Consider the following 57,671-nt stretch of genomic DNA (forward strand, 5'->3'; position numbering starts at 1 on the left):
GGCCGCCCTTGGCGTCGAAGATCTGGGTCGCCTGGGAGAGCGCGGGGGTCTTGAAGTCGTCCGGGATGTTCGCGAAGCTCTCGGCGGTGTTCTTGGCCGTGAGCCCCAGGGCGCCGACGGCGGGCAGCGCCATGCCGGCCAGCAGCACTCCGGACAGCACGCTGACACCCAGGAACTTGATTCCGAGCCCCGCCTTGTCGAGCGGTGAGCCGCGTCGTTCGCCGCTCGGAGATCCTGGGTTGCCGGGGCGCTGGGATGCCATGGGGCGCTTCGGTGCCATGGGGAGAACACTACGTCTCCGAATACCGCACATGGGGGCAGGTGTTCGCCTAGGCTTGTCACAAGCTTGCGACAGCTTCGCTGTGTGAGCTTCCTTCACTCTTGTGAGTGATGAGCTTTGCCCGAAATGCCCGAGTCTGCAGTAGTTGGCACGGGTGCGCTACCGCCGAAACGGTGACTGTCCGTGGCGGTCCGCGTGGCGAGAGTTGCCAGTGTGTTCTTGGCAAGGCCTGCGACCTGCGATCACTCCAACGAGTGAGCTAGCCGGTACCCATAGTCCAATCGGGTCATTCGAGATTGGGCCCGAAGGGGCTGTTGCAACCTGCCGTTCTTCCGTAACGTCCTCAACTGGCAACGGTGAATATGCCGTTGCCGCCGTGGGGGAGCCTCGATTCGGGAGAGGACGGCGCCGGCATGGGCTGGGTAGACGACTGGAGTGCGCAGGCTGCCTGCCGCACTAGTGATCCGGACGAGTTGTTCGTCCAGGGGGCGGCGCAGAACCGCGCCAAGGCAGTGTGCAGCGGGTGTCCGGTACGGACCGAATGCCTGGCGGACGCGCTCGACAACCGGGTGGAGTTCGGGGTCTGGGGCGGTATGACGGAGCGCGAGCGCAGGGCGCTGCTGCGCCGGCGCCCGACGGTGATTTCCTGGCGGCGCCTGCTGGAGACGGCACGCACCGAGTACGAGGAGTCCCTCGCGACCGGCGTGATCCTGACGGACTACGCGCAGGCGGGCTGAGCCCCGCCGCCGAGCCGGCCGCGGGGCGCCGGGTCACTCCCCGGTGCCGCCGCCGAGCAGCTCGCCGACGGCGCGCAGTCCGTCCAGGTCGTGGACGTCACCGGGCAGGGCCGCGACCTCGACGATCGGCACGTCCGGGTACACCGACACGAAACGGTCCCGGGTGCGCCGTTCCCGTGCCATGACCTGCATCCGTTCGGCGTGCAGCCGCAGGAGTCCGGCCGCCAGCAGTTCGGCTTCGGGGGAGGCCGTCCCGGTGCCGTTCTCCTCCAGTGCCTCGGCCGCCGCCAGTGCGCGCTCGGCCGTGAGCTGCGGCGCGCCCGTGCCGTGCACCCGGTTGAGCACCAGGCCGGCCAGCGGCATCCGGTCCGCCTCCAGCCGGTCGACGAAGTACGCGGCCTCGCGCAGCGCATCCCGCTCCGGCGCCGCGACCACCAGGAAAGCCGTGCCCGGCGCCTTCAGCAGCTGGTACGTGCGGTCGGCACGCTCACGGAACCCGCCGAACATGGTGTCCGTCGCGCTGACGAAGGTCTGCACGTCGGTCAGCAGCTGAGCGCCGAAGATCTTGCCCAGGGTGCCGGTGAGCAGCCCCACCCCGACGTTCAGGAACTTCATCGCACTGCGGCCGCCGACCTTGGCGGGCGCGGCCAGCAGCCGGATCACCTTCCCGTCCAGGAAGGAGCCGAGCCGGTTCGGCGCGTCCAGGAAGTCCAGCGCGGAGCGGGACGGCGGGGTGTCGACGACGATCAGGTCCCACTCGTGGGCGTCGCGCAGCTGGCCGAGCTTCTCCATCGCCATGTACTCCTGCGTGCCCGCGAAGCCGGCCGACAGGGACTGGTAGAACGGGTTCTCCATGATCGCCTTGGCCCGCTCGGGCTCGGAGTGGGCGAGCACGACCTCGTCGAAGGTCCGCTTCATGTCGAGCATCATGGCCTGCAGCTCGCCGTCGCCGCTGACGCCCTTGACGACCCGTGGGGTGTTGTCCAGCTCGGTCAGGCCCATCGACTGGGCGAGCCGGCGGGCCGGGTCGATGGTCAGCACGACCACCTTCCGGCCGCGCTCGGCCGCCCGCAGCCCGATCGCCGCCGCCGTCGTCGTCTTGCCGACGCCGCCCGAGCCGCAGCACACCACGATCCGGGTCTCCGGGTCGTCGATCAGCCGGTCGACCGCCAGCTCGTTGCCCCGGGCCCCGGCCCGGGCGCCGTTCCCGGCTGTCCCGGCCGTGCCGCGCGCACCGCCGCGCGCGCCGTCCCTGCCGCCGCCCGTCATGCCGCCCCCTGCCGCTTCAACTCGCCCGCCAGCCGGTACAGGCCGCCGAGGTCCACGCCCTCGCTCAACAGCGGGAGTTCGTAGGTCGGCAGCTTGAGGTGCTGCAGATCGGCCCGCTGCTCGCGCTCCAGCTCGACCCGCTCGGCGTGCTCGCGGGCCTGCTCCAGCAGCGGGTCGATCAGTGGTTCGACCGCGGCCCGGACGGCGGCGCCGGTCCGCGCCCGGCCGCCGAGGCCCGCGTCGGCCAGCGCCAGGGCGACCTCCTCGCGGTGGTCGCCGTCCACGGCTGCCACCGCGGCGGCGTCCAGTATCGGCGGCCGGACCATGTTGACCAGCACCCCGCCCACCGGCAGCGCGGCCTCCCGCAGCTCGGTGAAGCCGTCCACGGTCTCCTGCACCGGCATCTCCTCCAGCAGGGTGACCAGGTGCACGGCCGTCTCCGGCGACTTCAGCACCCGCATCACCGCCTGGGCCTGGGAGTGGATCGGGCCGAACCTGGCCAGCCCGGCGACCTCGGAGTTGACGTTCAGGAACCTGGTGAGCCGGCCGGTGGGCGGCGCGTCCATCACGATCGCGTCGTACGCCCGGCGGCCGTCGGCGCCCTTGCGGCGGGCGGCCTCGCAGGCCTTGCCGGTCAGCAGGACGTCCCGGACGCCCGGGGCGATGGTGGTCGCGAAGTCCACGAAGCCGGTCTTCTGCAGGGCCTTCCCGGCCCGGCCGAGCTTGTAGAACATGTCGAGGTACTCCAGCAGGGCCTGCTCGGTGTCGATCGCGAGCGCGAACACCTCCCCGCCCCCGCCGGCGGGCTTCCCGCCCGCCTTGCCGGCGGTGCTCCGGCCGGCCCGGCGCTCGCCGCCGCCGTCCGCCGGCAGCCCGAGCTGGGCGCGCGAGACGGTGGCGATCCGGCGCTCCTCGTAGGGCAGCGCGGCGATGCCGAAGAGTTCGGCGATGCCCTGGCGGCCCTCGACCTCGATCAGCAGGGTGCGGCCGCCCTCGGCGGCCAGCGCCAGGGCCAGCGCCGCGGCCACCGTCGTCTTGCCGGTGCCGCCCTTCCCGCTGACCACGTGCAGCCGGACGCCCTCCCAGTCGCCGTCCTCGCCGGTCCGGTCCGCGGGCGCGGCGTCCTCGGGCGCTGCGCCGGCCGGCCCGCCGCCCTCCGGGTCCTCCGTCCCGCGCGGTCCGGCTGCCCCTCCGGGGTCGCGCCGGGCCGCCTGGTCGGGGGTGCGTGCCACGCTCCGTCTCCGTCCGTTCCGAGGGCCGGCACCGCGAGGTGCCCTCCCGCGAGGGTAACCAGGGACCGGGCCCGATGCCGGGAGCATTGGGATGGCCAGGTCTGATTCATGCCCCCTTTGTGGCCCACCTCACACTCCGCGCGGGCCCGCGGTGCCGCCCCCGACGCGCTTCGCGCGGCGCCGGCCGGGCCGCCTCCTCGTCTAGAGTCAGCCCCATGACCAAGTGGGAATACGTAACCGTGCCGCTGCTCGTACACGCGACCAAGCAGATCCTCGACAACTGGGGCCAGGACGGCTGGGAGCTCGTCCAGGTCGTTCCGGGGCCGAACCCCGAGCAGTTGGTGGCCTACCTCAAGCGGGAGAAGGCATGAGCCAGGTCGAGACCAAGCTGGCCGAGCTGGGTCTGAGCGTGCCCGAGGTGGCCCCGCCGGTCGCCGCGTACGTGCCGGCCGTCCGCTCGGGCGAGTACGTCTTCACCTCGGGTCAGCTCCCCATGGTGGCGGGCAAGCTGCAGACCACCGGCAAGATCGGCGCCGAGGTCACCCCCGAGGAGGGCAAGGCGCTCGCGCAGATCTGCGCGCTGAACGCGCTGGCCGCGGTGAAGGCCGTGATCGGTGACCTCGACCAGATCGAGCGGATCGTGAAGGTCGTCGGCTTCGTCGCCTCCGCCGCCGACTTCACCGGCCAGCCGGGCGTCGTCAACGGTGCCAGCGAGCTGTTCGGCCACGCCTTCGGGGCGGCCGGCGTGCACGCCCGCAGCGCGGTGGGCGTCGCGGTGCTGCCGCTGGACGCCCCGGTCGAGATCGAGATCCAGGTCCGGCTGAAGCCGCAGGCCTGACCCCCGGAGCCGCAGGCCCGCCGCCTCCGGGCCGCGGGCCTGACGCCGCTCCGCGCGCCGCCGCCCGTCCGGCCGGCGGCGCGGGGCCCGGGGCGGGGAGGCCCGGCCGGGCCCGCACCGGCGGGCGGCGGCCCGAATCGGGCGGCCTGGGCTCTGTCCAAGGCCGCCTCCGTCTGCGTAGCATCCGGACATGGATCACCAGGCGAAGTCGCTCCCGATGCCGCCGTCCTGGCCTGCCCGGATCCGGGCGGTCGAGGCCGGCGAGCTGACGCCGCCGGTGCCCAAGCCCTCCGCGACGATCGTCCTGCTGAGGGACGGCGCCGCCGGACCGGAGGCGTACCTGCTGCGCCGGCGCGCCTCGATGGCCTTCGCCGCCGGGATGTACGCCTACCCGGGCGGCGGGGTGGACCCGCGGGACGCCGACGGCGAGATCGGCTGGGCCGGTCCGAGTCCGCAGGAGTGGGGTGCCCGGCTCGGGGTCGACCCGGGCACCGCTCAGGCGGTGGTCTGCGCGGCCGTCCGGGAGACCTTCGAGGAGGCCGGCGTCCTGCTGGCCGGCCCGGACGCCTCCGGTACCGCGCCGCCGCGCGACTGGAGTGCCGAGCGGGCCGCCCTGGAGGCGCACGAGATCTCCTTCGCCGGGTTCCTCCGCGAGCACGGCCTGGTGCTGCGCAGCGACCTGCTGGCCGGCTGGGCCCGCTGGGTCACCCCGGTCTTCGAGGAGCGGCGCTACGACACCTGGTTCTTCGTCGCCGCGATGCCGCCCGGCCAGCTCGCCGCCCTTGAGGTGGGCGAGGCCGACAAGGTCGCCTGGCTCTCCCCGGCCGACGCCGTCCAGGGGTACGAGCAGGGCCGGTACGGCATGCTGCCGCCGACCGTGACCGTGTTGCGCGAACTGCTGCCGCTGCGCGCGGCCGCCGAAGCCCTGTCCGCGGCGAGCAGCCGCGGACTGGACCCGATCCTCGGCCGGGCCGAGGTGGCGGGTGATCGAATGACGGTGCGATGGTCGGGGTATGAGGAGCTGACCATCGACGGACACTACCCCCAGGAAGGACCTTCGCCCGATGAACCACAACGACGTGGATCGCCGGACGGCACCTGAGCTGCCCGCCCGAGCCCTGACCTCCCACTCCCTGACGCCCCGTGCGCTCGCCCATGACAGCGGCGGCCGGTACGGCGACGAGCCCTGGCTGCGCCCGCTGACGCGCACCGTCCCGTCGCGCCGGCTGCATCGCAGCTGCGAGGGCGGCCGGTGAGCGGTCTTCTCCCGGGTGACCCCGCCGCCGGTGTCGGCGGCGAGGCCACCCCCCGGGCACACTGCGTGCTGGCGCCGAACCCGTCACCGATGACGCTGGACGGCACCAACACCTGGCTGCTCGCCGAGCCCGGCTCGGACCTGGCCGTGGTCGTCGACCCCGGCCCGTTGGACGAGGGCCACCTGCGTCACGTGGTGGAGACCGCCGAGCGGCAGGGCCGGCGGGTGGCGCTGACCCTGCTGACCCACGGCCACGCCGACCACGCCGAGGGCGCGGCCCGCTTCGCGGAGCTGACCGGCACCAAGGTGCTCGCGCTGGACCCGGCGCACCGGCTCGGCGACGAGGGCCTGCGGCACGGGCAGCGGCTGGAGGTCGGCGGCCTGGACCTGCGGGTGGTCGGGACGCCCGGGCACACCGCCGACTCGCTCACCTTCCACCTGCCCGCCGACGGTGCCGTCCTGACCGGCGACACCGTGCTGGGCCGCGGCACCACGATGGTCGCCCACCCGGACGGGCAGCTCGGCGACTACCTGGACTCGCTGCGCCGGCTGCACACCATGGCCTCCGAGCACGGCGTCCGCACGGTGCTGCCGGGTCACGGCCCGGTGCTCGCGGACGCGCTCGGCGCGGTGGACTACTACCTCGCGCACCGCGCCAACCGGCTGGCCCAGGTCGAGACCGCCGTGGAGGCCGGCTGCCGCACCGCCGAGCAGGTGGTCGCCCGGGTCTACGCCGACGTGGACCGGGCGCTGTGGCCGGCCGCCGAACTCTCGGTCCGCGCGCAGCTGCGCTACCTGGAGGACCACGGCCTGATCTGAGCGGCGCCCCGGGCCGCCCGCCACGGCCGGGCACCCGGCAGGGGCGCCCGCACCGGTGTCCGGAGACGCCCGAGGGCCCGTGCGCCGGTGGCGTACGGGCCCTCGTCGGTGCCGGTGACGGCGGGTGTCAGCGCGAGCGCCGGGACAGCCGCTCGACGTCCATCAGGACCACGGCGCGGGCCTCCAGCTTCAGCCAGCCGCGGCCGGCGAAGTCGGCGAGCGCCTTGTTGACCGTCTCGCGGGAGGCGCCGACCAGCTGGGCCAGCTCCTCCTGGGTGAGGTCGTGGGCGACGTGGATGCCCTCGTCGGACGGCACGCCGAAGCGGCGCGAGAGGTCCAGCAGGGCCTTGGCCACGCGGCCGGGCACGTCGGAGAAGACCAGGTCGGACATCACGTCGTTGGTCCGGCGCAGGCGGCGGGCGATGGCCCGCAGCAGCGCGATGGAGACCTCCGGGCGGGCGTGCAGCCAGGGCTGCAGGTCGCCGTGGCCGAGCCCGAGCAGCTTGACCTCGGTGAGCGCGCTGGCCGTGGCGGTGCGCGGTCCGGGGTCGAAGAGCGACAGCTCGCCGATCATCTCGCTGGGGCCGAGCACCGCGAGCATGTTCTCGCGGCCGTCGGGCGAGGCCCGGTGCAGCTTGACCTTGCCCTCGGCGACCACGTAGAGGCGGTCGCCGGGGTCGCCCTCGTGGAAGAGGGACTCACCACGGGCGAGGGTCACCTCGGTCATGGAAGCGCGCAGCTCGCCGGCCTGCTCGTCGTCGAGTGCCGCGAAGAGTGCGGCGCGCCGCAGAACGTCGTCCACGTGCTTCCTCCTTCTCGGCCGTCCGCCCGTCGGGGCGGTCGGCGCAAGTCCGTACAGTGCTCTGCATCACCAAGCATGGCGCATGTCGCTCCGATCATATGAGGAGGGGGTGCGCCGGGGAGCACTGTACGGGGCCATTCGTACTCATCGGTTACATTTCGGCCCCGCTGGTCAGGGCCCGCCCGACCGGGCCGGGAGGCCGGGTCCGGCCGGTCGGGGCGGCGCCGGCGGGCCGGTCGCGCGGCGGTCGCCGGGTGCGGTCCGGCCGGGCCGGACCGGCTCCCGGACGTCGCGGGCCGGTCAGCGCTTGGTGCCGTCCACGATCACCGGGGTGCCCGCCGAGCCGCACGGGCTGGCGTAGACCGGGTTCTTCTCCGCCGCGGCCTTGAAGGCCTCGATGCACTGGCTGAGCAGGATCTTGTCGGTCAGCGAGTTGGCGATCACGCTGTTCGCGGCCGCGGTGCTCTCCGATTCGATCTTGCGCTTCTCCGCCTCCGCCTTCGCCGTCCGGGTGGCCGCCTCGGCCTGGGCGGTGGCCTGGTCCTGCTGGATCTTCTGGTCGATGGCCTTCTGCAGGCCGTCGCTCGGCTTGACGTTGCGCAGGTTGACCCCGTTCACCAGGATCCCGCGCGGGGCCAGGCGCTGGGTGATCAGCTGGTCGATCTCGGTGCTGATCGCCTCGCGCTGCGAGGAGTAGCCCTCGACGCCGGTGTGCTTGGCGAAGACGTTGCGGACTATCTCCCGGCTGTCCGGGTAGACCAGGCGCTGCTCGACGGCCTCGGCGCTGCCGGCCAGCTTGTACAGGGCCAGGGTGTGCTGCGGGTCGATGGACCACTTCACGGTGAGGTCGGCGTAGAGCACCCCGCCCTCGGAGGAGCGCACCTCCACCGTGTTGTCGCCGGTCAGGTTGAGGTCGGCCGGCCGGGTCGAGAAGGTGGTGACGTCGGTCAGCGGCGACTTCAGGTGCAGCCCGGACTGCCAGGTCCCGCCGACCTTGCCCAGCGTGGTCGGCACGCCCACCTGGTACGGGTCCACCACGTACAGGACGGTGGTGAGCCCGACGAACAGCCCGAGCGCGCCGGACAGGAGACCGCCGAAGGTGGCCCAGCCGGACGTCGTCACCCGGCGCCGTCTGAGTACGAGCAGGACCAGGGCGGCGGCGAGCAGCAGGATGGAAAGGAAGAGCATCGTCACATTCCTCGGAGTCTGGTGCGGGTCGGCCGCAGCCTAGGCACCGGCGCCCGGTCGGATCGCCGAGTTCGGACGATGTTCATGAAAGGTATGGACCACGGGCGGGCGAGCACCCCGCGGCCGCCCCGGACGCGACCGGGCCCGGCCCGCGGCGGGTGCCGCGGGCCGGGCCCGGTGCGACGTCGGCGGGCCGTCCGGCCGCCTCCGGCACTCAGAAGTTGATCATGTGCCCGGCGAGTCCGTGCACCGCTTCCTTCACGGCCTCGCCCAGGGTCGGGTGCGCGTGCACGTTGCGGGCCACCTCGTGCACGGTGAGGTCCCACTGCTGGGCCAGCGTCAGCTCGGGCAGCAGCTCGGTGACGTCCGGGCCGATCAGGTGGGCGCCGATGATCTCCCCGTACTTGGCGTCGCTGATCAGCTTCACGAAGCCGGTCGGGTCGCCCAGGCCGTGCGCCTTGCCGTTCGCGGTGAACGGGAACTTGGCGACCTTGACGTCGAAGCCCTTCTCGCGGGCCTGCGCCTCCGTCCAGCCGAAGCTGGCGATCTGCGGCTGGCAGTAGGTGGCGCGCGGGATCATCGGGTAGTCGAGCTCCATCGTCTCGGCGTCCGCGATCGTCTCGGCGGCGACCACGCCCATGGCCTCGGCGGTGTGCGCGAGCATCAGCTTGGCGGTCACGTCGCCGATCGCGTAGATGTGCGGCACCGAGGTGCGGCAGCGGCCGTCCACGTCGATCGCGCCGCGCTCGGTGAGCCGCACGCCGGTGGCCTCCAGGCCGTAGCCGGTGACGTTCGGCGCGAAACCGATCGCCTGGAGGACCTTGTCGGCCTCCAGCACCTGCTGGACGCCGTCCTTGCCGGTGACGGTGACCCGCACCTGCGCCCCGGACTCGTCGATCGACTCCACCCGGGTCGAGGTCAGCACGTCGATGCCGAGCTTGCGGTACTGCTTGGCCAGCTCCGCCGAGACGTCCGCGTCCTCCAGCGGGGCGATCCGGTCCAGGAACTCGACGACGGTGACCTTGACGCCGTAGTTGTGCAGCACGTACGCGAACTCGATGCCGATCGCCCCGGCGCCCGCGATCACGATCGAGCGCGGCACGTCCTCGGCCAGGATCTGCTCCTCGTACGTGACGACCCGCTCGCTGCGGCTGGTGCCGGGCAGCAGGCGGGGGGTCGCGCCGGTGGCGATGATGCAGTCGCCGAAGCCGATCGTCCGGGTGCTGCCGTCCGACAGTGCGACCTGCAGGGTGTTCGCGTCGAGGAAGGTGCCGCGGCCGTCGAACTCGGCTATGCCGTTCTTCTTCATCAGGTAGTGGACGCCCTTGACCCGGCCGTCAGCGACCCGGCGGCTGCGCTTGAACGCCTCGTTGTAGTCGAAGGAGACCTCGCCGTCGACCTTGATCCCGAAGGTCTTCGCCTCGTGGGTGAAGATGTGGGCCAGCTCGGCGTTGCGCAGCAGCGCCTTGGTCGGGATGCAGCCGACGTTCAGGCAGACGCCGCCCCAGTACTTCTCCTCGACCACCGCGACCCGCTTGCCCAGCTGGGCGGCCCGGATGGCGGCCACGTAGCCGCCGGGGCCCGCACCGAGTACGACGACGTCGAACTGCTCGTCCATGGGGGAGTTCCTTCCGATGAGGGTTTGTTCAGCGCCGGCCGGACCGGCTGTCCACCCGTCCGGGGCGGCTTCGGACACCGTCCGGCTCAAGAAGATCACACCGGGCCCCGCCGGGGCGACGAGACGGTCGCATCCCCGCTCGCCGGGGCGCGCGCTGCCGCGCTGTGCGCCCCTGGCCATGATCCACGAGCCGGGCCGCCACGGCCTGCCGGGGCCGCCGGGCCTGCGCGGGCACCCCGTCGGCCACCCCCTCGGCCGGCCCTCAGCCCACGGCCCTCCTGACCAGCTCCGCGATCTGCGCCTCGACGGCGGGGGTCAGCCCGGCCAGCGCGAAGGCGGTCGGCCACAGGGTGCCGTCGTCCAGGGCCGCCTGGTCGCTGAAGCCCAGCGTGGCGTACCGCGACTTGAACTTCTGCGCGCTCTGGAAGAAACAGACGATCTTGCCGTCCTTGGCGTACGCGGGCATCCCGTACCAGGTCTTGGGCATGAGGTCCGGTGCGGCGGCCCTGACGATGGCGTGCACCCGCTCGGCGAGCGCGCGGTCCGCCTCCGTCATCTCGGCGATCTTCGCGAGCACCTCGGACTCCGGGTCCGCCTTCGCCGCCTTCGCGCCGCGGGGCCCGGCCGTCTTCAGCTCCCGGGAGCGCTCCTTCATCGCGCTGCGCTCCTCGTCCGTGAAGCCGTCGTACTTCTCGGCGGCCGCGGTGGCGCTCTTGCCGGACGTCTGGGTGCTCTTCATTGCGGTTCCTCTCGGACAGGGCCGGTCAGGTGCGGAAGGGGTGGCGGTGGGCCGGCCGGGCCCGGGCGGACCCGGCGGCGGCTCGACCTGCGTCGGTGTGTCGGTGTGTCGGTGCGTGTGTGCGGGGCCTGCGCGGACGGCGTCCGCCGTGCGCCGGCGGCGCGGGTCAGGCCGCGGGCACCGGCGCGGCGGCCTCCCAGGCGAAGCCGTCCGGGTCGCTGAACGGGCCGCCGTCGCCGCTGAGCACCAGCCGGTGCGAGCCGGTGCCGTCGACCGGGACGCCGACGTCCTTGGCGAGCGCGCGGCGCCCGTACAGCGCCAGCTTGACGGCGCTCGACGGGGTGGCGAACTCGACGTACTTGCGGCCGAAGCTCTTCGCCACCGCCAGGCCGCGCCCGACGTAGAACTTCCGGCTCGCGGCCACGTCCGAGGCCCCCAGCAGGAGCACCATCTCGTCGATCTCCCGGGTGGCCGGGCCGGTGTTCTTCTTCGCCGAGGTGGCGATCTTCCAGATGGTGCCGTCCGGGGCCTGCACCACGCCGCCGTAGCCCCAGAACGACTTGGCGGCGGGCTTCAGCGCGGTGGCGCCGGCGTCCAGGGCCGCGCCGACCAGGTTGTCGACGGTGCCCGGCTGCGACACCGTGAGCGACAGCGAGAACCCGCGGAAGCCGGTCGTCGGCTCCGCCGAGGCCCGCAGGCGCACCCGGTCGCCCGGACCGAAGGCGGTGTAGAAGCTTTCGGCGGCCGTGGTGTCGGCCACCTCGATGGTGAGGAATTCAATGGTTGCCATGACAGTCACGCTAGGTGGGGCTCGGAGGCCGGCGCTTCTCGATTCCTGACCGGTCCGCCCGGGGGCTTCGGCTGGCTCGGCAGCGTTCCCGTGGCTGTGCCCTTGGCTGTGCCCTTGGCTGTGGCCGTGGCCGTGGCCGTGGCCGTGGCCCGGCGCCGGGGAGCGGCGGGCGGCCCGCCGGTCAGCTCGGCGAAGCGCGCGGCGAAGATGCCCGGCGAGGCGCAGCCGACCGCCGACCAGGCCTCGGCGGCGTCGAGGCCGCCGAGGCGCAGCAGCGCCGTGGCGTGCGCGATGCGCCGCACCGTCAGATAGGCGTACAGCGAACGGCCGTAGGCCAGCCGGAACTCACGGCTCAGCTGCCCGGCCGGCATGCCCACGTCGCGGGCCAGCGCCTCGACGTCCAGCGGCTGCCGGTACTCCCGGTCGATCCGGTCCCGCACGCGGCGCAGCCGCGCGAGGTCGTTCAGGTGCTGCGCCGCGATGCGTGCGCGATGCCACCCGGGATGGCACATGTCAGGACTCCTCCTGTCGGTGTCCGCGAGCACCCGGTGCCTCTGCCGAGGCGGACGGCGGGGTGCCCGCCGGTTTGGCTGCGGCCGGCCCGTCCTGGCCGAACCGGTGACCGAGCCGGCTCAGCCCACCTCCTGGATCCGGACCAGGTTGCCCGCCGGGTCGCGGAAGGCGCAGTCGCGGATGCCGTACGGCTGCCGGGTCGGCTCCTGGACCACCTCGGCGTCGCCGGCCTGCAGCTTCTCGAAGGTGCCGTCGAGGTCCCGGGTGGCCAGCAGGATCCAGCCGTACGTGCCCTTGGCCATCATCTGGGTGATGGTGCGGCGCTCCTCCTCGGTGATCCCGGGGTCGGCGGCCGGCGGCGCCAGCAGGATGGAGGTGCCGGGCTGGCCGACGGGGCCGACCGTGATCCAGCGCATCGTCCCCGTCCCGACGTCGCTGCGGACCTCGAAACCGAGCACGTCGCGGTAGAAGGCGAGGGACGCGTCCGGGTCGTCGTGCGGCAGGAAGCTGGTGTGAATGGTGATGTCCATGGTCGTCACGGTAGCGGCGGCCCGGTGGCCGGCGCTTCTCGAATCCTGATGTGTTCCGCGTCCCCTCCTCCCGTCGTCCGCGCGGGCATCTCCGGCGCCGGGCGGCCCGGCTGTCGGTGTGTCAGCCAAGATCGTCGCAACCTCCCCGGGGCGTCGCGACGCGCTGCGGCCCGCCTGCTGCCCGCTGGCCGAGGCCCGGCGAGCCCCGGGCCGGATCCGGAGCCGAAACCGGACTCGGAGCCGAAGTCACGGCCGGAACGGGAGCCGGAGCCGGGCTCCGACCGCCCGGCCGTCCTCGTGAACGAGCTTCGTGGCCCCCCTCCCGCGGCGTAGCCTTCGTGCATGGCAGAGAGCAAGGCCCGGAAGACTGCGACCAAGGCCCCGGTGAAGGCAGCGGTGAAGCCGGCCGCGAAGCCGGCCAAGAGGCCGAGGAAGCCGGAGTCCCACCTGGCGATGGTGCGGCGTGCGCGGAAGATCAACCGCGAGCTGGCGGAGCTGTACCCGTACGCGCACCCGGAGCTGGACTTCGAGAACCCCTTCGAGCTGCTGGTGGCCACCGTGCTGTCGGCGCAGACCACCGACCTGCGGGTGAACCAGACCACGCCGGTGCTGTTCGCGAAGTACCCGACGCCCGAGGACATGGCGGCGGCGGTGCCGGAGGAGCTGGAGGAGATCATCCGGCCGACCGGCTTCTTCCGGGCGAAGGCCCGCTCGCTGCTCGGCCTCTCGGCCGCGCTGCGGGACCGCTTCGGCGGCGAGGTGCCCGGACGCCTGGAGGACCTGGTCACCCTGCCCGGCGTCGGCCGGAAGACCGCGAACGTGGTGCTCGGCAACGCCTTCGGAGTGCCGGGGATCACCGTCGACACCCACTTCGGGCGCCTCGCGCGGCGCTTCGGCTGGACCGCCGAGGAGGACCCGGAGAAGGTCGAGGCGGCGGTCGCCGAGATCTTCCCGAAGTCCGAGTGGACGATGCTCTCGCACCGCGTGGTGTTCCACGGCCGGCGCGTCTGCCACTCCCGCAAGCCCGCCTGCGGCGCCTGTCCGATCGCCCCGCTCTGCCCCTCCTACGGGGAGGGCGAGACGGACCCGGAGAAGGCGCGGAAGCTGCTGAAGTACGAGCTGGGCGGCCAGCCGGGCCAGCGGCTGCGGCCGCCGGCCGGATACCCGGGACTGCCCGCGGCGCCCGGCGCGGGTGGTGCGGCAGGCCCTGGAGCCGGCGACGGGCAGGGGGAGGTCGCGTGAGCACGCGGATCGAGCGGGACGGCCTGCCGGCCTGGCTGCTGCCCGTCCGGGACGCCGCGGAGACCGTCCGGCCGGAACAGCTGAGCCGGTTCCTGCCGCCGGCCGAAGGGGGACGGCCCTCCGCGGTGCTGATGCTCTTCGGCGAGGGGCCGTCCGGTCCGGACCTGCTGCTGATCGAGCGGGCCCGCTCGCTGCGCTCGCACGCCGGCCAGTCGTCCTTCCCCGGCGGCGCGCTGGACCCGGAGGACGGCGACCCGCAGGGGCCCGGGCCGGTCGCGGCGGCGCTGCGGGAGGCCTGGGAGGAGACCGGCCTCGACCCGTCCGGCGTGCAGGTCTTCGCGACCCTCCCGGCGCTGTACATCCCGGTGAGCCGGTTCGTCGTCACCCCCGTGCTCGGCTGGTGGCGCCGGGAGAGCCCGGTCGGACCGGTGGACCAGGCCGAGACCGGCGCGGTGTTCCGGGTGCCGATCGCCGAGCTCACCGACCCGGCCAACCGGGCCAGGCTGCGGCACCCCTCGGGCCACCTCGGTCCGGCCTTCGCGGTCGCCGACCGGCTGGTCTGGGGGTTCACCGCCGGGGTGATCGACCGGGTGCTGCACCACAGCGGCCTGGAGCGCCCCTGGGACACCAGCAGGACGCTGGCCCTCAGCGAGGAGGCCATCGACCTGGCCCAGGCCAGTCTCGGCCGCTCCGGCGCCCTGCTGGGCGACACTCCCGCCGCCGGCTAGCCGCCGGGAGTCGCGGACAGCGGCCGGGAGCCGCCGGCCGAGCCGCCGCGCGAGTTGCCGGGCGGAGCGGCTGGACCGCCGCCGAAGAGTCGCAGGCCGGACGCCCCGCGCCCGGGTCGTCCGGGGTCGTCCGGGGTTGTCCCGGCGCAAACGGGGGAGGAGCGGTTCACCGAGCCTGGTGCCCGCCCGGCGCGAGGCCGTGGGAGGGTGTCCGGGTGAACGTCCTGGATCTGCTGTTGATCGTCGCCGCGATCGGCTTCGCCGTGTCCGGGTACCGGCAGGGATTCGTGGTGGGCGTCCTGTCGGTCCTGGGCTTCCTCGGTGGTGGCCTGATCGCCGTGCAGCTGCTCCCGCTGCTGCTCAGCCACCTCAGTCCGGGCACCACCGCCTCGGTGGTGGCGGTCGTGGTGGTGATCGTGCTGGCGGCGATCGGGCAGGCCGTCACCACGCACTTCGGCTGGAAACTGCGCGGCCACATCGACCGCAAGCCCGCCAAGGTGCTGGACGCGGCCGGCGGGTCCGTGGTCAACGTGATCTCGATGCTGCTGGTGGCCTGGCTGATCGGGTCGGCGCTGGCCGGCACCTCGCTGCCGACCGTCTCCAAGCAGGTCCGGACGTCCGTGGTGCTCGGCGGCGTCCAGGACACCCTGCCGGGCGACGCCCCGAACTGGTTCTCCGACTTCTCCAAGGCGCTCGCCCGCAACGGCTTCCCGCAGGTCTTCAACCCCTTCGAGCACGAGCCGATCACCGAGGTCTCGCCGCCCGACCCGGCGCTGGCCGCCGGCCCGGCGGTGGCCAAGGCGAGGCAGTCCCTGGTGAAGGTGGTCGGCACCGCGACCTCCTGCGGCAAGACCCTGGAGGGCAGCGGGTTCGTCTACGCCCCGCACCGGGTGATGACCAACGCCCACGTGGTCGGCGGGGTCGACGAGCCGACCGTGCAGGTCGGCGGCGTCGGGCCGCTCTACGACGCGACCGTGGTCAGCTACGACTGGCAGCGCGACATCGCGATCCTGGACGTCCCCAAGCTCAACGCCCCGGCGCTGGCCTTCGCCGGCGAGGCCCGGACCAACGACAGCGCGGTGGTGGCCGGGTTCCCCGAGAACGGCGCCTTCAACGTGCAGCCGGCCCGCATCCGCGGCCGGATCCAGGCCAACGGGCCGGACATCTACCACCGCGGCCAGGTCGTCCGCGACGTGTACTCGGTGCGCTCGCTGATCCGCCAGGGCAACAGCGGCGGCCCGCTGCTCACCCCGGACGGTCAGGTCTACGGCGTGGTCTTCGCCAAGTCGCTGGACAGCGCCGACACCGGCTACGTGCTGACCGCCGCCGAGGTCCGCGGGGACGCCGAGAAGGGCGCCACGGCCACGGCCAGGGTGGACACCGAGGGCTGCGCGCTCTGAGCCGGCCGCCCCACCGTCGCGGAGCCGCCGGTGGCACCGCCCGGGCACCCCGGCCTGCGCTCGCGTGACCCTGCGGACCCCTGCGGACCCCTGCGGACGCCTGCGTGTCCGCGCGTGGCCCTGCGTACCGCCGCGTGGCCCTGTGCACCGCCGCGTGTCCTCGCGTACCGCCGCGCGCAGGCCCGTAGGCGTACGGGTGCCCCGGGCGGGTATCCGTACGGCTGGACGGGCCCGGCGGCCTCCGCCGGCGGCCCGGGCGCTGCTGATAGCGTCGGCGCGGCTCACCCGTCCGGCTCAGCCGGCCCTGGTGGTGGACCCGCCGGGGCGTCGTACGGCGACGTGACGGAAGCGGCCACCCGACGGGGAGCACGCGATGAGGGGGAGTACTCCATGATGGGTCACTCGCACGCGGTCAGCGGCGCGATGCTGTACGCGGGCTCGGCGCCGTTCCTGCCCCCGCTGCTGCTGCACACCACGCTCCAGCCCGCCGACATACTCATGGGCACGGTGCTCTGCGCGGGTGCGGCCCTGCTGCCCGACCTCGACCACCACGACGGGACGATCGCCAACTTCCTCGGCCCGGTCTCCAAGGTGCTCTGCCGCTTCGTCGCCTGGATCTCCGGCGGGCACCGGCACGCCACCCACTCGCTGCTGTTCGTCGCGCTGATGGGCGCGGGCAGCTGGGCGGGCGTGACGTTCGTCGGCCGCAACTTCACCCTCGGCCTGACGTTCTTCCTGCTCGCGCTGGCGATCGTGGCCCTGCGGCTGCACCCGCCCGGCGACGGCCCGGCGAGTTGGATCACCATCATCGGCCTCGCCGCGCTGGGCACGGCCGGCATGAACAAGTGGATGCCGAGCGCGCCGGGCTGGCTGCCGTACGCGGTGGCGCTGGGCACGCTGGCGCATCTGCTCGGCGACTGCCTCACCAAGAAGGGCGCGCCGCTGCTCTGGCCGCACAAGGAGCGTTACGAGCTGGTGCTGATCAAGCGCAGCGGCAACAGCGTGGAGACCAAGGTGCTGGTGCCGGTCATGTCGCTGGCGACCTTCGTCCTGCTCTGGTTCACGGCGGTGTCGCCCGGCATCCTCGGCTGACGGGGGCGGCGGCCCGCCGAGGCGGCCGCCGCCCGCACGGTCACGGCCAGGCGGTCACGGCCCGGAACGGGCGGTCGCGGGGCGGGGCGGGGCGGCCCGGGGCCCTCAGGTGTCGCGCCGCAGGCGGGCGCCGACCCAGCGGGCCCGGCGGCCGATGATGCGGGGGATGCCCAGCTGTCGCGGGCCGCCCCGGCTGGACCGGTGCTCCGGCCCGTCGTATCCGAGGTCGTCCGCCCAGTCGGACCGGTGTACGAGGCTCTGCGAGCTGCGGCTGGTACGGCGTCGACTGCGCGGCGCTGCGCTGCGATCGGGCATCCAGGTCATACCGGAAAGATGCCCCTGGGCCGCTTGGAGTAACCACCTGGCGGGGTCTCGAATTGGCCTATGCGTTTGTCATATGAGCGCAACATAAAGACAGTTGATGGCGCGACGCTCCACCTCCGGCGGCCACCCGCCCGGCCCGGAGGCCCTCGCTCGGGGAACGGTCCCCGCCCCGCCCCGGACCGGGGCGGGCTCCGGAACCGGCCCCGGACTCCGTCCCGGGCGGTGCCGGCGTCAGTCCTTGTGCCGGCCGATCCAGTCGATCAGCTCCGCCGAGAACTCCTCCGGCGCCTCCTCGTGCGGGAAGTGCCCGACTCCCGGCATGAGCCGCCACCGGTAGGGAGCCGTCACGTACTCGCCGCCGCCCAGCGCGGTGTGCGACAGCAGGACCGGGTCGGCGGCGCCCTGGACGTGCAGGGTCGGCGCGGTGATCGGCTTCTTCATCCGGCGGGCGAACTGGATGCCGTCCGGCCGGGCCATCGAGCGCAGCAGCCAGCGGTACGGCTCGATCGAGCAGTGCGCCGTGCTGGGGATCTGGATCGCCTGCCGGTACGCGGCCACCGCCGCGCGGTCCAACTGGTTCGGGCCGGTCCAGGCGTCGAGGTAGCGGCCCACCAGTGCGCCGTCGTCGGCGACCAGACGGCGTTCCGGTATCCACGGACGCTGGAAGCTCAGCACGTGCTCGAAGGCGGCCAGCTGGCGGCGGTCGGTGAGCAGTGCCCGGCGCAGGTCACGGGGGTGCGCGGCGGAGACCGCCGTCAGGCTCTGGATCACCGAGGGCCGCATCACGGCCGCCACCCAGGACAGCGTGCCGCCGGAGGCGTGGCCGACCAGGTGCGCGCGCCGCTCGCCCAGCGAGCGGATCACGCCGGTGATGTCCAGGGCCAGGTTGCCGGGGTCGTACCCGCGCGGAGTGCGGTCGCTGCCGCCGACGCCCCGCAGGTCCAGTGCGACGGCCCGGTAGCCGGCCTCGGCCAGCGCGGTCATCTGGTGCCGCCAGGCCCACCAGTACTGCGGCCAGCCGTGCACCAGCAGGACGAGCGGGCCCGTGCCCAGTTCGGCGATGTGGAACCGGGCCCCGTTGGCCGCGAGGTCGCGGTGCGTCCACGGCCCCGCCTGCCGGATGCTCCAGTCGGCCGCGGCGTCGCCGCCGGCGCCTCCCGGACCGGTGGCTCCCGGGACGGCATCGCCGGGGACGTCACCGGAGGAGGGCTGCGACGGCTGGGGCTGGGGCACGGGCTTCTGGTCGAGCGGCATAGCGAGAGCGTGTCATATCCGCGCGTCGCAGGCGTGCCCGGCACTCGTACTGGCCGCCGCCGATCCGGCCGCCCGCGATCCGGCGGCGCCTGGCCGACGCGCCCGCCGACGCCCCGGCCGGGGCCACGGGGGACGGTCCGGCCGGGCAGGTGACGGGGCGTGGCCCGGCCCGGCCGTCGCAGGAGCGCTGCCGCGGTCCGGGCCGACGGCTGCGGTCCGGGGAGCGTCCAGGGGCGGTCGGGGCGGGCGCGGGCGGGAGCGGTCAGGGGCGGCGGCCCAGGCCCCGGTCGATCTCCTCCTGGGTGGCCGGCCGGGGCCTGGCGTTCTTGAGCACGTCGGCCGTCGCCTGGGCGCCCTCGATCGTGCGGCGCGGCGGCTCGATCTTCTTGAACGAGCGCAGCGCGAGCAGGCCGAGGACGACCGCCAGCAGCAGGTAGACGCCGGCCACGATCAGGAAGGACCAGCCCAGGGTGATGCCCAGGGCGTGCAGCCCGAAGGCCGCCGCGGCACTCAGCATCGGGACGGCGGCGAGCGCGACCACGCCGGCCACCGCGAGCGAGACACCGCCGGAGACACCGCGCTTGACGTCCTGCCTGATCTCGGCCTTGGCCAGCGCGATCTCGTCGTGCACCAGGGCGGACAGGTCGGCCGTGGCCTCGGCGAAGAGCTGCCCGACCGAACGCTCGCCCTCGTAGGGCGCCCGGCCGATGCTGGACGGGTCTGCGGCTCCTGCGGGCATCAGCGTTCTCCTCTGCGGCTTCTGTGCACTGTCGACAGCTCAGAATCATGCCCCTACCGGTGAGTCGGACACCACTCCGGGGGGCCGGCGGAGCGGCGTGTCCGAGCCACGCGTACCCGTCCGGCAGCCCGGCGCGTCCTCGGGGCCGGCCGGATCGCACCGGAGGGACGCGGTGGCCGGCCGCTGCCCCGGATCACTGCGGCGGGTCGGGCCGGCGGTCCGTCCGGGCCTGCCAGGCCGGGTCGTCCTGCTGGTAGATGTCGGGGATGCCGTCGTGGTCCACGTCGGCGTTCTCCTCGTCGACCAGCCGGCGGTAGTGCCGGTTCCGCAGTTTGAGCAGGACGGTGGCGAAGACCGCGCAGAGCAGCGACCCCATCAGGACGGCCGCCTTCGCCCGGTCGGCCAGCGCCGCGTCCTCGGTGAAGGCCAGCTCGCTGATCAGCAGGGAGACGGTGAAGCCGATGCCGGCCAGGGTGGCCACCGCGAACAGGTCCGACCAGGTGAGCTGCGGATTGAGTTCCGCGCGGGTGAACCTGGCGGCCAGCCAGGTGCCGCCGAAGACGCCGACCGTCTTGCCCACCAGCAGGCCGATGATGATCCCGAGCGGGGCCGCCTGGCTGAAAACCTCGGCGAGCGCCGGACCGGAGATCGTCACCCCGGCGGCGAACAGCGCGAACACCGGGACGGCGAAGCCGGCCGAGAGCGGGCGCACCAGGTGCTCGATGTGCTCGCCGGGGGAGTACTTCTCGTCGCCGACCTTGTGGCAGCGCAGGATCAGGCCCATCGCCACGCCGGCGACCGTCGCGTGCACGCCGCTCTCGTGCATCAGCGCCCACACCACGAAGGCCAGCGGCACGTACAGGTACCAGCCGTGCAACCCGCGGCGGTGCAGGAACCAGAACAGGACCAGGCCGGCGACGGAGAGCCCGAGCGCCCAGAACTTGATGCCGGAGCTGTAGAAGACGGCGATGATCAGGATCGCGACCAGGTCGTCCACCACCGCCAGGGTGAGCAGGAACGCCCGCAGAGCGGAGGGCAGGTGACTGCCCACCACGGCCAGGACGCCGAGGGCGAACGCGATGTCGGTGGCGGTCGGGATCGCCCAGCCGCCCAGGTGGCCGCTGGTCGCGTTCACGACGGCGTAGATCACCGCGGGCAGGGCGACGCCGCAGATCGCCGCGATCACCGGCAGCGCCGCCGCGCTCGGCGTGCGCAGCTCCCCGGCCACGAACTCGCGCTTGAGCTCGATGCCGGCCACGAAGAAGAAGATCGCCAGCAGGCCGTCGTTGGCCCAGGTGCCGAGGCTGAGGTCAAGGTGGAGCGGCGTGGAGGGGCCGATCGTGTAGTCCACCACGCTCTCGTAGGAATGCGGCCAGGCGTTCGCCCAGATCAGGGCCGCGATCGCGAAGAGCAGCAGCAGGATGCCGCCGACCGTCTCGGTGCGCAGCGCGTCCGTGATGTACGTGCGCTCGGGCAGCGACAGCCGGCCGAGGAACTGGCGGCCTCGGGGCGTCGGTTCGGCGGGTGGCCGGCTGGTCACGGGGGGACCTCCTGGGGGCGGGAACGGCATCCGGATACACCTGTGGTGCAGTGCCGACCAGACTTCCCGGCGCGCCCTGTGACCCATCCACGATCTTGATGCGTCGTTGACAGTCTAGGGGGCGGCGCGAGGAGATATCCGTTTTGTGCATTTTAGGACGATCGGCTCGGTCCGTCGGGGGAGCCCGCCCCGAATGGCGGCGGGCGGGTGCAGACGGGTGACCTGCTCCTTATCGTCGGTCGAAGGCGCCACCCGGACGGGGCGGCGCCTTTCGACCGGAACGGAGACACCCATGCCCAGCGAGGAGGCGGACGGCCCCGAGGCCGTGCCGCACGCCATAGCCGGGGGCGAGGGCGCGCAGAGCGTCCCGCCCCTGTTATCCGCCCGCCCGCGGCCTGCCCGGACGCGGTCCGCCGCCACGCGGTCCGCCGTTTTGCAGCCCGCGCCTACGAGGTCCGCCCGGCCGGGGCGGATCCGGCCCGCCGGCTTCCCGGTGGCCTGTTCTTGCGGTGCCGGTTCCCGGGGCGCCGCCACCGGGGCCACCGGTTCTCGGAACGCACGCTCGCGGAACGCCGGTTCCCGGGGCGCCGACCGATGAACGCCGATCTGATGGACCGTCCGGCGCCCGACCTCGAACCCCTGCTCCGCCCGCTCTTCCACGCGGCCGCCCCCGGCGCCGCCGTGGCCGTGGCCGTGATCCGTGGCGGCGAGCGCACCGTCTCCTGCCGTGGCTACACCGACCGGATCGGGGTGCGACCCGTCCGGGCCGACACCCGGTTCGAGATCGGCTCGGTCACCAAGACGTTCACCGCCCTGCTGCTCGCCGAGATGGCGGCCCGCGGTGACGTCCGGTACGACGACCCGATCGACCGCTACCTGCCGGCCGACGCGGCCCCCGGCTACCCGCACGAACGACCGATCACCCTGCTCCACCTGGCGACCCACACCTCGGGCCTGCCCCGGCTCCCGGTCGGGCTCACCCCGGCGGCCGTGCCCCGCTGGTTCACCAAGCCGTACGCGACCTTCGGGCCGTCGCACCTGATGCGCGCGCTGCCCCGCACCCCCGTGCGCGGCACGCCCGGGGCCCAGGTGCGGTACTCCAACCTCGGCTGCGGCCTGCTCGGCCTGGTGCTGGCGAACGCGGCCGGCCAGCGGTACGAGGAGTTGCTGCTCTCCCGCATCTGCGGGCCGCTCGGCCTGGTCGACACCTCCTGCGGCCCCGGCGGCGAGCCCGCCACCGGGTACCGGCGCGGCCGGCGGGTCCCCTCGTTCCGGCTGCCGGCCCTGCCCGGTGCGGCGGCGTTGCGCTCCACCGCCGACGACATGCTCCGCTACCTGCAGGCCCACCTCGCCCTGGACGCCGTTCCGCTCCCCGAGCGCACCGACGCCACGGCGCTGCGCACGGCCCTCGGCGAGGTCCTGACACCCAGGGTGGGCCGCCGCCGGACGGGCGTGCGGATCTGCCTGGGGTGGAACCAGCGCTCCCTGGACGAGCGGCCCTCCCTCGACGGGGGAGACGAGGCCGACGGGCTGGTCTACCACGCGGGCGCCACTCGTGGCTTCACGACCTTCGTCGGCTTCAGCCCGAGCACGCAGGTCGGCCTGGCCGTGATGGCCGGGACGCAGCCGGTGCGTGGCCGGGGCTTCGTCCAGGGCGCCTACGACACGCTGCGGACCCTGGTGGCCGAGCGGCGCGCCGAGTAGCCCCGACCGGACGCAGGAGGGCTCCCCGGGCGGTCTCACGACCGCTCGGGGAGCCCTCCGCGCGTACCGGGGCCGGTACGCGAACCTGATCAGGCCTGGTCGCCCTGGGCGGGCAGCTGGGACTGGATGAGGTTCATGACGGTGCTGTCGGCGAGGGTGGTGGTGTCGCCGACCTCGCGGCCCTCGGCGATGTCGCGCAGCAGGCGCCGCATGATCTTGCCGGAGCGGGTCTTGGGGAGTTCGCCGACGACCTTGATCTGCTTGGGCTTGGCGATCGGGCCGAGCGTGCGCCCGACGTGCGCGCGGAGCTCCTCGACCAGCTCGGGGCTGTCGGTGGCGGTGCCGCGCAGGATGACGAACGCGACGATCGCCTGGCCGGTGGTCGCGTCGGTGGCCCCGACGACGGCGGACTCCGCGACGGCGGGGTGGCCGACGAGCGCGGACTCGACCTCGGTGGTGGAGATGTTGTGGCCGGAGACGAGCATGACGTCGTCGACGCGGCCGAGCAGCCAGATGTCGCCGTCCTCGTCCTTCTTGGCGCCGTCGCCGGCGAAGTAGCGGCCTTCGAAGCGGGACCAGTAGGTGTCGATGTAGCGCTGGTCGTCGCCCCAGATGGTGCGGAGCATGGACGGCCACGGCTCGGTGAGGACGAGGTAGCCGCCGGCGCCGTCGGGGACCTCACGGGCCTCGTCGTCGACGACGGTGGCCGCGATGCCGGGCAGCGCGCGCTGGGCCGAGCCGGGCTTGGTGGTGGTGACGCCCGGCAGCGGGCTGATCATCATCGCGCCGGTCTCGGTCTGCCACCAGGTGTCGACGATGGGGGCCTTGCCGCCGCCGATGTGCTCCCGGTACCAGACCCACGCCTCGGGGTTGATCGGCTCGCCGACCGACCCCAGCACCCGCAGGCTGGAGAGGTCGAACTTGGCGGGGATGTCGTCGCCCCACTTCATGAAGGTGCGGATCGCGGTGGGGGCGGTGTAGAGGATGGTGACGCCGTACTTCTGGATGATCTCCCAGAAGCGGCCCTGGTGCGGGGTGTCGGGGGTGCCCTCGTAGATGACCTGGGTGGCGCCGTTGGCGAGCGGCCCGTAGACGATGTACGAGTGGCCGGTGACCCAGCCGATGTCGGCGGTGCACCAGTAGACGTCCGACTCGGGCTTGAGGTCGAAGACGGCGTGGTGGGTCCAGGCGGCCTGGGTGAGGTAGCCGCCGGTGGTGTGCAGGATGCCCTTGGGCTTCCCGGTGGTGCCGGAGGTGTAGAGGATGAACAGCGGGTGCTCGGCGTCGTGCGGCTCGGCGGTGTGCTCGGCCGGCTGGCGCTCGACGATGTCGTGCCACCACACGTCGCGGCCCTCGGTGAAGGCGGTGTCCTGGCCGGTGCGGCGGACCACCAGGACGTGCTCGACCTGCGGGCACTTCGCCAGGGCCTCGTCGATGGCGGGCTTGAGGGCGGTGGCCTTGCCACGGCGGTAGCCGCCGTCGGCGGTGATGACGAGCTTGGCGTCGGCGTCCTGGATGCGGGAGGCGACGGCGTCGGCGGAGAAGCCGCCGAAGACCACCGAGTGGGTGGCGCCGATGCGGGCGCAGGCCAGCATCGCGACGACGGCCTCGGGGATCATCGGCAGGTAGACCGCGACGCGGTCGCCCTTGGCGACACCGAGTTCCAGCAGGGCGTTGGCGGCGCGCGAGACCTCGTCCTTGAGCTGGGCGTAGGTGATGGCGCGGCTGTCGCCGGGCTCGCCCTCGAAGTGGATGGCGACGCGGTCGCCGTTGCCGGCCTCGACGTGCCGGTCCACGCAGTTGTGGGCGACGTTGAGGGTGCCGTCGGCGAACCACTTGGCGAACGGCGGGTTGGACCAGTCGAGGGTCTCGGTGGGCTCGGTGGCCCAGTCGAGGCGACGGGCCTGCTCGGCCCAGAAGGCGAGCCGGTCCTCGGAGGCCTGCGCGTAGGCGGCCGCCGTGACGTTGGCCTCAGCGGCGAGCTCCGCGGGCGGGGCGAACCGCCGCTCCTCCTTGAGCAGGTTGGCCAGGCTCTCGTTGCTCAACGCGCACTCCTCATCGAGTTTCTTCATGGGACACTCCCGTGCGTAGGGATTGTCCCGTGTGTCCCAGCACACAGCTCACCAGGCGAACCGGGCTGTTGACAAGAGGCTCCGAGGAATTGGTGTAGACCTTTGACCTGAAACCGGGCCGCTCGGGGGAGCGGCCGGGCCACCGGGCCGGGCCCCCGCCGGGTGGGCGGGGGCCCGGCCCGTCCTCAGGCGGCGGTTCGCAGCGGTGTCGTGTCGTGCTCCGTCACCGGGGAGAACAGGCCGCTCCGGCGGTCGAGGACGTAGGCCTGCGCGGTGGCGAAGTCGAAGTACATCCCGACCAGCCGCAGGCTGCCCTCCTCGACCCGCCGCTCCACGGCGGGGTTGGCCAGCAGCTGATCCAGTTGCTGGACGACGTTGGTGAGGCAGAGCTGCTCCACCAGATCGGTGGTCGGGCGGGCCGCGAAGCCGGCCGGCGCACGCCGCAGCCGGTCGAGCGAACCGCGGCCGTTGCGCAGCCAGCGGGTCAGCGCGGTGGGTGGGCCCGGCCGCTCGTGCACGCCGTCCAGCAGGGCCTTCATCGCCCCGCAGCCGGAGTGCCCGCAGATGGTGATGGAGCTGACCTCCAGGGCCTCCACGGCGTACTGCACGGCGGCGGCCACGGAGTCGTCGGCGGCGCCGGGCTCGTACGGCGCGGGGACGAGGTTGCCGACGTTGCGCACGGTGAAGAGGTCGCCCGGCCCGCTGTTGGTGATCATGCTCGTCACCAGCCGGGAGTCCGCGCAGGTCAGGAAGAGCTCCGAGGGGGTCTGCCCCTCGCGGGCCAGCCGGGCCAGTTCGGGGCGGACCAGCGGTGCGGTGTGCTGCTGGAACACCCGCACCCCGTCGAGCAGCCGGCCGTGCGGGTCCTCCTGCTGTTCGATGCAGTGGTGGCCGACCCAGGGCGTCCAGGCCCGGCAGCGGTGCGGGCCCGCGGAACTGCCGGAGCGCACCGCGCCGTCCGGGTCCAGCACCTCGTCGGCCTGGCGTTCGGTCACCATCAGCACCGTCCCGCCGCCGGACTGGTGGCCGCCGCGCCAGGAATGCAGCGCCTCGTACGCCGCGTGGTCCAGGAACGAGCCGTCGTGGCAGACCGTCACCCGGGCGGCCGGGGGGATCGCGCCCAGCGCGCGGCTCAGCCGCGGCACCGCCGCGAAGGTCAGCGGGCCGTGCGTCCGCACCGCGAACGACCCGTCGGGCGCGGCCGTGACGTCCACATGGGCCCGGGTCAGGCGGTGCAGCGCCTGCAGGACGGCGATCGCGGCGCCCAGCGCGACGCCCGGCAGCACGCCCAGCAGGACGACGCCGAGCACGGTGGCCAGGTAGACCGGGAACTCCCGGTGCTGGTGCACCTTGCGGATGTGCGCGAAGCTCACCATCTGCAGGCCGACCACCAGGACGAGCGCGGCCAGCGCCGCCAGCGGGATCCGGCGCAGGCCGCCGGTCAGCGCCACGGCGGCCAGCAGCACCCAGACCCCGTGCAGGACCGACGACCAGCGGGTCCGCGCACCGGCCCGGACGTTGGCGGTGCTGCGCACCGCGCCGCCGGCCACCGGCAGCCCGCCCAGCAGGCCGCTGACCATGTTCGCCAGGCCCTGGCCGCGCAGTTCGCGGTCGAGGTCGCCGGACCGGTTGGACATCCGGTCGACGGCGACGGCGGAGAGCAGGGACTCGACGCTGGCCACCGCGGTCACCGTCAGGACGGCGGCGAGGAGGCCGACGACCGGCCCGTGGGGCAGCGCGGGGAGGCTCTGCGGCTGCCAGGCGGGGATCTCGACCCGGGCGAGCCGCAGGCTCAGGCCCATGGACAGGGCGGTGGCGGCGGAGATGGCCACCAGGGGGCCCGGGATCCGGGCCAGTCGGGCACCCAGCTCCCCGGCCCGGCCCGGCAGCCGGCCCAGCCTGGGCCAGCCGCAGAGGATGGCGATGGCCAGTGCGCCGACCATGACCGCGGGGAGGTGCGGCCCGGCCAACTGGCCCGGCAGCGCGGTCAGGTTGGCGAGCGCGGAGCTCTGCGGCGAGCCGCCGAGCACCACGTGCAGTTGGGCGATGGCGATCGCCAGTCCGACGCCGGCGAGCATGCCGTGCACCACGGCGGGCGAGACGGCGAGCGCGGTGCGGGCCAGGCCGCGGGCGCCCAGCAGGAGTTGGAGCAGGCCGGCGGCGAGGGTGATGGCGCAGGTGGCCTGCCAGCCGTACTGGGAGATCAGGCCGGCGGTGACCACCGTGAGGGCCGCGGACGGGCCGCTGACCTGGAGCGAGGTGCCGCCGAGCAGGCCGACGACGATTCCGCCGACGGCGGCGCCGATCAGACCGGCGGTCAGCGGGGCACCGGTGGCCAGGGCGATCCCGAGGGAGAACGGCACGGCGATCAGGAAGACCACCAGGGAGGCCGACAGGTCGAACGAGGCGCGGGCCTTGCGGCCGTCGGCCGGCGGGGCGTGGTCGGTGGTGTCGGAGGCGATGGGGGCGGTGGAGATGTCGAGGGTCATGTCTTCCCGTCTTTCCGGGGGAGCGAACGCAGTCAGGTCCGGGTGCTGCTCGGGGAGTCGGATCGGCTGTCGTGGGCCGCGACGGTGTGGCGGGATGGCGTGGGCTCGGCGGCCTGCGCGGGGGTGGCGCAGGCGGGCCCAGGGACCATCAGGAATCGGAACCATCAAGATTCGGTAAACCGAGAGTAATGAAAGCTTTGCACAGCGTAGAACGTAGTGACGGAATCGGAGCCCGGATTCACCCCTATGGGTGGTATCCGAACCAATGGGGAACAGATCGGGGCCGCCGCGACGCGGCACGCACGGCGGGCCGCCGCCCTCGGAGCAGAGGGTGGCGGCCCGCCGTGGTGGTCCCGGCCCGGCCGTGCCGGCCGGGCGCCGGTCAGGCGTGGGCCCCCGCGGTGGCCGGCTCGACGCCGAGCACGAACTGCTCGTCCACCTGGGTCGCGAGATCGAGGCCGACCTTGGCGTTGCCCCAGCTCTCGGCGTTGCGAAGGTGGAAGTGGACCGCCTGCCGGGTGTACCGCTGCGGATCGCGACGGGCGTGCGCGGCGTCCGCCTGGGTCTTCAGCAGCTCCAGGACGGCGCGGTTGGCGGGCTCCAGCGTGCGCAGCGGCGGCTCGGCGCCCTGCTCCAGGCGGCGGACCCACTCCGAGTGCCCGAAGGCGGCGAGCAGGTCGGGGCCGGCCTCGCGCTGGAGGTAGGCGAGGTCGTCCGGCCCCTGCACCTTGTTGCCGATCACCCGCAGGGCGACGCCGAAGTCGCGGGCGTACTCCTTGTACTGGCGGTAGACGGAGATGCCCTTGCGGGTCGGTTCGGCGACCAGGAAGGTGAGGTCGAAGCGGGTGAACAGCCCGGAGGCGAAGGAGTCCGAGCCGGCCGTCATGTCGGTGACCACGTACTCGTCCGGCCCGTCCACCAGGTGGTTGAGCAGCAGCTCCACCGCGCCGACCTTGGAGTGGTAGCAGGCGACCCCGAGGTCCTCCTCGGTGAAGGCGCCGGTGGCGAGCAGCCGGACCGAGCCCTCGTCCAGCGCCACCGGCCGGGCGCAGGCCGCGTAGACCGGGTTCTCCTCGACGATCCGCAGCAGGCGTGAACCCCGGCCGGGCGGTGTGGTTTTGATCATTTCGTCGGCCGAGCCGATCAGCGGATTGCCGCCGCGCAGGTATTCCTTGATCAGCGGCAGGTGCGCACCGAGGGAGGGGAGGGCGGCCGATTGAGCGTCGGTCAGTCCGAGTGCCGGGCCCAGATGTTGGTTGATGTCGGCGTCGACGGCGATGACCGGGCGTCCGGCGGCGGCCAGGTGGCGGATGAACAGTGAGGACAGCGTGGTCTTGCCGCTGCCGCCCTTGCCGACGAAGGCGATCTTCATCTGGGACTCCGGCTCTCGCTCGTTGGCTCGCGCTCGCGATCTTCCCGATTCCCAGTGTTGGAAATCGTTATCGTCTCCGATAGCGCCATGCTAGCCGGGGCGAGGGGCCGGACAGGGCAGGGAACGAAGGATTGCCTCGAACGGGTGATGGCGGGGTTGCTGTGTCGGGGGCGGCGGCCGGGACCTTACTCTCGGGTAGTGAGCACTGGAACAGATCCCCTCGCCCCGCTGGCCGAGCTGCCCGGGGTGCCCGAGGCCGTCGCCGAGGTCCGCAAGTCCGTGGACCGCCTCTACGGCCACCGTGTGATGCGCCGTCGCGCCTCCGAGGTCACCTCCGAGGCCGCCCTGCGCGGCGCGCGGGCCTCGGCCGCGCTGGACGGCGCGGACTGGCCGCTGGAGGAGGTCCGCCGGCGCACCGACTTCGGGGCCGACGCGGAGGCCCGCACGGTCGGGGCCGCGCTGCGGGTGTCCGCCGAGGCCGGGCAGCTGCTGAGCACCTGGCGGCACTCGCCGCTGCAGGTGCTGGCCCGGCTGCACCTCCTGGCCGCCGGGGACGCCGACGGGACGGCCGGCCGGCCCAGGCGGGCCGGGGAGGGCGCGGAGGCGCTCTTCCCGCTGGAGCTGAAGGCCTCGGCCGGCCCGGAGGCCGGCTCGGACGCGCCGTCGGCCCCGATCGCCGACCTGCCGCCCGCGCCGGGCGCCGAAGAGGTGGCCGCCCGCCTCGACCAGCTCTCCACCCTGCTGGTGGCCCGTACCGAGGGCGCGGGCGCCAAGGCCCCGGCGCTCGTGGTGGCCGCGGTGGTGCACGGCGAGTTGCTGGCGCTGCGGCCGTTCGGCTCGCACAACGGCGTCATCGCCCGGGCCGCGCAGCGCATCGTCCTGATCGCGGAGGGGCTGGACCCGAAGGCCATCTGCCCGGCCGAGGTCGGACTCGCGGAACTCGGCACGGACTCCTACCGCCGTTCCCTGGGCGGTTACTTGGCGGGTACTCCGGACGGCTTGGCCGGGTGGATCGACCACTGCGGGCGGGCGCTGCGGCTCGGGACGCGCGAGAGCACGGCCGTCTGCGAGGCGATGCAGCGCGGCATGGTCTGACCGCGCGGGGGGCGTGCGGCGATCGCGTGCGGCGCGGACGCGTGCTCGCGCGGCAGTCGGAACGGGTGCGCGAAGGGCGCCGGGCGCGGAGGCGGTCGAACGCTGCGGAGGCGGTGCGCGCCCCGGAAGCGGCGCCCGTCCGTCGGGTGGCGGACACAGAGATGCGGCGGCACCTGATCCTGCCGGGTGCCGCCGCTGGTACAGGTACCGGGTTACCAAGCATGCACCGGAAGTGCCCATCAGACGGGGATCCTGCCCGTTCGTCTGGTGCGGCGGCCCGACAGCGGGTCGGCTGCATGTGGGTGCTCGGTTATCTGTACGCGGTCCGTGGGGCCTGAACTGCGTTGTCGGTTTGACCTCTTCGGGTCCTGACCGGGTCTCGCGGGCCGTTGCTTCATTTGTATCGCGTTTCGGGTCAAAGGGGAACCCGAATCGCGAAGTCTTTGGCTTTTGCCCGTTTTGGGGCGGGCGAATGGAACCGCCTCAGACAGCCGGGCGCCGGCGCTTGGCCGCGTACCAGATCACCCCGGCGGTCAGCAGCGCCGTACCGATCGCCACGGCGGTGAGCACCGAGCGGCTCGGGGCGGAGAACTCCGGCAGTCGCCGCCGCAGTTCCACCGGCCGGTCGAAGACCAGCACCGGCCACTCGCGCGCGACCGCCTCCTTGCGCAGCGCGCGGTCGGGGTTGACCGCCGACGGATGGCCCACCGCTTCGAGCAGGGGGAGGTCGGTCGAGGAGTCGCTGTAGGCGTAGCAGTCGGCCAGGTCGTAGCCCTCGGTCTCGGCCAACTCCCTGATCGCGGCCGCCTTGTTCTCCGCGTACGCGTAGTACTCGATCTCGCCGGTGTAGCGCCCGTCCTCGATCTTCAGCCGGGTGGCGATCACGTGGTCCGCGCCGAGCAGGGCCCCGATCGGCTCGACCACCTCGGAGCCGGAGCTGCTCACGATCACCACGTCGCGGCCGGCCGCGTGGTGCTGCTCGATCAGGGACGCGGCCTCGTCGTAGATGATCGGGTCGATCAGGTTGTGCAGGGTCTCGGCCACGATCTCCCGGACCTGCTGGACGTTCCAGCCCCGGGTGAGCGCCGAGAGGTACTCGCGCATCTTCTCCATCTGGTCGTGGTCCGCGCCGCCGACCAGGAAGACGAATTGCGCGTAGGCGCTCTTCAGCACCGCCCGACGGTTGATCAGGCCGCCCTGGTAGAACGGGCGGCTGAAGGCGAGGGCGCTCGACTTGGCGATGATGGTCTTGTCGAGGTCGAAGAAGGCCGCCGTCCGGGGGCCCGCGTCGTGCGGGCGCAGGATCGCCGGGCGTGCTGCCACGCCGGCGCCGTCCGGGGTGCCGCCGTCGGCCGGCGCTTCGCCGTCGGCATCTGCCGGAGGGGCGGTGGCCGGGTCGGAGTGGGCGTGAACGGCGTCGTGACGGGCCGCGCCGGCCTCCGTCGGGGCCGCGGAGCCGGCCCCGGGGCCCTCCTGGGAGTTCCGTCCGGGGGCGGCCTGCGGGGCGGCCCCCGGGCCGGTCCCGGAGTTCGCGCCGGTGCCGGTGGTGTCGTCCGCGTACTCGTCGGCGTTCTCGGTGGTGTCCACGGGAACCGAGGATAGAGGGCCCGGCTAAACGGCCCGCCATTCGGTGTACTCCGGCGCACGCGGGTTTGTGTTTCTGGCCGCTCGGGTACACCATGGAAGTCACGGATCGTTCGCGACCGTGCTAACCCGGTCCGGCTCCTCCCCCCCGAGTCGGACCGTGGATAGACGACCCCCGCTCTCCCCCCGGCGGGGGTCGTCGCACGTCCGGGCCCGTTTTCGAGCCGCTGAAGGCTCTCTCGGGAGACGTGCGCAGGGGGTGTTCCCATGATGCGCGTCCGGTCGGCCGCGGCATTCGACGGCACCGATCGATCACTCTCCGTATCCAGTTACTCCGAGTGATGCGCGGGCGGACAATACGTCATCCCGGTCCGACGGGGCCGTCCGTTCCCTTCTTGCGCAGTTGTTCCCAGTGGTCAACTTTTGTCAATTCCTTCCCATTAGTAGCCCGTGTGGGTGAACTCGGTTATCCACATCCCCGAGTTGTCCACAGGTATTTGGATCACTGATGACGGAATGCTGATCACCCCCCACCGTGGTCCTCGGCAGCCGGCATTCCCTCCCCCACCCGGGGAGCGACCGCCGCCGTCCGAACGGCAGGACTTGGACCACGCGCCGCACCGGTACGCCGGAACGGCGCCTTCCCGGGGGAGAGCATCATGTCGACACCCGTCACCGGCCACGACCAGCCTGCGGAGCGGGTGCCCGCCGGCCCGCTGATCGTCACCGAGGACGAAGCGCTGGCCGAACACCTGCTGCGGCTCTGCGCCGCGGCCGGCACCGATCCCCTGCTGGTCTGCGGCGAGCCGCCGCCCCGCCAACTGTGGGAGAGCGCAACGCTGGTGCTCGTCGGGGACGATCTCGCCGAGCGCTGCGCGGGGTACGCCCGCCGCCCCGGCGTCCTCCTGCTCGGGCTGGACCTGGACGACTCCGAGATCTGGGTCCGGGCCGTCCAACTCGGCGCCGAGCACGTGCTGTTCCTGCCGGACGCCGAGGGCTGGCTGCTGGACCGGATCGCCGACGCGGCCGAAGGGGCAGGGCCACCGGCGCTGACCGTGGCCGTCCTCGGCGGCCGGGGCGGGGCCGGCGCCTCGACGCTGGCCTGCGCGCTGGCGGTCACCGCGGCCCGTGCGGGCCACCGCACCATGCTGGTCGACGCCGACCCGCTGGGCGGCGGGCTCGACATCCTGCTCGGCGGCGAGGGCGCCTCCGGCCTGCGCTGGCCCGATCTGGCGGCCTCGCGGGGCCGGGTGAGCGGCGCCGAACTGACCAGGGCGCTGCCGGTGCTCCACCGGCTCACCACGCTCTCCTGGGACCGCGGCGACACGCCGGCGGTCCCTCCCGAAGCCATGCGCAGCGTGCTGGGCGCGGCCCGCCGCCAAGGGGGCCTGGTCGTCGTCGACCTCCCGCGCCACCTGGACCAGGCCGCGGGGCAGGCACTGGAGCAGTCGGACCTGGCCCTGCTGGTCGTTCCGGCGGAGGTGCGCGCGACGGCCGCCGCGGGCCGGGTCGCCGCGGCCGCCCGGATGCGCCTCACCGACGTCCGGGCCGTGGTCCGGGTCACCGGGCCGACGGGGCTGGCCGGCGCCGAGATCGCCCGGGGGCTGCGGATGCGGCTCGCCGGCGAACTGCCCCAGGAGCCGGGTCTGACCGTGGACGTGGAGCGGGGCATCCCGCCGGGCATCCGGGAGCGGGGGCCGCTGGCGCGCTTCTGCGGCAGCTTCCTGGACGAGGTCATGCCGCCGGTGCCGGCCGTCGGCGGGGGTGTGTGCTGATGAACCGTCTGCGCAGATCCCGGGACCGCGGCGGCCCCGGCCCGGCCGTCGGCCAGGGGCACCACGCCGGCCACGGGGACCACGCCGGGCCGGGCGTCGGCCAGGGGTTCGGCGCAGGCCGGCCGGCCACGGACGCCCCGGGTGTCCGACGGATCCTCGGGCCGGGCACGACCCCGGCCCTCGACGGTGCCGCCGGGCCGGAGCGGGCGGCCGCCCTGGTGGACGCGGTGCGGCTGCGGCTGGCCGAGTCGGGCGCGGCGCCCACGGCCGGCTCGGTGGCGGCGGCCCTGCGGGCCTCCCGTCCCCCGCTGGGCGGCGACGACGTGCTCGACTCCCTCCGGGCCGTCCGGGCCGAACTGGTCGGGGCCGGCCCGCTCGACCACCTGCTGTCCGCACCCGACGTCACCGACGTCCTGGTCAACGGACCGGACGAGGTGTGGGTCGACCGGGGCGCCGGTCTGCAGCGGACGGTGGGCGTCGGGTTCCCCGACGCCGAGGCCGTGCGGCACCTGGCGCACCGCCTCGCCACCGCGGCCGGCCGCCGGCTCGACGACGCCCGGCCCTGGGTCGACGCGAGGCTCCCCGATGGCACCCGGCTGCACGCGGTGCTGCCGCCGATCGCCGCCGGGTGCACCCACATCTCACTGCGGGTCTGCCGGCCCCGCCCGTTCACGCTCGACGAGCTGGTCCTCGCCGGGTCGCTGCCGCCCGCCGGGGCCGAACTGCTCGCCGCCGTCGTCGGGGCGAGGCTGTCGCTGATGATCAGCGGCGGGACGGGCACCGGCAAGACCACCCTCCTCGCGGCCGTCCTCGGCCTGGCCGGTCCGGGTGAGCGCATCGTCATCGCCGAGGACTCCGCCGAACTGCGCCCCGCCCACCCGCATGTGGTCCGGCTCCAGAGCCGCCCGCCGAACCAGGAGGGCCTGGGCGAACTCACCCTGCGGGACCTGGTCCGCCAGGCGCTGCGGATGCGCCCGGACCGACTGGTGATCGGCGAGGTGCGCGGGGCCGAGGTGTCCGACCTGCTGGCCGCCCTGAACACCGGCCACGAGGGCGGCTGCGGGACGGTGCACGCCAACACGGCGGCCGACGTGCCGGTGCGGCTGGAGGCCCTCGGCTCGCTGGCGGGTCTCGACCGGCTCTCGCTGCACAGCCAGTTGCGGGCCGCGCTGGACGTCGTGGTGCACCTCGTCCGGGATCCGGTCACCGGTCTGCGCCGGATCGCCGAGGTCCACACGTTGACCGGCGACCGGCACGGACTTGCCGCCACCATCGCGGCCGTGAGCTTCACCGCCGCGGGGGCGCTGCTGCCCGGCCCGGGGTGGGAGCGGCTGGCCCAGTTGTGCGCGGCTCGCGGAGTGCCCCTCCAGGGCGGGCCGGGATGACCGCGAGCGAGGCGCAGACGCTGTTCGCCCTGGGGCTCTTCGGCCTGTTGCTGGCCGCCGGGGTGCTGTTGGGGCCGGGAGCCCGGAGAAGCCCGTCGCGAGGAGACGAGAATGACCGTAAGTCAGCTGGACCTGTACTCGGCGGCGGCGCTCTGCGGAGCGGTGGCGGCCGCCCGGCAGGTGCTTCGACGGCGGGTTGCCGCCGGCCGGTACGCCAGGCTGCTGCCCGTCGGTGCCGTGGGTACCCCGGCCGGGCCCGCGACCGGGGCCGGTGCGCGGTCCTCGTCACGGCCGGGAACGCGGTGGCGGGCCTGGAGCGCGCTCCGCGAGCGGCTCGCCACGGCGCCGTCCGTCCGGCCGCCCTGGCTGGTGCCCGAACTGCTGCTCCTGCCTGCCGGATCGGTCGCCTGGCAGGTGTTCCACTCCCCGTTGCCGCCGGCCGTCGCGGCGGCCGCCGTGCTGCCGCTGCACCGGTGGCGCCGACGCCGTCACCTGGCGGCCGAGGCCCGGCGGCGGGCCTCGGCCGTGATCGAACTCTGCGTGGCGCTGTCGGCCGAGCTGCGCAGCGGGGCGACGCCTGAGCAGGCCCTGCACACGGTCACCTCCCGGCTGGCCGGCGCCCCGGAGTCGCTGCGCCGGCTCGGGCGGGAGCCGGCGGCGCGGCTGGCCGCGGGCCGGTACGGCGGGGACGTCCCGGCCGCCTTCGAGCTGCTGGCCGAACTGCCGGGGGGTGGCGGGGCGGCCGCGATCGCGGCCTGCTGGCGGGTCAGTGCGGCGAGCGGCTCGGGGTTCGCAGGCGGGCTGGACCAGGTGGCCGAGGCGCTCCGGGCCGAGCAGGCCCTGGCGGAGGAGATCGAGGGCGAGCTGGCCGCGCCGCGGACCACGATCGCCGTGCTCGCGGCGCTGCCGGTGCTCGGGCTGCTGCTCGGCGCCATGCTCGGTGCCCACCCGCTCGACATCCTGCTGCACACCCCGGCCGGGCTGGCCTGCCTGGCGGGCGGAACGGCCCTGGAAGTGGCCGGGCTGGCCTGGACGACCCGGATCGTACGGACGGCGCGAGGCGGTGCGGACGACCCGGGGGCGCTGCGGGCCGGGGAAGGACCGGCGCCGGCGCGGGGCAAGGTGGGTGGCAGGGCGGATGGCGATGCGCGCTGCGGGATCTCACGGCCCCGCAGGGCACCGGGAAGAGCCGGCGCCGGCCGGGAGCGGGCGGTGCTCCGGTGAGCGGGTCGGCCGGGCCGGCCGTGGTCCTGCTGCCGGCCTGGGGTGTGGTCGGGGCGGCCGCCCTGCTGGGTCACCTCCGGCGGCGCCGGGTACGGCGTCGGGCCGTCCCCCGCCCGCCGGGCGGGCGGCCACGCCTGAAGCACCGTGCAGCAGGTCCTTCCCGGGCCGGAGGCCGGCCGGAGGGCCGGCGGGGCGGGCCCGCGGCGGGCCCCCGAGGTGCTCGGTCCCGGCGCCCGCAGGGCGGGCCGGTGGCGGCAGGGGAGGCGCAGGCACCGGACCGACGGGCCTCGATCTGTCGCACCGCCGCCGTGCTGGCGGCGGGAGCGGCCGTGGCCTGGCTGTTCGGGGGAGCGGGAGGGCCGGCGGCGGGCCTGCTCCTGGCGGTCGTGCTGCACCGCAGGCTCCCGCGGCCGCGTTCACCCGCCCAGCGTGACGCGGCCGCCGAACAGGAGGCGCTGGCCCGGCAACTCCCGCTGACGGCGGAGCTGCTGGCAGCCTGTCTCGGGTCCAGCGCCTCGCCCTCCCAGGCCGTCGCGGCCGTGGCGCACAGCGTCGGGGCGCCGATGGGCCGGCGGCTCGGGACGATCTCCGCCGAACTCGCCCTCGGCGCACGGCCCGAACTCAGTTGGGGCCGGCTCGGTGAGGAGTGCCCGGTGCTGGCTCCGCTGGGCCGGTGCCTGGTCCGGGCGAGTGTCAGCGGGGCTCCGCCCGCCGGCCCGCTGCTGGGCCTGGCCCGGGCTCAACGGGCCTGCGCGGCCCGGGCGGCCCACGCCCGGGTCCGTCGCGCGGGAGTGCTCGCCACGGCTCCGCTGGGCGTCTGTTTCCTGCCGGCCTTCGTCCTGATCAGTGTCGTCCCGGTGGTCATCGGTCTGACCCGGATGTTCGCCGGGCGGATGTGAGCGACCCCCTCAGGTTTTCGGGGCGCCGGCGCTTTTTCGAAAATCCTCGATTTCCCTCATGTTCCCACTTCCGCAATCAAGTTCCCACGACCGAAGGAGCATCCGGCATGGCAGAGATCATCGTTTCCCGGGCCACCGACCGCCTCCCGCACCGCGCTCTCTCCGCACTCTGCCGACGGCGTGGCCGCTGGGCCGCGATCCGCGTCCGCAGGATGCCGAACGGCGGCCGGGACAGCGGGATGAGCACGGCCGAGTACGCGGTCGGCACCCTGGCGGCCTGTGCCTTCGCCGCCATCCTCTACAAGGTCGTCACCAGCGGCGCGGTGAGCGGCGCGCTGACCGACATCCTCAATCGGGCCCTCAGTGCGGCGTGACCGGGCGCGGAGCCCCCGCCGGGCGCCGGACGCGGGCTTCGCGACGGCGGAGACGGCGGTGGTGCTTCCGGCCCTCGTCCTGCTGGCGGCGATGCTGGTCTGGGGCGTGGTGGCGGCCGCCGCCCAGATCCGCTGCGTGGACGCGGCGCGGGTGGGAGCCCGGGCCGCCGCCCGCGGCGACACGGACGCCGTCGCCCTGGCCCGTTCCGCCGCCCCGCCCGGTGCGGAGGTGCGGCTGGTGGCGGAGGGGGAGTCCGTACGCGTGACCGTGGCGGCCCACTGCCCGGGCCCGGGCGGCCTCGCGGCGGTGCTCTCGGTGCGACTGGGCGCCACGGCGGTCTCGGCCCGGGAGGACATGCTGACGGGCACGTCCGGGGGTGCCTCGTCATGGCCGTCCTGACCGCGCGCCCCCCGTCGGCCGGGATCGTCGGCCGGGCCCGCGGTGTGCGGGGCGGTGGCGGGACCCGTCCGGCGGGGGAGAGCCGGGCCCGGCGTGTACGGGGCGTCCGCCGGGCCCTGGGCGCCGCCGGCCGGTCGGCGGACGCGGGCTCGGCGACGGTCTGGCTGCTCGCCCTCGCCATGCTCGGGTGTGCGGTGTTCGCCGGGATGCTCGCACTGGGATCGGTGGTCGTCGGCCGTCACCGGGCCGAGTCCGCGGCAGACCTGGCGGCCCTCGCGGCGGCCGACCGGCTGCTGCTCGACCCGGACGGCGGCTGCGGGCGGGCGCGGGGCATCGCCGCCGCGCATCAGGCCGCGCTGGTCTCCTGCACGGCCGACCTGTCCGCCGACGAGGTCGAGGTGGTCGTGGAAGTGCCGGTACGAGGGCTGCCGTTGCCGCTCGGCCCGGCCAGGGCCCGGGCGCGGGCCGGCCCGTTGTGGGCGCCGGCCGGCACCGCTGACGGCGCCGGCACCGCTGACGGCCTCGGCGCCCACGACGGCTCCGACCGGGCTCCGGACGACGACGGGCCCGATGCCCCGACCGGACGCGGCCCCGGGGCCGCCGTCACGACCGGAGGCCCCTCAGGGCCCCTCGCCAGGCCCGGCCGGACCGCCCCCGTCGTCCGGGCCGCCCTGTTCGACCGGCGCGGCTCCGGCGGCCGGCTCGTCCTGGGGCGCCGGGGCGCCGGCCAGCAGGACGTCCAGCAGCCGGACGGCCGCCGCCTTGTCCAGCGGGTCGTTGCCGTTGCCGCACTTCGGGGACTGCACACAGGACGGGCAGCCCCGCTCGCACTCGCAGGCGGCGATGGCGTCCCGGGTCGCCGTCAGCCACTGGACGGCCCGCCGGAAGCCGCGCTCGGCGAATCCCGCCCCGCCGGAGTGGCCGTCGTAGACGAACACGGTGGGCAGGCCGGTGTCGGGGTGCAGCGGCACGGACACCCCGCCGATGTCCCACCGGTCGCAGGTGGCGAACAGCGGCAGCAGCCCGATCGAGGCGTGCTCGGCGGCGTGCGCGGCCCCCGGGAGCTGGTCGAAGGGGATGGTCGCGTCCAGGAGCTGGTCCTCGGTGACGGACCACCAGACCGCCCGGGTGCGCAGCGTCCTGGGCGGCAGGTCGAGCTTGCTCTCGCCGAGGATCTCGCCGGTGGAGATCCGCTTCCGCAGATAGCCCACCACCTGGTTGACCACCTCCACCGACCCGAAGCTGAGCCGGGCCTCGCCCCAGTCGACCGTGGTGTCGGTCGAGAGCACCGAGATGGAGGTGACGTCCCGGGCGGCGGTCGTGTAGGGCGGGTCGGCCCGCTCGACCAGGGCGACCGAGCTGTCCAGGTCGAAGTCCCGTACCAGGTAGGTCCGCCCCTGGTGCAGGTGGACGGCGCCGGTGTGGACGCTGGTGTGCGCGGCGGAGGCGTCCACCGTGCCGAGCAGCCGGCCGGTCTCGGCCTCGACGATCTGTACCGGACTGCCCCCGCTCCCGCGCAGGTCGACGGCGTCGGCGGCCCGCTCGCGCCTGGTCCAGTACCAGGTGCCGTCGCCCCGGCGGCGCAGCAGCCCGCGCTTTTCGAGTATCGGCAGCAGTGCCTCGGTGGACGGCCCGAACAGCTCCAGGTCGCTGTCGGTGAGCGGGAGTTCGGCGGCGGCCGCGCACAGGTGCGGCGCCAGCACGTGCGGGTTGTCGGGGTCGAGCACGGTGGCCTCGACGGGCGTGTCGAAGAGCGCCTCGGGGTGGTGCACCAGATAGGTGTCCAGCGGGTCGTCGCGGGCGATCAGCACCGCCAGGGCGCCCTGGGCCTCCCGTCCGGCCCGCCCGGCCTGCTGCCAGAGGGAGGCCCGGGTGCCGGGGTAGCCGGCCATCAGGACGGCGTCGAGGCCCGAGACGTCGACGCCGAGTTCGAGGGCGGAGGTCGAGGCCAGGCCGAGCAGCCGTCCGGAGTGCAGGTCGCGCTCCAGCGCCCGCCGCTCCTCGGCGAGGTAGCCGCCGCGGTAGGCGGCGACCCGGTCGGCCAGCGGCCTGCCGAGCTGGTCCTGGGCCTGCAGCGCGACCAGTTCCGCGGCCCGCCGCGAGCGGACGAAGACGACCGTCCGGGTCTCGGACTCGACCAGGTCGGTGAGCAGGTACGAGGCCTCGGCGGTGGCGGTCCGCCGGACGGGGGCGCCGTGCTCGCCGACGTTCTCGGTGAGCGGCGGCTCCCAGAGGCCGAAGACCAGCGGCCCGCGCGGGGAGCAGTCCTCGGTGACGGCGACGGCGGGCAGACCGGTCAGCCGGTGGGCCGTGGCGGCGGGGTCGGCGGTGGTGGCGGAGGCGAGCAGGAAGGTCGGCGAGGAGCCGTAGCGGGCACAGAGCCGGCGCAGCCTGCGCAGGACCTGGGCGACGTGCGATCCGAAGACGCCCCGGTAGGTGTGGCACTCGTCGACCACCACGTACCGCAGGGTCTTGAGGAAGGACGCCCAGCGGGGGTGGGCGGGCAGGATGCCCCGGTGCAGCATGTCCGGGTTGGTCAGCACGTACGAGGCGTACTGGCGGACCCACTCGCGTTCCTCGGGCGGTGTGTCGCCGTCGTAGAGGGCGGCCCGCACCCTGGCCGGGGCCAGTTCGGCGGCGCGGCGGCGCTGGTCGGCGGCCAGGGCCTTGGTGGGGGCGAGGTAGAGGGCGGTCGCTCCCCGCCCGTTCCGGGCCTCCGTGCCGTCCAGCAGGTCGCTGAGGACCGGCGCCAGGTAGCCGAGCGACTTGCCCGAGGCGGTGCCTGTGGCCAGGACCACAGTTTGGCCGGATTTGGCCAGTTTCATGGCCTCCGCCTGATGGGCCCACGGCTGCTCGACGCCCAGGGCCAGCGCGGCCGCCACGATCTCCGGCCGGACGGTGTCCGGCCAGGGCGCGTGGCGGGCCTCGCGGGCGGGCAGATGCTCCGTATGGGTGAGCCGGTCCGCACGTCCCCGGACGGCGGAGAGGGAGGCGAGCAGCGCCTCGGGCGGGCGGTGACGGGGCAGCATGGGGACCCAGTGTGTCACCGGCGTGACGGAGAATCGTCGTAAGGCATCGTGCGGTCATGGTCACAGGTGGTTGAATGAGGCCGTGACGGCCACATGGCCGAGGGTCGCAACGCCGAGGCTCGCCGCGCGCACGTTGGGCGCGCCCAGGCTCGCGACCACGCGGTGGCGGCCGCCAGGCCGAGGATCGCAATGACGTAGCAAGGCAAGGTGCTGGAGGTTCCGTGGACCTGTCCCTGTCGACCCGTACAGTCGGCGATCGCACGGTCGTCGAGGTTGGCGGCGAGATCGATGTGTACACCGCCCCGAAGCTGCGTGAGCAGTTGGTCGAGCTCGTCAACGACGGCAACTACCACTTGGTCGTCGACATGGAGGGCGTGGACTTCCTCGACTCGACCGGTCTCGGCGTCCTGGTGGGCGGTCTCAAGCGAGTGTGTGCCCACGAGGGTTCGCTGCGCCTGGTCTGCAACCAGGAGCGCATTCTGAAGATCTTCCGGATCACCGGTCTCACCAAGGTGTTCCCGATCCACACCTCGGTGGACGACGCGGTCGCCGCGACCGACTGATCTCACCTTTTTGGGGCGGGTCGGGCCCGAAGGGCCTGCCCGCCCCGGCAAAGGGCTGGTTCCGTCCGGCCCTGGGGGCTGGTGGCCCAGCCCGTGGTCGGAGCACCCCGGAGGGGGAGACATGGCAACGGTCGAACTTCGATTCAGTGCGCTTCCCGAGCATGTGCGCACAGCCCGGCTGGTGGCCGCGGCGGTGGCCAGACGCGCGGGGGTCGACGAGTCGGTGCTCGACGAGGTGCGTCTCGCGGTCGGCGAGGCGTGCTCCCGCGCGGTGGGTCTGCACCAGCGGGGCGGGGTGACGAGCGGCGCCGTCCGGGTGTCCCTCACCGACCAGGAGAAGCGTTTCCTCATCGAGGTCGAGGACGAGGCCGGCCCCGCGTTCGTCCCGGACCCTGGCGTCGACGAGGACGCCGACGAGGACACCCTGGGTCTCGCTGTCATCACCGGCCTGGTCGAGGACCTCGAAGTCACCCACGGTGCTCGTGGTGGTGTGATCCGGATGAGCTGGCCGGTGTCGGTCGACGCCCTGGCGCACTGAGCCGCGCGGGCCCGTCCCGTGCGCCTGACCGCTCCGGCCGAACCGACGTGTCCGGTGCCGCCGACCCTTGTCGGCTGATCCCGTCCGCCGGGTCCCGCTTCGCCGTGCCCGCCCGGCGACCGCTCCCGGCCGCCGCCGGCCGGCGTCCCTGCCAACTCCGGTGCGCCGCCCGTCTCCGGTGGGCGGTGTCGGAGCAGGGCCTCCTCGGCTCGTTCCTCCCCACGGCGCCCGATGCGCCTCGGCCGTGGCCTGCCGGGCCGGTGCCGTCGACGTGCCCGGGGGACAGGCCGCGCGGGCTGCGCGCGGCCTCCGTCAGGCGGCCGGACCCTGCCCGAGGTTGACAGATTGTTGAATTGAGCGGTTCTCTGCATTCTGGCGCGACCGGATCGGATCTGTCGGAGATGAGGGAACACCCCATGCGGATGCGAATCCTGTGGCCTGCGGGTCAGGCGACGGCCACCTTGCAGCCGACGCCCACCGCCAAGGCGCTCTGGGAGGCGCTGCCCCTCAGCTCCTCCGCGAACACCTGGGGCGACGAGGTCTACTTCGGGACGCCGGTCACCGTGCCCCTGGAGGACGACGCCCAGCAGGTGGTCGAGCCCGGCACCGTGGCGTTCTGGACGGACGGCGACAGCTTGGCGCTGCCCTTCGGGCCGACCCCGATCTCGCGCGGCGGCGAGTGCCGGCTGGCGGGCCCGTGCAACGTGCTGGGCGTCCTGGACGGGGATGCGAACGTGCTGCGTACGGTGCGACCGGGTGACTCGATCCGGGTGGAGCGGGCCTAGCCGCGTCCGGCGGTCCGAGCGCCCCGGGGCCCCGGGGCGCAGGCCCTGGTGGGGCCGCTGTCGGGACGGCCGTACCGGGCGGGCGTGTAGGTTCGCTGTTCGACGACCGCATCCGAAAGGGCTTCTCCGGTGAACAAGCGACTGCTGGCCGTACCCGCGCTGGGCGCGTTGCTCGCGTTCGGCGCTGTCGGGTGCGGCGGTGATGACAGCGCTCAGCTGAACGCGTGGGCGACGAGTGTCTGCGACTCGGCGAAGGAGCCGATCGCCCAGGCGCAGGCCGCGCTCGCGGACACCGGGCAGGTCAAGGAGGGCGAGGGCCCGGCCGATCTGCAGAAGCGGCTCTCGGACGACGTCGCGCGGCTGGCCAGGACCAACCAGCAGATCGCCGAGGCCATCGACAAGGCCGGCGCCCCGAAGGTCGACAAGGGCGGCAACCTGCAGAAGGACGCGGTCGACGAGCTGAACAAGGCCGCCCAGGGCTACCTGGAGGTCCAGAAGAAGCTGGACGGGCTGCCCAACACCGACCAGGCGAAGTTCGCGGACGCGCTGCGCAGTGTCGGCGACCAGGTCCAGCAGTTGGCGACGCTGTCCACCCAGGCGCAGAGCAAGCTGCAGAGCGGTGACCTGGGTGCGGCGATGGCCAAGCAGCCGGGCTGCAAGCCGGGCGCACCGGCCGCCGCGCCTTCGGGCGCCCCCGCGGGCGCGTCCGCCGGCGCGAGCGCACCGGCGACGCCGGGTGCGGCGGGGTCGCCCGCCGCCTCGGGTGACCCCGCCGCCTCGCCGTCCGCGCCCGCCGCCGACACGACCGGCTCCGCCGCACCCGCCGCCTCCCCGACGGCCGGCTCCCCGGCGGCCTCGCCGAGCTGACCCGAACGAACCCGATCCGCGTACGGCCGGGCCCCTTTCCCCGGGCCCGGCCGCACCCCGGCGCGCTCCGCGACATCCGCCGGACCGGTGGTCAGGGACCCGGCCCCGGCGCCGGCCCCCGGTGCCGGCCACCGGCCACGCACGTGGTCGACGTGCCACGGCCTGCCCCGCCCCGGCGCCGCGAGACAATGGCTGGGTGACCAGTAGCCCCGTTCTCGACCCCACCCGCCTCGCCAAGCTCCGCGAGGCGCTGCTCGCCGCCTCGTACACCGCTGACGGCTGCCTCGACCTGCTCGGGCCCACCGGCTACGCGGCCCTGGCCCGTAGCGAGGCGGTGCCGGCGCTGCGCGCGACCCGCGGGGGCAGTCCGCTGGAGACGCTGGTGCGGCTCTTCCTGCTGCAGCAGCCCGTTCCGTACGCGGCGGCCGCCGCCGCGCTGCCGGTGGAGGACTGCCTCACGGACGGCTGGCTGCGGCCCGACGGCGACCGGGTGCGGGCCACCGTGGACGTCCGCCCGTACGCCAACGAGGTCGCCGGCCTGCCGAGTTCGGACGCCTGGGTGGTGTCCGACCTGGGCTGCGCGGTCGGTGGTGCCGGTGGCATCGGCTCGGGGGAGACCGCGCACGGCGTGGCCCGCAAGGAACTGGTGCTGGGAGTCGGCGGCGCGTCCACCACGCTGGCGAACATCGCCGTGCGGCGGCCGGTCCGGTCGGCGCTCGACCTCGGCGCTGGCTCGGGCGTGCAGGCGCTGCACGCGGCGCGCCACGCCCAGCGGGTGACGGCGACGGACGTCAACGCGCGTGCGCTGCGTTTCACCGAGCTGACCCTGGCGCTGTCCGGGTTCGCCAACGCCGACACGGCCGAGGGCAGTCTCTTCCAGCCGGTCGCGGACCGGAAGTTCGACCTGATCGTCTCCAACCCGCCGTTCGTGATCTCGCCGGGCAGCCGCTTCACCTACCGCGACGGCGGGATGGCGGGCGACGAACTCTGCCGGAGCGTCGTGCGGGGCGCCGCCGCTCACCTGGAGCCCGGCGGCTACTGCCAGTTGCTGGCGAACTGGCAGCACGTCAAGGGCGAGGACTGGCACGACCGGCTGGCGGGCTGGGTGGCCGGCACCGGGCTGGACGCCTGGGTCGTCCAGCGGGAGGTGCAGGACGTCGCCCAGTACGCCGAGTTGTGGCTGCGCGACGGCGGAGACCACCGCGGCCCGGGCGGCGACTACCAGGCCCGGTACGGCGAGTGGCTGGACGCCTTCGAGGCGGCGAAGGTCGAGGGCATCGGCTTCGGCTGGATCACCCTGCGGGCGAGCGGCGCGGACCGTCCGACCGTGCGGGTGGAGGAGTGGCCGCACTCCATCGAGCAGCCGCTCGGTCCGCACATCGAGAGCTGGTTCGCCCGGCAGGACTTCCTGGCCTCGCACGACGACGCGGGGCTGCTGGACACCCGCTACCTGCTCTCGGACGAGGTCGTCCAGGAGCAGGTCGGCCCGCCCGGCGCGGAGGACCCGGAGCACGTGATCCTGCGCCACAACCGCGGCATGCGCCGGGCCACCAAGGTCGACACGGTCGGGGCCGGCTTCGTCGGGGCCTGCGACGGCACGCTGTCGGCGGGCGAGATCGTGGACGCCATCGCGCACCTGCTGGACGAGGACCGGGTGGTGCTCCGGGACCAGGTGCCGCAGTCGCTGCGGATGCTGACCGAGCAGGGCTTCATCGAGCCGGCGGGTCTGCGCCAGGAGGGCTGACAGCGTGCGGGGCCGGGGGCGGGCGGCACCGCCCCCGGCCGCCCTGCGCCGCCACTGCGCTGCCCTGCCCGGACCGGCGTGCCGTCGCGCAGCCGTGCCCGTGGCGCCGCTGTGCCCGGGTGCCGCCGCGCCTTCCGTCCTGCTCCGTCCTGCTCCGGCGCGTTCTCCGCTCCGCCGCGCCCTGCGCGCCCTCCGGCCGTGCTCGTCCCCCGTGCTCGTCCCTCGTGCTCGTCCCCGTTCACATTCCCGTTCCCGCCGGTTCGGCCGCCGTACGGCGGCCGTCGGTCGGGCGTTGTCCCTACGCTGCGAATCTCTGTCCACAGGCTGTGGACAGAGATTCGCAGCGGGCCGGGCGGGGGAGGGGCGCGATGGAGACACCCACGGGTTTTGCGGCGGGGGTCGTACTCGTCCTCTTCGGAGGCGCACTCCTGTTCTGGTGCGCTGCCGAAATGCGTCTTCGCCACCGGGTGCGCCGCCACGGGGTGCCGGTCTCGGCACGGGTCGTCGCCGACGAGGATCCGTATTGGGCGCTGGACAGTGCTCCGCTGCTGTCCTTCGCGACCCTGCCCTCGGTCGGGACCCCCGGGGTGTCCGGCGCCCCGGCCGGACCGGCGGGCCCGTCCGGCACGGGGGGCGCGGCGGGCCGGGGCGAGGTGGTGCTCGCCAGACCGCGCGGCCACACCCCGCTGCGGCGCCCGTCCGGGTTGGCGATCGGGGCGGACGTCCGGGTGGCGTACGACCCCAGGCGTCCGGGGCTGGTGGTGCTGGCCGCCGGCGAGGCCGGACCGACACTGGCCAGTGACGTGTTCTGGACGCTGCTCGGCGCGGGGAGTCTGGCGGGCGGCCTCGCCCTGCTGGCTTCCCTGGCGGGCCGCTGACGCTCGCCGGGCGCCTGGCCGGCCGCAGCGCGAGGTGCACGGCGGGAAGCCGGGTACGCCGCATGGACACCGGTGCTGACCTCGGCCGTTCCCCGTCGGCGGGGTGTGCGGCGGCGGGCTCGCGGGCCGGCCGGCGGCGGGCCCGTGGCGGCGGCCGACGGGCGTTCGACGGTCGGCGAAATCATGATGACAGATTCTGAAATCTGTTATTCCATCCTTCTTGAACCCGCCGAAGCACCCCCTCTGCGCGGCACGATCCTCCATCATCGGGTTACCGTTCGAGTGGCGTAGGTCGGCTTTGCCGGTGAAAAAGAAGGATCCGTCCGTTTGACAAGGGTGGCCGGGGTACGGTCACACTCCGCTGGTGGGGTCGTCGCGCAGCGGCAGCCCCGGACGGTGGTGGGGTCGGGCGGAGCGGCATCCGTACTGCCTGCGCCGACCAGCTCACGTAACGACCGGGAGAGAAGAGCGAAGGTGTCCCCGAGCAGCGAGACCGCGCGCAACGGCCAGCGACTCGTCATTGTCGAGTCGCCGGCCAAGGCGAAGACGATCAAGGGCTATCTCGGCCCCGGCTACATCGTCGAGGCGAGCGTCGGGCACATCCGCGACCTGCCCGGCACGGCCGCCGAGGTCCCGGACAAGTACACCGGCGAGGTGCGCCGCCTCGGCGTCGACGTCGACCACGACTTCGCACCGATCTATGTGGTGAACGCGGACAAGAAGTCCCAGGTCACCAAGTTGAAGTCGCTGCTCGCCGAGTCCGACGAACTCTTCCTCGCCACCGATGAGGACCGCGAGGGCGAGGCCATCGCGTGGCACCTCCAGCAGGTGCTCAAGCCCAAGGTGCCGGTGCACCGGATGGTGTTCCACGAGATCACCAAGGCCGCGATCCAGGAGGCCGTGGCCAATCCGCGCGAGCTGAACCAGCGCCTGGTCGACGCCCAGGAGACCCGCCGGATCCTCGACCGCCTCTACGGCTACGAGGTCTCGCCGGTCCTGTGGAAGAAGGTCATGCCGAAGCTCTCGGCCGGCCGCGTCCAGTCCGTCGCGACCCGCCTGGTCGTCGAGCGCGAGCGTGAGCGGATCGCCTTCCGCACCGCCTCGTACTGGGACCTCACGGCGACCTTCGCCACCGGCCGGACCGCGGCGGACGCCGCGAACCCGGAGAACTTCGGTGCCCGGCTGTCCACCGTGGACGGCCGCCGGATCGCCAGCGGCCGTGACTTCGGCTCCGACGGGCAGATCAAGAGCGCCAACACCCTGCACCTGGACGAGCAGGCCGCCCGCGCGCTGGCCGCCGCCCTGGAGCGGACCGCGTTCAGCGTCCGCAGCGTCGAGTCCAAGCCCTACCGCCGCTCGCCGTACGCGCCGTTCCGCACCACCACGCTCCAGCAGGAGGCCAGCCGCAAGCTGGGCTTCGGCGCCAAGCGCACCATGCAGGTGGCCCAGAAGCTGTACGAGAACGGCTTCATCACCTACATGCGTACCGACTCCACCACCCTCTCGGACACGGCGATCTCCGCCGCCCGGGCCCAGGTGACGCAGCTCTACGGCGCGGACTACCTGCCGGACGCGCCCCGCACCTACGCCAGCAAGGTCAAGAACGCGCAGGAGGCGCACGAGGCGATCCGCCCCTCCGGGGACCGCTTCCGCACCCCGGCCGAGACCGGCCTGAGCAGCGACGAGTTCCGGCTCTACGAGCTGATCTGGATGCGCACCGTCGCCTCCCAGATGAAGGACGCGGTCGGGCAGTCGGTGACCGTGAAGGTCGGCGGCGCCTCGGCGGACGGCCGGGACGTCGAGTTCTCCGCCTCCGGCAAGATCATCACCTTCCACGGCTTCCTCAAGGCCTACGTCGAGGGCGCGGACGACCCGAACGCCGAGCTCGACGACCGCGAGCGCCGGCTGCCGCAGGTCGCCCAGGGCGACCCGCTCTCGGCCGAACAGCTGAACCCCGAGGGCCACTCGACCAAGCCGCCGGCCCGCTACACCGAGGCCTCGCTGGTCAAGGAGCTGGAGGACCGCGAGATCGGCCGGCCGTCGACGTACGCGTCGATCATCGACACGATCATCAACCGCAAGTACGTCTTCAAGAAGGGGACGGCACTGGTGCCGTCGTTCCTCTCCTTCGCGGTGGTCAACCTGCTGGAGAAGCACTTCGGCCGGCTGGTCGACTACGACTTCACCGCGCGGATGGAGGACGACCTCGACCGGATCGCCGCCGGTGAGGCGAAGTCCGTGCCGTGGCTCAAGCGCTTCTACTTCGGCGTGGGCGAGGGCCACGTCGTCGGCGGGGCCGCCGAGGCCGGCAACGGCGACGGCGACCACCTCGGCGGTCTGAAGGAGCTGGTCACCGACCTCGGGGCGATCGACGCCCGCGAGATCAGCTCGTTCAAGATCAGCGACGACATCACCCTGCGGGTCGGCCGCTACGGCCCCTACGTGGAGAAGGCCTCGCAGGTCGAGGGCGAGCCCGGCCAGCGCGCCGACATCCCGGACGAGCTGCCGCCGGACGAGCTGACCGTCGAGCTGGCCGAGGAGCTGCTGGCCAAGCCCAGCGGCGACTTCGAGCTGGGCACCGACCCGGTCAGCGGCAACCCGGTGGTGGCCAAGTCCGGCCGCTACGGCCCGTACGTCACCGAGATCCTGCCCGAGGGCACGCCGAAGACCGGCAAGAACGCCGTGAAGCCGCGGACCGCCTCGCTCTTCAAGACGATGTCGCTGGACACCATCACGCTGGAGGAGGCGCTCAAGCTGCTCTCCATCCCGCGGGTGGTGGGCACCGACCCCGAGGGCCAGGAGATCGCCGCGTACAACGGCAAGTTCGGGCCGTACCTCAAGCGGGGCACCGACTCACGGTCGCTGACCAGCGAGGAGCAGATCCTCACGATCACCCTCGACGAGGCGCTGGCGATCTACGCCCAGCCCAAGCTGCGCGGCCGGGCCGCCGCCGCCCCGCCGCTCAAGGAGCTGGGCACCGACCCGGTGAGCGAGCGTCCGGTGGTGGTCAAGGACGGCCGCTTCGGCCCGTACGTGACCGACGGCGAGACCAACGCGACCCTGCGCAAGGACGACGAGGTCGAGACGATCACGCCGGAGCGCGGTTACGAGCTGCTGGCCGAGAAGCGGGCCCGCGGGCCGGTCAAGAAGGTCGCCAAGAAGGCGCCGGCCAAGAAGGCCGCCACCACCAAGACGGCGGCCAAGAAGACCACCACCGCCAAGAAGACGGCGGCCACCAAGACGGCCGCCAAGAAGACCGGCACCGCCACGAAGACGGCCGCCAAGAAGGTCGCGGCGAAGAAGAGCACCGGCTCCGACGAGAGCTGACCTGCCGACAACCACCGCGGGCCCGCCCCTCCGACCAGGGGGTGCGGGCCCGCGGTCCGTCCTCGAAGCGTCACAACCGTGCAATGAGCGGCATCCGGAGGCCCACTCCTTCCTTTTGCGGGCACCGCAGACCGCTACGCTGACCGTATGACGAGCGAGGAGCAGCCCACCCCCAGCGCCGCCGTGGCAGCTGGAGCCGCCACCCCCGACCTCCCCGAGGTCGCACCGGCCGGGAGCGCGGGTGAACGGGCCCGCGCACTGCTCCGCCTGCGCCCGTACCGACGCCTCTGGACGACCCAGCTGATCGGCGGCACCGCCGACCGGCTGGCACTGCTCGTCCTGCTGGCCCTGACCGTGATCGCCGCCGCCCTCGGGCAGCAGTTCGGCGACCTGCCGCGCAGCCTGGCGATCGCGGTGTCCGCCGTGTTCGTGGCCCGGCTGGCCGCCACCCTGCTGTTCGGCGCCGCGCTGCTCGGCCCGCTGCACCAGCTGGTGGGCAGCAAGCTGGACCGCCGCTGGACGCTGCTGGGCACCGACGTGCTGCGCGCCGTGCTGATCGGCCTCGCGCCCTGGTGGGTGATCTGGTTCCCCGCCACGGCGGCGAACCCCAGCACCGGCGCCGCGACCTACGCGCTGCTCGCGACCGTCTTCGTCACCGGTGCCGCCGAGCGGATCTGGACCATCGGCAAGGACGCCGCCGCGCCCGCGCTGCTGCCCCCGGTGAACCCGCACGCGCCGTTCGCCGAGCAGCGCCCGTCCGCCGCGAACCTCGACACCGTCCGCACCCTGGACCTCCGCACCGGCTGGGCCACCGTCCCGCTCGGCGCCGCCGCGCTGGTGGTCCTCACCCTGGTCAACAACGTCTTCGCGGCGCTCGGCTCGGACTGGCTCCGCAGCCACCAGGCCACCTGCGCCGCGCTCGGCGCCGCCGCGCTGTTCGTCACCTCCGCCGCACTGACCTACCTCCAGGACCTGCCGGCCGGGCCCGTCGCCGTCGCCCCGCGCTCGCCGCTGCAGGGCCTGCGTGCCCCGACCGACGCCACCGCCGGCCCGGCCCTGCGCAAGGGCCGGACCGGATCGGCCCCCTACTTCACCTTCGCGGTGGCCGCCGCCTACTCCTCGCTGGCCGGCGTGGCCTCGCTCGCCCTGCTGACCGCCGTCGAGCACCGGGCCGGCCCGATCGGCTACGGCCTGGTCGTGCTCGCCGCCGTCGGCGCCCCCGCGCTCGGCGTCCGCCTCACCCGGGTCACCCTGCCGTCCTTCTCCCGCCGCCGGCTGCTCGCCCTGGCACTGCTGGTCGAGGGCGTCGCGCTGATCCTGGCCGGCCTGGTGCTGGACTTCGTGCTGGTCCTGCTGCTGACCACGCTGGCCGGGCTGGCCGCCGGGATCGTCGTGTCGGCCGGCCGCTCGCTGCTCGCCCAGGAGGTGGAGGAGGCCCGGCTGCCCAAGGTCACCGACCACCTGTACGCGGTGCTCCGCGCGGTGGTGGCGGTGGCGCTGATCGCCGTGCCGCTGATCGCCGCCGCCTACGGCAACGTGATCGTCGGCGACGTGAAGCCGGGCGGCTTCACCTTCATCCACGGCGGTGCCGCCCTCGCGGTCGGGACCATCGGGCTGCTGACGCTCGTGCTGGCCGCCGTGGTGCTGCTGAAGACCGACGACCGGCGCGGCACCGCGCCCTTCGTCCGGGACCTCCTCGACGCCGTCCGCGGCACCACCGGCCCGGCCCCGCACCGCACCTCCGGCACCGGCTTCTTCATCGCCCTGGAGGGCGGCGACGGCGCCGGCAAGTCCACCCAGGCGAACGCCCTCGCCGAGTGGATCCGCAGCAAGGGCCACGAGGTCGTGTTGACCCGCGAGCCCGGCGGCAGCCCGGTCGGCCAGCGGCTGCGCGGCCTGGTGCTGGACGTCGGCAACACCGGCCTCTCGCACCGGGCGGAGGCGCTGATCTACGCCGCCGACCGCGCCGAGCACGTCGAGAACGTGATCCGCCCCGCGCTGGAGCGCGGCGCGGTGGTCATCACCGACCGCTACATGGACTCCTCGATCGCCTACCAGGGCGCCGGCCGCGACCTGGCGGCCACCGAGGTCGCCCGGATCTCCCGCTGGGCCACCGGCGGGCTCGTCCCCGACCTGACCGTCGTCCTGGACGTCGACCCGGCCGCCGCCCGCGAGCGGTTCACCGAGGCGCTCGACCGGCTGGAGTCCGAGCCGACCGAGTTCCACCAGCGGGTGCGCTCCGGCTTCCTCGCGCTGGCCGCGGCCGACCCCTCGCGCTACCTCGTCGTCGACGGCAGCCAGCAGCCCGGCGTGGTCACCACCGCCGTCCGCCACCGGCTCGACCGCGAGCTGCCGCTCTCCCACCAGGAGCGCGCCGCCCGGGTCGAGCAGGAGCGGCTGGCCCGCGAGGAGGCCGCCCGCCGCGCCGCGGAGGAGGCCCGGCTGAAGGCCGAGGCCGACGCCGCCGAGCGCAAGCGCCTGGAACTGCTGGAGCAGCTGCGCGCCGAGCAGGCCGAGAAGGACCGCCTCGCCAAGGCGGAGGCCGACCGGATCGCCGCCGAGGCCGCCCGCAAGGCCGCCGAGGAGGCCCGCCTCAAGGCCGAGCAGGAGGCCCGCGAGCGGGCCGAGGAGCAGGAGCGCCGCCGGGTCGCGGAGCAGGCCAGGCTGGCGGCCGAGGCCGCCGAGCGGGAGCGGCAGGAGGCCGAGGCGGCCGCCCAGGCCGAACTCCAGCGTCAGCGCGAACTGCAGCGTGCCGAGCAGCGTCGCCGGGCCGAGGAGGCCCTGCAGCGCGCCGAGGAGGCCCGGCTGGCCGAGGCCGCCGCGGCGGCGGCCGCCGCCGAGCCCCTGGACGTGACGGCGGAGCTGCCGCAGGTCGGGGCGGCGGACGTCACCCAGGAGATCTCGGAGCGCGACCGCCAGGCGGCGGTCCGCGCGGCGGCCGAGGCCGAGCGCGCCGCGAAGGCCGCCCGGACGGACGCGGCGGCCCCGGTCGCTCCGGCGTCCCCGGCCGCCGCGGCGGACGAGACGGAGCTGCTGCCCCGGGTGTCCGCACCGCTGGACCGGACGGCGGTGCTGCCGAAGGTGCCGTCCTCGGACGGCGACCCGTCCGGCGCCCGTGGGGCCGGTGCCCGCGGGGCCGGCGCCGGTGAGGACGCGGAGGGCGCCATAGCCGGCGCCACCGACCGCACCTCGGTGCTGCCCAAGGTCGAGTCCGGCCCGGACCGGACCCGTGAGCTGCGGGTTCCGGCGGCCCCGGCGGACGAGGCCGATCCGGCCGAGGAGCCGGCCGCCGCGGTCCGGCCGCGTCCCTCCTGGGCCGAGGAGACGCCGATGGACGACCTGCCGAGCCTGACCGACACCCTGCTCGGCTCCCGCGAGGAGTGGGCGCAGTGGGAACAGCCCGGCCCGGACGAGGACGGCGACGGCCGCGGCAAGGGCCGCAAGCGGCGCCGCTGAGGGGCCGGTGGCAGGCCGCCCCGGCGGCGGTACGACGGTGAGGCGGGTGGTGTCCGGTCCGGGCACCACCCGCTGTCGTTGCGGCCACGTATGCTCGACCGCGAGCGGAGCCCGGCAGGGTGAAGCCGCACGGACTAGAGGGTTGAGGAGCGCCGGTGGCCGTCTGGGACGACCTGGTGGGCCAGGAGCGGGTGGTCGAGCAGCTGACCGCCGCCGCCGGGGCGGCCAGGGCGACCGTCCTCGCCGGGCGGGGCAGCGGGCCGGTGGAGGGCACCAACGCCTCCCTGATGACGCACGCCTGGCTGTTCACCGGGCCGCCCGGAGCCGGCCAGACCACCGCCGCCCGCGCCTTCGCGGCCGCCCTCCAGTGCACCAGCCCCGACCTCGAACTCGGCGGCACCCCCGGCTGCGGGTTCTGCGACGGCTGCCACACCGTGATGGCCGGCAGCCACGCCGACGTGAAGTTCGTCCGTACCGACGGGCTCTCGATCAGCGTCAAGGACATGCGTGACCTGGTGCTGCGCGCTTCCAGCTACCCGACCGGCGGCCGCTGGTCGGTGATCATGATCGACGCCGCCCACCGGCTCACCGAGGCGGCGGCCAACGCCCTGCTGAAGGCCGTCGAGGAGCCCTCCCCGCGGACGGTCTGGCTGCTCTGCGCGCCCTCCGTGCAGGACGTGCTGCCCACCATCCGCTCGCGCGCCCGGCTGCTGGTGCTGCGCACCCCGGCCGCCGAGGCGGTCGCCGACATGCTGGTCCGCCGGGACGGCGTCGAGCCGCAGACGGCCCGGCTGGCCGCGCTGGCCGGGCAGGGCGACGTGGAGCGGGCCCGCCGGCTGGCGGTGGACGAGCAGGCCCGCACCCGCCGGGCGGACGTGCTGCGGATCCCGCTGGAGGTCGCCGACATCGGCGGCTGCCTGAGCGCCGCCCAACGGCTGGTGGACACCGCCAAGGCCGACGCCGACGCGCTGGCCGAGACGCAGGACGCCCGGGAGACCGGCGACCTGAAGGCCGCGTACGGGGCCGCCGAGGGGTCCAAGGCCCCGCGCGGCATGGCCGGGGCCGTGAAGGAGCTGGAGAAGCGCCAGAAGAGCCGGGCGACCAGGACGCGGCGCGAGACCCTGGGCGTCGCCCTGCTCGACCTGCTGGGCTTCTACCGGGACGTGCTGGCGATCCAGCTCGGGGCCACCGGCGCGCTGTCCAACGAGGACCAGCGGCCGGCCCTGGCCAAGGTCGCCTCGGGCGGGCCGCCGGAGGGGACGCTGCGCCGGATCGAGGCGGTGCTGGCCTGCCGCCAGGCGCTGGACCGCAACGTCGACCCGCTGCTGGCGGTCGAGGCGATGACCGTCGCCCTGCGGGCGGGCTGACCGCTCCGGTCGAGCGCGATGGCGGGCCGGGCCGGGCCTGAGGCCGCCCGGGGGCCTCAGGGGGCAGTTCCTGAGCCGGTCCCGGGCGGGCTGCCGCGGCGTCCCCGGGACGGGCCCGCGGGTTCGCGTCCGCCTGCCGGAGCCGGCCCGCGGCCGTCCGGGTCCGTCCCCCGCGGGCGGCCCGAGGCCGTTCGCGTCCGGGCGCCGTAGTGCCGCGTCCTCCCTTCGAGTGAACGTCCGCACTCGCCCGGAACGCTCGCGTGCACCGGGCCGATCGTCTTGCACCCTGTGGACCGAGTACACCGTGGCCGTCCGGCGGAGCTGGTCGCCGGGGCCGGCGCGGCCGTCCGCTCCCGGTCCTCCCGAGGTGGTGCGTCCCATGCTCCGTCCGCTCCTGGTCGTCCCCCTGCTCGCCGCCGCGGTCTGCGGGGTCTGGCTGGCCCGCGGTGCCCTGCTGCGCTGGCGGGACCTGCGCTCGGCGCAGACCTACGAGCTGGCCGGCGACCAGCGGCCGGTCCTCCTCCGGGCGGCCGGGGCGGTGCTCTGCGCGGTCTGCGTCACGGCGCTGGCCGGGCCGGCGGCCGACGGTCTCCTCGGCGGCCGGGCCGACGGGCTCCCGCTGGAGGACGCCCGGGCCGCGACCGCGCCCAAACAGGCGGCCCCGCCGCCCGGCGAGGCCGACGGTGCGGCGACCCCGGTACCGGCGGTGGCCGCCCCCGCCCCCGTGGTCAGCCACTTCGAGAGCATCGGGCACCCGGCCGGCGGGGAGCTGCTGGAGTCCGCGGTGGCCGGCCGGGACGGGCACCCGCGCAAGGTGCGGGTCTGGGTCCCGGCCGAGTACGCCAAGGACCAGAACGCCCGGTTCCCGGTGATCGTCCTGCCCGCGGCCACCCCGAGGAAGACCGCCGACGCCGAGGTGCCGGACGTCTTCGACGGCATCGCCTCGGCCGTCCAGACCGGCCGCTCCCGCCCCTTCGTGGTGGTCGCCCCCGAGGCCCCCTCGGGCACCGAGCGCCCCTGTGACCTGGTCGCCGCCGCCCCGCAGGCCGTCTCCGACGACGCCGCGCTGCGGACGGCCGTGGCCGCCGCCTTCCGGACGGTCCCGGCCGGCCCGGCGGGCTGGGGCGTGCTCGGGGTCGAGGGCGGCGCGCCCTGCGCGGCGGCCGCCGGTCTCTCCCGCCCCGACCTGTACGGCGCCGCCGCGGCCGTCTCCGGCCGGTACGACACGGCCGCCCTGGTCAGGACGGGCGCGGAGGCCGCGGCCGCCGACGCCCCGCACCTGCTGCTCGCCGCCGCCAAGGCCGACGCGCCCGGACTGGACGGCCTGCGCAAGCTCCAGGCGGCGCTGAAGGCCGGCACCGGCCAGGCGGCCCGGGCCGACGTCCGGACCTCGGAGATCGTGCAGGACTACACCCCCGCGCTGGAGCGGCTGCGGCTGGTCCGGGTCGCGGTGCAGTACCTTGCGGAGACGCTCGCCAAGCCGTCCTGAGCCCGCCCGGCCGGGTGGCGGACTACCCTTGATCCACGACGCTCCGGCGATCGGGTCGCGGGCAGCGGTACCGGGCCCCGGGCGGCCCCGCGGACGCGGTGACCACGGTCGGGCGGCGTACGGCAGCCGTGTCGACAGCAGACAGCAGCACAACAGACGGCAGGGCGATCACGGCACCCGGGTACGCGAGTATTCGGGTGCCGTCCGTTCGTTCCGTCCGGGGGCCGGGCGCACCTGGGCGTCCGGCACACCGTGGCGCCCGGCCTGCCGGCATACAGCCACCCGACACCCAGCCTCCCGACACCCAGCCTCCCAGCACTTCAGCACCCGAGGGGAACCCCGCCGATGCGCGCAGTCCGGCCGACCGGAGCACCGGTCGCAGCACCTGACCGATCGCGGTCGGCCGTCCGGCTGCGGGCCGTCGCCGTGGCGGGCGCGGTCACCGGACTGCTGCTGGGCGGCTGCTCCGCCCCGGGCGCCGACCCCGCCTCGCCGCCCTCCTCCGGGCCGGCGTCCGCACCACCCTCCTCGTCGGCCCGGCCCGTCGCCGGTGCGGCCCCGGCGACCCCGCTGGAGCCGCTGCCGGCCGGGATCCCGGCCGCCCTGGCCGGCTACTACGGGCAGAAGCTCAGCTGGCAGTCCTGCGACACGGGCTTCGAGTGCACCACGTTCAAGGTCCCGCTCGACTACGCGAACCCGGGGGGCGGCGACATCTCGCTGACCGCGGCCCGGCGTCCGTCGGACGGCAGCTCGAAGCGGATCGGCTCGCTGCTGCTCAACCCGGGCGGCCCCGGCGGTTCGGCGGTCGAGTACCTGGAGGCCGCGGCCGGCGGCTACGACACGGGGGTGCGCGGCGCGTACGACCTGGTCGGCCTCGACCCGCGCGGGGTCGGCCGCAGCAGCCCGGTCGGCTGCCTGAGCGGCGAGCGGATGGACGCCTACACCGCCGTCGACATCACCCCGGACGACCAGGCGGAGACGGACGCCCTGGTGAAGTCCGACCAGGAGTTCGCCGACGCCTGCCGGCAGGCCTCCGGTGACCTGCTGGGCCACGTCAGCACCGTCGAGGCGGCCCGCGACATGGACGTCCTGCGGGCCCTGCTGGGCGACGACCAGTTGCACTACGTCGGCAAGTCGTACGGCACCTATCTCGGCGCGACGTACGCCGGGCTCTTCCCGGCCCGGGTCGGCCGGCTGGTGCTGGACGGCGCCATGGACCCCTCGCTCGACTCGGTGGCCGGCAACCGCACCCAGGCCGGCGGCTTCGAGACCGCCTGGGCCGCCTTCGCCAAGGACTGCGTCAAGCGGGACGGCTGCCCGGTCGGCACGACCGAGCAGCAGGCGGGCGAGCGGCTCGACGCGCTGTTCAAGTCGATCGACTCCCAGCCGCTGGCCACTAACTCGGACCGGCGCCTGACCGAGTCGCAGGCCACCACCGGAGTGATCGAGGCGATGTACGCCGAGTTCCTCTGGCCCGAACTGCGCAGCGCCCTCACCGACGCCCGGGCGGGGGACGGCACCGGGCTGCTGAAGCTCTCCGACTCGTACTACAACCGCGCCGACGACGGCTCCTACCCGAACCTGATGTTCGCCAACATGGCGGTCAACTGCCTGGACCTGCCGGCGGCCTTCGCCGCGCCGGCGGACGTCCAGCGGGCGGTGCCGGACTTCGAGCAGGCCTCCCCGCACTTCGGCCGCGACATGGCCTGGATGGCCCTGGCCTGCGGCTACTGGTCGGTCGCGGCCACCGGTGCGCCGCACACCGTGCGCGCGGCCGGCGCCGCCCCGATCGTGGTCGTCGGCACCGTCCGCGACCCGGCGACCCCGTACGCGTGGGCCCAGTCGCTGGCCGGCCAGCTGGAGTCCGGCCGGCTGATCACCTACGACGGCGACGGCCACACGGCCTACGGACGGCACAACGCCTGCGTGGACGGCGCCGTGAACCGCTACCTGCTGACCGGCCAGGCACCGGACAACGGGTTGAGCTGCGCCAAGTAATTCGCACTTCAACAGTCCGCCCGCGACCAGGTACGATGACTCGCCTTTTCCGCGTCCGCCGCCACGGCGTCCGCTGTTCCACGCCTGCCGTAGGGAGCCCCCGTGCTCGGAGTCAACGACCTGGCGACGTACGTCCTCGGCGCCCTGGTCATCGTGCTGCTGCCCGGCCCGAACTCGCTGTACGTCCTGTCCGTCGCCGCCCGCAAGGGCGTCCGCACCGGCTACCGCGCCGCCCTCGGCGTGTTCGTCGGCGACTTCACCCTGATCAGCCTGACCTCGCTCGGCGCGGCCTCCCTGCTGAAGGCCAACCCGGCGGTCTTCCTGGTGG

48 protein-coding genes and 2 pseudogenes (1 of these 50 running past the window's edge) are annotated in these 57,671 nt (G+C 74.3%); 31 read left to right on the plus strand and 19 right to left on the minus strand.

The window, feature by feature from the left end:
• Positions 1–280 (minus strand): annotated as a pseudogene (locus tag IE329_RS14040) (transglycosylase domain-containing protein); the annotation flags it as partial.
• A 413-nt stretch (positions 281–693) separates the two neighbouring features.
• Between IE329_RS14040 and IE329_RS14045 the strand changes: the two are divergent.
• Positions 694–1,017 (plus strand): WhiB family transcriptional regulator, encoded by a 324-nt coding sequence (locus tag IE329_RS14045; RefSeq protein ID WP_030240986.1) that lies wholly within the window; start codon positions 694–696, stop codon positions 1,015–1,017.
• Between the two features lie 33 nt (positions 1,018–1,050).
• Here IE329_RS14045 and IE329_RS14050 read toward each other — a convergent pair whose 3' ends face one another.
• Positions 1,051–2,286: an ArsA family ATPase gene (locus IE329_RS14050; protein ID WP_190211198.1), complete on the minus strand. Its 1,236-nt coding sequence runs from the start codon at positions 2,284–2,286 to the stop codon at positions 1,051–1,053.
• On the minus strand, positions 2,283–3,356 hold the full coding sequence (locus IE329_RS14055; RefSeq protein ID WP_190211321.1) for an ArsA-related P-loop ATPase: 1,074 nt from the start codon (positions 3,354–3,356) through the stop codon (positions 2,283–2,285). Before IE329_RS14055 ends, IE329_RS14050 begins: the two co-directional genes overlap by 4 nt.
• A 377-nt stretch (positions 3,357–3,733) precedes the next feature.
• Between IE329_RS14055 and IE329_RS14060 the strand changes: the two genes are divergently transcribed.
• The 5 genes from IE329_RS14060 (at position 3,734) to IE329_RS14080 (ending at position 6,430) form a co-directional block, all read left to right on the plus strand.
• Positions 3,734–3,889 carry a DUF4177 domain-containing protein gene (locus tag IE329_RS14060; RefSeq protein WP_190211199.1) on the plus strand — a complete coding sequence of 52 codons (156 nt, stop codon included), beginning with the start codon at positions 3,734–3,736 and terminating at the stop codon, positions 3,887–3,889.
• The gene (locus IE329_RS14065; RefSeq protein WP_073924655.1) at positions 3,886–4,356 is read left to right on the plus strand and encodes a RidA family protein; all 471 of its coding nucleotides are present in this window, start codon (positions 3,886–3,888) and stop codon (positions 4,354–4,356) included. Before IE329_RS14060 ends, IE329_RS14065 begins: the two co-directional genes overlap by 4 nt.
• Positions 4,357–4,546: 190 nt before the next feature.
• The gene (locus tag IE329_RS14070) at positions 4,547–5,458 is read left to right on the plus strand and encodes an NUDIX hydrolase (protein ID WP_229927428.1); all 912 of its coding nucleotides are present in this window, start codon (positions 4,547–4,549) and stop codon (positions 5,456–5,458) included.
• Positions 5,421–5,612, plus strand: coding sequence for a hypothetical protein (locus IE329_RS14075; RefSeq protein ID WP_190211200.1), 192 nt, complete (start codon positions 5,421–5,423; stop codon positions 5,610–5,612). The genes IE329_RS14070 and IE329_RS14075 overlap by 38 nt, the downstream gene beginning before the upstream one ends.
• A complete protein-coding gene (locus IE329_RS14080; RefSeq protein ID WP_190211201.1) occupies positions 5,609–6,430 on the plus strand; it encodes an MBL fold metallo-hydrolase in 822 nt (273 codons plus the stop codon). The genes IE329_RS14075 and IE329_RS14080 overlap by 4 nt, the downstream gene beginning before the upstream one ends.
• Positions 6,431–6,557: 127 nt before the next feature.
• Here IE329_RS14080 and IE329_RS14085 read toward each other — a convergent pair whose 3' ends face one another.
• The 7 genes from IE329_RS14085 to IE329_RS14115 all read right to left on the minus strand — a co-directional run bounded on the left by IE329_RS14085 (position 6,558) and on the right by IE329_RS14115 (position 12,610).
• Complete coding sequence (locus IE329_RS14085) at positions 6,558–7,232, minus strand: Crp/Fnr family transcriptional regulator (RefSeq protein ID WP_073924653.1); 675 nt, start codon at positions 7,230–7,232, stop codon at positions 6,558–6,560.
• 300 nt (positions 7,233–7,532) lie between these two features.
• Positions 7,533–8,420 (minus strand): prohibitin family protein, encoded by an 888-nt coding sequence (locus tag IE329_RS14090; RefSeq protein WP_190211202.1) that lies wholly within the window; start codon positions 8,418–8,420, stop codon positions 7,533–7,535.
• A gap of 214 nt (positions 8,421–8,634) precedes the next feature.
• Positions 8,635–10,038, minus strand: a complete 1,404-nt coding sequence (gene lpdA / locus IE329_RS14095) for a dihydrolipoyl dehydrogenase (protein WP_190211203.1) — start codon at positions 10,036–10,038, stop codon at positions 8,635–8,637.
• 262 nt (positions 10,039–10,300) lie between these two features.
• Positions 10,301–10,777 carry an iron chaperone gene (locus tag IE329_RS14100; RefSeq protein WP_190211204.1) on the minus strand — a complete coding sequence of 159 codons (477 nt, stop codon included), beginning with the start codon at positions 10,775–10,777 and terminating at the stop codon, positions 10,301–10,303.
• A gap of 166 nt (positions 10,778–10,943) precedes the next feature.
• Positions 10,944–11,567: a VOC family protein gene (locus IE329_RS14105; protein WP_190211205.1), complete on the minus strand. Its 624-nt coding sequence runs from the start codon at positions 11,565–11,567 to the stop codon at positions 10,944–10,946.
• A gap of 5 nt (positions 11,568–11,572) precedes the next feature.
• Positions 11,573–12,079, minus strand: coding sequence for a helix-turn-helix domain-containing protein (locus tag IE329_RS14110; protein WP_190211206.1), 507 nt, complete (start codon positions 12,077–12,079; stop codon positions 11,573–11,575).
• A gap of 120 nt (positions 12,080–12,199) precedes the next feature.
• The gene (locus IE329_RS14115; protein ID WP_190211207.1) at positions 12,200–12,610 is read right to left on the minus strand and encodes a VOC family protein; all 411 of its coding nucleotides are present in this window, start codon (positions 12,608–12,610) and stop codon (positions 12,200–12,202) included.
• A gap of 342 nt (positions 12,611–12,952) precedes the next feature.
• On the opposite strand from IE329_RS14115, the gene nth reads away from it, so the two are divergent.
• From nth to IE329_RS14135, 4 genes are all read left to right on the plus strand, one after another.
• On the plus strand, positions 12,953–13,852 hold the full coding sequence (nth, locus tag IE329_RS14120) for an endonuclease III (RefSeq protein WP_190211208.1): 900 nt from the start codon (positions 12,953–12,955) through the stop codon (positions 13,850–13,852).
• Positions 13,771–14,580, plus strand: coding sequence for an NUDIX hydrolase (locus IE329_RS14125; RefSeq protein WP_373311183.1), 810 nt, complete (start codon positions 13,771–13,773; stop codon positions 14,578–14,580). The genes nth and IE329_RS14125 overlap by 82 nt, the downstream gene beginning before the upstream one ends.
• A 215-nt stretch (positions 14,581–14,795) precedes the next feature.
• On the plus strand, positions 14,796–15,980 hold the full coding sequence (locus IE329_RS14130) for a MarP family serine protease (RefSeq protein ID WP_190211210.1): 1,185 nt from the start codon (positions 14,796–14,798) through the stop codon (positions 15,978–15,980).
• 390 nt (positions 15,981–16,370) lie between these two features.
• Positions 16,371–17,072 (plus strand): metal-dependent hydrolase, encoded by a 702-nt coding sequence (locus IE329_RS14135; RefSeq protein WP_190211211.1) that lies wholly within the window; start codon positions 16,371–16,373, stop codon positions 17,070–17,072.
• A gap of 105 nt (positions 17,073–17,177) precedes the next feature.
• Here IE329_RS14135 and IE329_RS14140 read toward each other — a convergent pair whose 3' ends face one another.
• From IE329_RS14140 to nhaA, 4 genes are all read right to left on the minus strand, one after another.
• A complete protein-coding gene (locus IE329_RS14140) occupies positions 17,178–17,396 on the minus strand; it encodes a hypothetical protein (RefSeq protein WP_190211212.1) in 219 nt (72 codons plus the stop codon).
• A gap of 231 nt (positions 17,397–17,627) precedes the next feature.
• Positions 17,628–18,650, minus strand: coding sequence for an alpha/beta fold hydrolase (locus IE329_RS14145; protein WP_190211213.1), 1,023 nt, complete (start codon positions 18,648–18,650; stop codon positions 17,628–17,630).
• Positions 18,651–18,912: 262 nt separating this feature from the next.
• Positions 18,913–19,389, minus strand: coding sequence for a phage holin family protein (locus IE329_RS14150; RefSeq protein WP_190211214.1), 477 nt, complete (start codon positions 19,387–19,389; stop codon positions 18,913–18,915).
• A 193-nt stretch (positions 19,390–19,582) separates the two neighbouring features.
• Positions 19,583–20,959, minus strand: a complete 1,377-nt coding sequence (gene nhaA / locus IE329_RS14155; protein WP_190211215.1) for a Na+/H+ antiporter NhaA — start codon at positions 20,957–20,959, stop codon at positions 19,583–19,585.
• Between the two features lie 564 nt (positions 20,960–21,523).
• Between nhaA and IE329_RS14160 the strand changes: the two genes are divergently transcribed.
• The gene (locus tag IE329_RS14160; protein ID WP_229927430.1) at positions 21,524–22,633 is read left to right on the plus strand and encodes a serine hydrolase domain-containing protein; all 1,110 of its coding nucleotides are present in this window, start codon (positions 21,524–21,526) and stop codon (positions 22,631–22,633) included.
• An 89-nt stretch (positions 22,634–22,722) separates the two neighbouring features.
• On the opposite strand, the gene acs is transcribed toward IE329_RS14160, so the two are convergent.
• The 3 genes from acs to IE329_RS14175 form a co-directional block, all read right to left on the minus strand.
• Positions 22,723–24,678, minus strand: a complete 1,956-nt coding sequence (gene acs, locus IE329_RS14165; RefSeq protein ID WP_190211324.1) for an acetate--CoA ligase — start codon at positions 24,676–24,678, stop codon at positions 22,723–22,725.
• Between the two features lie 212 nt (positions 24,679–24,890).
• Positions 24,891–27,194, minus strand: coding sequence for a SulP family inorganic anion transporter (locus IE329_RS14170; RefSeq protein WP_190211216.1), 2,304 nt, complete (start codon positions 27,192–27,194; stop codon positions 24,891–24,893).
• Positions 27,195–27,576: 382 nt separating this feature from the next.
• Positions 27,577–28,566 (minus strand): ATP-binding protein, encoded by a 990-nt coding sequence (locus IE329_RS14175; RefSeq protein WP_190211217.1) that lies wholly within the window; start codon positions 28,564–28,566, stop codon positions 27,577–27,579.
• Between the two features lie 198 nt (positions 28,567–28,764).
• Between IE329_RS14175 and IE329_RS14180 the strand changes: the two genes are divergently transcribed.
• Complete coding sequence (locus IE329_RS14180; protein ID WP_190211218.1) at positions 28,765–29,661, plus strand: Fic family protein; 897 nt, start codon at positions 28,765–28,767, stop codon at positions 29,659–29,661.
• 483 nt (positions 29,662–30,144) lie between these two features.
• Here IE329_RS14180 and IE329_RS14185 read toward each other — a convergent pair whose 3' ends face one another.
• Positions 30,145–30,984 carry an HAD family hydrolase gene (locus IE329_RS14185; RefSeq protein ID WP_373311185.1) on the minus strand — a complete coding sequence of 280 codons (840 nt, stop codon included), beginning with the start codon at positions 30,982–30,984 and terminating at the stop codon, positions 30,145–30,147.
• 920 nt (positions 30,985–31,904) lie between these two features.
• Here IE329_RS14185 and ssd point away from each other — a divergent pair.
• The 7 genes and pseudogenes from ssd to IE329_RS42185 form a co-directional block, all read left to right on the plus strand.
• On the plus strand, positions 31,905–33,020 hold the full coding sequence (ssd, locus tag IE329_RS14190; protein ID WP_190211219.1) for a septum site-determining protein Ssd: 1,116 nt from the start codon (positions 31,905–31,907) through the stop codon (positions 33,018–33,020).
• Positions 33,020–34,405, plus strand: a complete 1,386-nt coding sequence (locus IE329_RS14195) for a TadA family conjugal transfer-associated ATPase (protein ID WP_190211220.1) — start codon at positions 33,020–33,022, stop codon at positions 34,403–34,405. The genes ssd and IE329_RS14195 overlap by 1 nt, the downstream gene beginning before the upstream one ends.
• A 111-nt stretch (positions 34,406–34,516) precedes the next feature.
• Positions 34,517–35,629, plus strand: a complete 1,113-nt coding sequence (locus IE329_RS14200; RefSeq protein ID WP_190211221.1) for a type II secretion system F family protein — start codon at positions 34,517–34,519, stop codon at positions 35,627–35,629.
• Between the two features lie 248 nt (positions 35,630–35,877).
• A complete protein-coding gene (locus IE329_RS14205) occupies positions 35,878–36,528 on the plus strand; it encodes a type II secretion system F family protein (protein WP_229927431.1) in 651 nt (216 codons plus the stop codon).
• A 107-nt stretch (positions 36,529–36,635) separates the two neighbouring features.
• Positions 36,636–36,902 (plus strand): DUF4244 domain-containing protein, encoded by a 267-nt coding sequence (locus IE329_RS41845; protein ID WP_308438367.1) that lies wholly within the window; start codon positions 36,636–36,638, stop codon positions 36,900–36,902.
• The gene (locus IE329_RS14215) at positions 36,892–37,302 is read left to right on the plus strand and encodes a TadE family type IV pilus minor pilin (RefSeq protein ID WP_190211222.1); all 411 of its coding nucleotides are present in this window, start codon (positions 36,892–36,894) and stop codon (positions 37,300–37,302) included. Before IE329_RS41845 ends, IE329_RS14215 begins: the two co-directional genes overlap by 11 nt.
• 179 nt (positions 37,303–37,481) lie before the next feature.
• Positions 37,482–37,715, plus strand: a pseudogene (locus IE329_RS42185) (Rv3654c family TadE-like protein); the annotation flags it as partial.
• A gap of 207 nt (positions 37,716–37,922) precedes the next feature.
• Here the strand turns inward: IE329_RS42185 and IE329_RS14225 are convergent.
• Positions 37,923–40,331, minus strand: coding sequence for a DEAD/DEAH box helicase (locus IE329_RS14225; RefSeq protein WP_190211223.1), 2,409 nt, complete (start codon positions 40,329–40,331; stop codon positions 37,923–37,925).
• A gap of 221 nt (positions 40,332–40,552) precedes the next feature.
• Here IE329_RS14225 and bldG point away from each other — a divergent pair, with 221 nt between their 5' ends.
• From bldG to leuE, 12 genes are all read left to right on the plus strand, one after another.
• Positions 40,553–40,894, plus strand: a complete 342-nt coding sequence (gene bldG, locus IE329_RS14230; RefSeq protein ID WP_190211224.1) for an anti-sigma factor antagonist BldG — start codon at positions 40,553–40,555, stop codon at positions 40,892–40,894.
• Between the two features lie 121 nt (positions 40,895–41,015).
• Positions 41,016–41,432: an ATP-binding protein gene (locus tag IE329_RS14235; protein ID WP_190211225.1), complete on the plus strand. Its 417-nt coding sequence runs from the start codon at positions 41,016–41,018 to the stop codon at positions 41,430–41,432.
• A gap of 416 nt (positions 41,433–41,848) precedes the next feature.
• A complete protein-coding gene (locus IE329_RS14240) occupies positions 41,849–42,217 on the plus strand; it encodes a cyclophilin-like fold protein (protein ID WP_190211226.1) in 369 nt (122 codons plus the stop codon).
• A gap of 129 nt (positions 42,218–42,346) precedes the next feature.
• On the plus strand, positions 42,347–43,084 hold the full coding sequence (locus IE329_RS14245; RefSeq protein WP_190211227.1) for a small secreted protein: 738 nt from the start codon (positions 42,347–42,349) through the stop codon (positions 43,082–43,084).
• A 196-nt stretch (positions 43,085–43,280) separates the two neighbouring features.
• The gene (locus tag IE329_RS14250; RefSeq protein WP_190211228.1) at positions 43,281–44,828 is read left to right on the plus strand and encodes a DUF7059 domain-containing protein; all 1,548 of its coding nucleotides are present in this window, start codon (positions 43,281–43,283) and stop codon (positions 44,826–44,828) included.
• A gap of 449 nt (positions 44,829–45,277) precedes the next feature.
• Positions 45,278–45,706, plus strand: a complete 429-nt coding sequence (locus IE329_RS14255; RefSeq protein ID WP_190211229.1) for a DUF3592 domain-containing protein — start codon at positions 45,278–45,280, stop codon at positions 45,704–45,706.
• A gap of 474 nt (positions 45,707–46,180) precedes the next feature.
• Positions 46,181–49,033: a type I DNA topoisomerase gene (gene topA / locus IE329_RS14260; protein WP_190211230.1), complete on the plus strand. Its 2,853-nt coding sequence runs from the start codon at positions 46,181–46,183 to the stop codon at positions 49,031–49,033.
• Positions 49,034–49,180: 147 nt separating this feature from the next.
• The gene (gene tmk / locus IE329_RS14265) at positions 49,181–52,489 is read left to right on the plus strand and encodes a dTMP kinase (RefSeq protein WP_190211231.1); all 3,309 of its coding nucleotides are present in this window, start codon (positions 49,181–49,183) and stop codon (positions 52,487–52,489) included.
• Positions 52,490–52,644: 155 nt separating this feature from the next.
• A complete protein-coding gene (locus IE329_RS14270; protein WP_190211232.1) occupies positions 52,645–53,856 on the plus strand; it encodes a DNA polymerase III subunit delta' in 1,212 nt (403 codons plus the stop codon).
• A 379-nt stretch (positions 53,857–54,235) separates the two neighbouring features.
• Positions 54,236–55,345, plus strand: coding sequence for a hypothetical protein (locus IE329_RS14275; RefSeq protein ID WP_190211233.1), 1,110 nt, complete (start codon positions 54,236–54,238; stop codon positions 55,343–55,345).
• 345 nt (positions 55,346–55,690) lie between these two features.
• Positions 55,691–57,343, plus strand: a complete 1,653-nt coding sequence (locus IE329_RS14280; protein WP_190211234.1) for an alpha/beta hydrolase — start codon at positions 55,691–55,693, stop codon at positions 57,341–57,343.
• Between the two features lie 102 nt (positions 57,344–57,445).
• A protein-coding gene (gene leuE, locus IE329_RS14285) for a leucine efflux protein LeuE (RefSeq protein ID WP_190211235.1) crosses the window boundary here: on the plus strand, positions 57,446–57,671 show its 5' end (the start). It continues 437 nt past the right edge of the window; 226 of the gene's 663 nt are visible here — the first part of the coding sequence; the start codon lies at positions 57,446–57,448; its stop codon lies beyond the right edge, outside the window.

The organism is Kitasatospora indigofera, assembly GCF_014655955.1.
Lineage (GTDB): Bacteria > Actinomycetota > Actinomycetes > Streptomycetales > Streptomycetaceae > Kitasatospora > Kitasatospora indigofera.

Bases quoted from the DNA above. Each gene is read 5' to 3' on its own strand.
- IE329_RS14160 (WP_229927430.1), top strand. From the start codon at position 21,524: ATGAACGCCGATCTGATGGACCGTCCGGCGCCCGACCTCGAACCCCTG.
- IE329_RS14235 (WP_190211225.1), top strand. From the start codon at position 41,016: ATGGCAACGGTCGAACTTCGATTCAGTGCGCTTCCCGAGCATGTGCGC.
- IE329_RS14115 (WP_190211207.1), bottom strand. From the start codon at position 12,610: ATGGACATCACCATTCACACCAGCTTCCTGCCGCACGACGACCCGGAC.
- IE329_RS14045 (WP_030240986.1), top strand. From the start codon at position 694: ATGGGCTGGGTAGACGACTGGAGTGCGCAGGCTGCCTGCCGCACTAGT.
- IE329_RS14050 (WP_190211198.1), bottom strand. From the start codon at position 2,286: ATGACGGGCGGCGGCAGGGACGGCGCGCGCGGCGGTGCGCGCGGCACG.
- ssd (WP_190211219.1), top strand. From the start codon at position 31,905: ATGTCGACACCCGTCACCGGCCACGACCAGCCTGCGGAGCGGGTGCCC.
- IE329_RS14070 (WP_229927428.1), top strand. From the start codon at position 4,547: ATGGATCACCAGGCGAAGTCGCTCCCGATGCCGCCGTCCTGGCCTGCC.
- nhaA (WP_190211215.1), bottom strand. From the start codon at position 20,959: ATGCCGTTCCCGCCCCCAGGAGGTCCCCCCGTGACCAGCCGGCCACCC.
- tmk (WP_190211231.1), top strand. From the start codon at position 49,181: ATGACGAGCGAGGAGCAGCCCACCCCCAGCGCCGCCGTGGCAGCTGGA.
- IE329_RS14170 (WP_190211216.1), bottom strand. From the start codon at position 27,194: ATGACCCTCGACATCTCCACCGCCCCCATCGCCTCCGACACCACCGAC.
- IE329_RS14105 (WP_190211205.1), bottom strand. From the start codon at position 11,567: ATGGCAACCATTGAATTCCTCACCATCGAGGTGGCCGACACCACGGCC.
- IE329_RS14135 (WP_190211211.1), top strand. From the start codon at position 16,371: ATGATGGGTCACTCGCACGCGGTCAGCGGCGCGATGCTGTACGCGGGC.
- IE329_RS14240 (WP_190211226.1), top strand. From the start codon at position 41,849: ATGCGGATGCGAATCCTGTGGCCTGCGGGTCAGGCGACGGCCACCTTG.
- IE329_RS14200 (WP_190211221.1), top strand. From the start codon at position 34,517: ATGACCGTAAGTCAGCTGGACCTGTACTCGGCGGCGGCGCTCTGCGGA.
- nth (WP_190211208.1), top strand. From the start codon at position 12,953: ATGGCAGAGAGCAAGGCCCGGAAGACTGCGACCAAGGCCCCGGTGAAG.
- IE329_RS14175 (WP_190211217.1), bottom strand. From the start codon at position 28,566: ATGAAGATCGCCTTCGTCGGCAAGGGCGGCAGCGGCAAGACCACGCTG.
- IE329_RS14145 (WP_190211213.1), bottom strand. From the start codon at position 18,650: ATGCCGCTCGACCAGAAGCCCGTGCCCCAGCCCCAGCCGTCGCAGCCC.
- IE329_RS14075 (WP_190211200.1), top strand. From the start codon at position 5,421: ATGAACCACAACGACGTGGATCGCCGGACGGCACCTGAGCTGCCCGCC.
- IE329_RS14065 (WP_073924655.1), top strand. From the start codon at position 3,886: ATGAGCCAGGTCGAGACCAAGCTGGCCGAGCTGGGTCTGAGCGTGCCC.
- IE329_RS14195 (WP_190211220.1), top strand. From the start codon at position 33,020: ATGAACCGTCTGCGCAGATCCCGGGACCGCGGCGGCCCCGGCCCGGCC.
- IE329_RS41845 (WP_308438367.1), top strand. From the start codon at position 36,636: ATGGCAGAGATCATCGTTTCCCGGGCCACCGACCGCCTCCCGCACCGC.
- lpdA (WP_190211203.1), bottom strand. From the start codon at position 10,038: ATGGACGAGCAGTTCGACGTCGTCGTACTCGGTGCGGGCCCCGGCGGC.
- IE329_RS14225 (WP_190211223.1), bottom strand. From the start codon at position 40,331: ATGCTGCCCCGTCACCGCCCGCCCGAGGCGCTGCTCGCCTCCCTCTCC.
- IE329_RS14280 (WP_190211234.1), top strand. From the start codon at position 55,691: ATGCGCGCAGTCCGGCCGACCGGAGCACCGGTCGCAGCACCTGACCGA.
- IE329_RS14100 (WP_190211204.1), bottom strand. From the start codon at position 10,777: ATGAAGAGCACCCAGACGTCCGGCAAGAGCGCCACCGCGGCCGCCGAG.
- IE329_RS14090 (WP_190211202.1), bottom strand. From the start codon at position 8,420: ATGCTCTTCCTTTCCATCCTGCTGCTCGCCGCCGCCCTGGTCCTGCTC.
- IE329_RS14275 (WP_190211233.1), top strand. From the start codon at position 54,236: ATGCTCCGTCCGCTCCTGGTCGTCCCCCTGCTCGCCGCCGCGGTCTGC.
- IE329_RS14060 (WP_190211199.1), top strand. From the start codon at position 3,734: ATGACCAAGTGGGAATACGTAACCGTGCCGCTGCTCGTACACGCGACC.
- IE329_RS14140 (WP_190211212.1), bottom strand. From the start codon at position 17,396: ATGACCTGGATGCCCGATCGCAGCGCAGCGCCGCGCAGTCGACGCCGT.
- IE329_RS14110 (WP_190211206.1), bottom strand. From the start codon at position 12,079: ATGTGCCATCCCGGGTGGCATCGCGCACGCATCGCGGCGCAGCACCTG.
- IE329_RS14255 (WP_190211229.1), top strand. From the start codon at position 45,278: ATGCGTCTTCGCCACCGGGTGCGCCGCCACGGGGTGCCGGTCTCGGCA.
- IE329_RS14150 (WP_190211214.1), bottom strand. From the start codon at position 19,389: ATGCCCGCAGGAGCCGCAGACCCGTCCAGCATCGGCCGGGCGCCCTAC.